Raw genomic sequence first — 57,671 nt, forward strand, 5'->3', positions numbered from 1 at the left:
GAATGAGCAGTTATTTAGTACTATTGGTATAAAACCCTTGAACTGAACCTGATGTGCCCAAATCTAAGATATAGAAACTAGGTTAATTTTTATTATCGATAAAACAATGACCTAACTAGGGAACTTTTTCTCAGATCTTTCATCTATTATTTATCGCTTTGCTCGCAACAAGGAACAATTACATGCCAGCGCAGTCTTTCCAGCAACTACAACGCTACTTAGAAACCCAAGTTATTGGTCAGGACAATCTTGTTAAACAACTGCTTGTCGCACTTCTCGCCGATGGTCACATTTTGGTAGAGGGACCTCCTGGATTGGCAAAAACTCGCGCCGTAAAATCTTTGGCTGACTGTATTGAAGGGAGTTTTCATCGAGTTCAATTTACCCCAGATTTACTACCATCAGATTTAACAGGTACCGATGTTTATCGTCCAGAGACCGGTGAATTTCAGTTCAAGCCCGGCCCTATTTTTCATTCATTAGTTCTAGCGGATGAAGTGAACCGTGCTCCCGCTAAAGTACAAGCAGCCATGCTTGAAGCTATGGCTGAAAAACAAATCAGTGTCGGACAAACTACATATCCACTGCCTGAACTGTTTTTAGTGATGGCAACACAAAACCCCATCGAGCAAGAAGGTACCTACCCGTTACCTGAGGCACAACTAGACCGCTTTTTACTGCACCTAGAAGTGGATTATCCAAATGCACAAAGCGAGTTGGATATTTTGCGCTTAAACCGCGGCGAAGCGTTGGGTGAAGTGAGTACCTTTACCCACAAATTGTCACAGCAAGATATTTTTGAAGCGCGTCGTCAGGTACTGTCTATTCACATGGCAGAAACCATCGAAAAATACATCATACGTTTGATTATGGCGACCCGTGAGCCAAGCGCTTATAGCGAACAACTCAGCAACTGGATAGAAATGGGCGTAAGCCCGCGCGCCACCATTGCACTCGACCGTGCGGCTCGTGCCAATGCATGGCTTTCCGGGCGCGACTTTGTTAGCCCAGAAGACATCCATGCCGTCATCTACCCAGTGCTTCGTCATCGCTTATTGTTGACTTATCAAGCTCAAGCAGAAGGCATCAACGGCAATAAAGTCATCGAAGAGCTTCTGCGCACTGTAGCATCAGCATAAGGCAACAAGCATGTTTGAAGGTTTAAAAGCGCATGCTTTTTGGGGCAGGAGTGCCCATCGTTCGCATAAAACAGAGCAGACGTTATCGTCTGCTCACCTGCCCGACAGCACCAATGGCGTAACTGTCAGTATTGACGAGCTGAGTTTTTATCAACTGCACGGAAAACGCTGGCAACCACCAGCCAAAAGCCTATGGTCACAACTCAATGGGCAACATTCTAGCTCACGCAAAGGGCGCGGAATGACGTTTTCGGAAGTGCGTCAGTACCAAGCAGGCGACGATGTGCGCCAAATAGATTGGCGCGTAACCGCACGCACAGGTAAAGTGCACACCAAACTGTTCACCGAAGAGCGTGAACGCCCCGTGATTTTATTTCTAGATTTAACCCCCAGCATGTTCACTGGCACACAGTTGCTGCTTAAATCAGTACAAATGTGTCACCTTGCCAGCTTATTAGCATGGATAGCCATCGCCAACAAAGATCGCGTCGGCGCTTTCATCCGCTGCGGCAACCACATCACAGAAATAAGGCCATCCACCTCTAAAGTCGCCCTACTGCAACTGCTCAATAAACTGTGTGAAGTGCATAACCAAGGGCTATATGGTCAGCTTGATAACGTCAGTTCTGAACAAAACGATTCTATGCAAGTTATCGCCAATCGCTGCAAAAAAGGCAGTGAATTAATCATTTTAAGCGATTTTTCTGCCTTCTCCGAAGCTGACATTAAACTGGTCACCCAGATATCAGCCCACAACAGAGTAAGAGCAATCCAAATATACGACCCAATAGAAATGGGGGACACCCATGCTAAAGGCGTACAAAAACTGCAAGCAAAAGAGCATATCGTTTCTGTTAACTTATCCAGTCGTAAAGCCAAAAATGCCATTAAAAATGCGTTTGAACAGCAGCAGCAACTATTGACTGAGCAATTAAGTCAGTACGGTATCGCACTTTCTCAGATTTCAAGCGGTACACCGGTTTTACAACAACTTTTACATCATTCACTTAAGTAATTATCCATGACCCAAACCAACCAAGCACACACACTCCCTCTTAAATCACTTCACCTGCCACCCGAGCCAAGCGCTTGGCCTTTGGCTTGGGGATATTGGGGGGGATTGGCGTTAATTGTGATTGTGCTACTGGCCGCTTTTATTACGCATAAGAAGATACGCAACCGTAATCGAGCTAAAAAGGCGGCTTTACACATACTCAATCAACCCGCGCATCAACTCACTATCTCGGAAGCACAAGAGTTATTGCGCCAAGCGGCATTGAGTTACTTTCCACGTGAAGATATCGCTAATTTGACCGGCGATGAATGGCTGTCCTTCTTAGACTCGCAGTTATCAACGCCTCGCTTTATGGCTAAAAACGAACAATGGCAAATAGGGCTTTATTCTTCTGGCGTGAATGAACACCACACTAACCTTGCGCTAATCGAGGACTGTGCTTATTGGCTTGAGCATGCCCTTCCTCCTAAAAGAAAATATCGGAATTGGAATGAATCATGAGCGGTTTTACCTTTGAATGGTGGTGGATGTTCTTTGCATTACCTCTACCTTATCTCGCATTTCGCTTTCTAAAAGAACAACCAGCAAACGCACTCGTTGTCTTACCGCATCTGTCGCAAACCGCGACGGTACAAGACAAAACTACCCGACTGGCAAAAATTCTCGCTATTTTGGCATGGGTTTTATTGGTGACCGCTAGCGCGCGACCTGTTTGGTATGGCGACCCTATCGAAATACACCCTAAACATCGCGATATGATGCTGGTCATTGACCTTTCTTACTCCATGAGTCAAGAGGATATGCAGCAGGGTAATGACTACATTGATCGCTTATCGGCGGTTAAGCATGTAGTTTCAAACTTTATTGATAAGCGCTCAGGGGATCGCTTAGGGCTGGTTTATTTTGCCGATCATGCTTATTTGCAAACACCATTAACCTTCGATAGAGAAACGGTAAAAGAGCAGTTAAACCAAACGGTTCTGAAGCTAATCGGTACTCAAACTGCGATTGGCGACGGGATTGGGCTTGCCACCAAAACCTTTGTCGATAGCGATGCGCCGCAACGTGTCATGATTTTACTCAGCGATGGCAGTAATAATGCCGGGGTATTGGACCCTATTCAAGCGGCTGAAATTGCAAAAAAATATAAAGCGACGATTTACACCATCGGCGTAGGTGCAGGCAAAATGCAAGTGCAAGATTTCTTTATGACTCGCACCGTAAATACCGCTGAAGATCTGGATGAAAAGTCTTTAACCAAAATTGCAGAAATGACCGGCGGGCAATACTTTAGAGCCCGTGACGCAAAAGACTTGGAACACATCTACGACACAATCAACAACTTACAACCTATCCAAAAAGCTACTCAATCTTGGCGCCCAAGAAACGAGTGGTTTATGTGGCCAGCACTCATTGGTTTCTTGCTGGTCATGGTCACTGTTGTGATAAGGAGAAATGATGTCTAATTTTGAATTTCTTTATCCGCAAGCATTTTGGCTTGTGATACCTGTGCTAATCCTACTTACTTGGATGAAAAGTAGCTCGGCAAACTCGCAAATGATCGCTAAACATTTAGCCAAGGCGATGAGAGATAAAGTGCCACAAAAAAAATGGTCGTATGTATGGCCTTCGATATTTTCTGCGCTGTTGATCATCGCATTGGCAGGCCCAAGCTTTGAAAAACAAAACATTCCGGCCTCTCAATCTGCTCATGCACGCGTGCTAGTGCTAGATATGTCTCGTTCGGTATATGCCAACGATATAAAACCAAGCCGTTTAGACCAAATCAGATACAAAGCGCAAGATATTTTGCCTTTGTTTAAGCAAGGGCAAACAGGATTGGTGGCATTTGCAGGTGACGCGTATACCTTAAGCCCTCTCACCACTGATGCCGCAACATTGGCTAATTTGATACACAATCTATCTCCCGACATTATGCCCATTCAGGGAGCAAGAGCCGATCTTGGGGTAAAACAAGCCATCACTATGATGAAGCAAGCGGGTCTTAACAAAGGTGAAATCTTGTTATTTGCCGATGATCTTGATCAAAGTGAATTAGACAACATCAAAGAGTTACTCAACCACGGTCAATGGTCGTTATCTGTATTAGCCTTTGGCTCCAAAGACGGCGCACCAATTCCGCAAGCTGATGGCTCACTATTGACCACTTCAACTGGCGCCACTGTAATCGCGAAAACACAATTCAACCACTTAAAATCCGCCGCCAGGATCGGAAACGGCCACTTCGCCCAATATCGCCACGACAACCAAGACATCGCCAACCTAGTCACAAACTCAACCTTCGACACCTTAATCTCCGCAAAAACGGGAAAAACGGGAGACACCCATAAAAAACAGCAGGTAGAAGCAAAGATTAATAACGGCTTTTGGTTGATGCCTTTCGCTCTATTGTGCTTGTTACCTTTATTTCGTAAAGGCTTAGTGTTTTCCTCCGCGCTACTCTTTATCGGCCTAGGGTTGAACACTAATAATGCTCAAGCATCAACGTTAAATAACGCCTTCTCAAATTCAAACCAACGCGGATATTCTGCCTTTCAGAAAAAAGACTTTTCTGGTGCCACCCATTCATTTAAGGATTTTAAATGGAAAGCAGCTGCTCAGTATAATGCGGGCGATTATGCGGGGGCGATTGATAGCCTACAGGGATTTAAGGATATCGACTCTATTTACAATTTGGGGAATGCGTACGCTCAACATGGTGATTTGGATAAAGCAATTGAAAGCTATGAAGCTGTGCTTAAGCAAAACCCTGATCATGCTGATGCGAAATATAATCTTGAACTTGTCAAAAAACAGCAACAGCAACAGCAACAGCAACAGCAACAGCAACAGCAACAGCAACAGCAACAGCAACAGCAACAGCAACAGCAACAGCAACAGCAACAGCAACAGCAACAGCAACAGCAACAGCAACAGCAACAGCAACAGCAACAGCAACAGCAACAGCAACAGCAACAGCAACAGCAACAGCAACAGCAACAGCAACAGCAACAGCAACAGCAACAGCAACAGCAACAGCAACAGCAACAGCAACAGCAACAGCAACAGCAACAGCAACAAAAGTCTGGCGATAAGTCACAGCAGAGTCAATCTAAAGACCAACAAAATAACGGTCAAACCGATAAAAATAATCGTCAACAAGCTGAACAAAATCAGACATCTAGTACGCCTCAATCTAGGTCTCAAAAGCAGGACTTAGATAAGGGACAAAAAAGTAAAAAACCGGAGTCTGAACAAACACCTAAACAGAAAAGTAAATCGGGAAAAGATCTGCAAAAACAAGCTCATGTGAAGCACAGTCAGCAGACTAAGGAATCCGAAAAGTCGACTCCTGAAGGTAAAAAGACTAAGCCGCTGTCTTCGGCATCCAAAGGAAAAGCTCAGCAACAGAAAGTTGATCCAGATATGAGAAAGTTAGAACAAGTAGAAAGTGTTCGAGACCCGAGTTATTTGCTTAAAGCACAGATGCTACTTCAAGCAAAACATAAAGAAACACCGGCATCAAATGGGAAAAGTTGGTAGCGATAATGATTAAATTTAAATCCGTTATTTCCACGTTCGCACTTACTACAGGCTTACTCTGTAGCTTTTCGTCGTGGGCTCTTAATGTCACCGCAAGTGTCAGCAAAACTACAGTCACCAAAGATGAAATCATTCAACTAAAAGTAGCAGCCGATGAAAAGCTCGATAGTGACAGCATTAATCTAAATGTTTTATCTGATAATTTTTATGTTAGCCGACCAAGCTTTGGCTCATCAGTAAATATCATGAATGGTAAACGTACCGATAGTAGCGTGTGGACAGTATCTATTGCACCACGTAAAACGGGAACACTGACCATTCCTGCTTTTAATATCGAGAACGCAAAAACAGCGCCAATTACTTTAAAAGTTACGGCAAATGCGCAAACGCCTGATACTAAAGATCTTATTGAGGTTCGTACTAAGTTGGATAGAAAAGAACTCTATCCAAATGAAAGCACCACCTTAAATACTCGAATTATTGTTAAGGTTGATCCTCGCCTTTTGCAAAACCCTAATTTAACACCACCAAAGGCATCTGGTTTGCAATTAAAAGCATTAGCAGAACCTAAGCAATATCAAGCGGTTGTTGATGGTGTAGAAGTACTTATCATAGATCAAGCATTTCGTGTGACAGGCACGACAAGTGGTGAGTTTACGATCAATGCACCAACGCTCTCTGGCGCAGTACGTTACGGAAACCGTCAAGGTAGCAGCCACATTATATCTCTAGACGACCAACCTAAACAGATCGCTATTAAGGTACTGCCTATTCCTGATAACTATCATGGACAATGGCTGCCAACATCTAAATTGGATCTGTCTCAAAATTGGCAGTTAGACAATAACAAAACCATCAATAGTCAATCAGTTACGATTGAGGCTGGTGACTCACTAACCCGCACTATTAGCTTGACGGCAGCAGGGCTTACCTCTGCACAATTACCAAATCTAACCATAGAAAATCCAGACGCTTTTCGTGTATATAGTGAAAAACCAAGCTTTGTAGAAAATGATGACGGTAGCGTTACCATGAATACCAAGCAAGTATTAATCGCCAAACAAAGTGGCGAATACACCTTACCAGACGTCACCGTACAATGGTGGAACTCAACAACTAAGCAAGCACAAACAAGTCATGTTGATGGACTAAATATAAAGGTAAACCCTGGCGATAACCCGGAAACTCTGCCTGCGCCCACACCCACAACAAGGCCACCCATGAATTTAGATGCAAACTTAACTGAGCATCCACAAAATATGGACACCCATACTAACGACAATAAATTATGGCAATTATTAACCGCTCTATTTGCTGTGTTATGGCTATTTTCCACCATCATGTGGTTACGAGCTAGACAATACAACTCAACTCCTAAACAGCCATCTTATACAAGCCACATCGAAGGTGATCTGCAACGTCAACTTATAAAGGCGATACAACAAGGCGATTCTATAAAAGCTCAAGATATACTAGAGCGCTGGCTAAAGGCTGAAGATATTAAGCAAAAAGATACAATTGCAATAAAAGCGCAAATAACTCTTATGAATCAATCACTCATAGGAAAAGAATCGAAAGAATGGGACAGCTCTACGCTAATCAAAATGATTAAAAATGCTGAAAGTAACGGGATTAATAAAGAGAATGATCTTGCTCGTCTTTAGTTAATATCTATTAATTACCGCCTTCATTTGAGGGCGGTTTTTATTAGGACACCCAATCAAACCTTTCAAAGCCCGCATATAAATAAGCCCGGTTGCGGAATTAATTGAGCCACCCACTATAAAAACCATACTTAAATCACTCTACAATGGATAACAGGGTTTCCATTATTCACCTAGACTGCAATAAATTATCGATATTGGAGTCATATGATGCCCTGTCCTCGCAGAACCCAAATTAGTATCGAAGACACCCCATATTATCACTGCTGTAGCCGAGTGGTCCGTAGAGCCTATCTTTGTGGCCACGACTCTTATTCAGGAAGAAATTATGACCACAGGCGAGCATGGGTTGAATCGCGGCTAATCAAACTCGCTAGTATATTCGCCATTGATGTCGCGGCATTTGCTGTTATGTCGAATCACCTACACGTTGTATTGCGAATTGATGTCGATATGGTCAACAATTGGAGTGACCAGAAGGTAGTGGAGCAATGGCATAAGCTATTCAAAGGTGATGAATTGACTCATAAATTCACCAAAGGTGCATTGATAGAGGAGTTTGAAATATCCACTCTCAAACATAGGATTGCAACCTATCGTAGCCGACTGTGTGATATTAGTTGGTTTATGCGCTGCCTTAATGAACCAATAGCGAGACGAGCAAATCAAGAAGATCAATGTACTGGCCGATTTTGGGAAGGCCGGTTTAAGTCGCAAGCGTTACTTGATGATGCTGCTCTTCTCGCGTGTATGGCTTATGTGGATTTAAACCCCATCAGAGCTAAATTAGCCAAAACCTTAGAAGACTCAGAGCATACGAGTATTCAGCTTCGTATTCGTTCAGCGCTAAAAGGAGAACAACCCAAACCCCTACTGCCCTTTATAGAAAATGAATTTAATCATCAACCAAAGGGAGTTTCATTTTCACTAAAAGAGTATCTCCGACTCGTTGATACTACAGGTCGTATGCTTCAAGAAGGAAAGCCCGGAGCAATTGATGAAACAAGCGCTAACTTGCTGACAAAATTAAATATATCTCATGATAATTGGCTAAAGCTTACATCAGATTTTGGCAAGATCTTCCATGGTCCAGTAGGTTCGTTAGAAGAACTCACTTGTTATTGTGGGCATCTAGAAAAAAAGAGGCGTCACTTCTTAACCTGCTGCCAATACCTTCACGCTAGTTAACCAATGTCCTAATCTTATATTTCCCCTTTTAGCAGAATGAGGCTATAGGTCAGTTAACTATGCTTCTAAAATAAATTTCTAGCTCAAATCCTGACAATTCTTAGCTGATGACAGAATTTACGCTCACTCCTAATGGCAATTGAACGATTCCAACAACTAAAAGCAAAAATACTATTCATTAACCACATTATTAACAGTGGGTGGCAATATTAATTGATTAAATAATGTAATTTAACAATGGGTGGCATAATTAAATAGATCACTCTGGAAGCAACCATTCAATAAACTCATCAATTTCAGGTGCTTTCGCTTCTGCTGGCCTTAGCAAATAATAGCTCTGTCCCGAAGTAACATGACTAGGGTATGGGCGCATTAGACGGTTTAATTTTAAGTCTTCTTCGGCAAGAGTGATGTCCCCAATAGCGATACCAAAGCCTTGTTGAGCGGCATTCATTGCTTGGTCTAAAGTCGAAAAGATTTGATTTCGCTGACCTTTTTGCGAGGTATTGTTGGATTTTTCCAACCATAGAGCCCAATCGCTATGTGAAGGGTTAGCATGTAGCCATGTAAAGTTAGACAGTTCACTATCATTCCACTGAGACTGATTTCCAACAACTTTATTCCAAAGTTGTGGCGCACAAATGGGAGTCAACTTCTCTTCAAAAAGTATGTGCTCACTTACTGATAATGAATGAAGTGGTCTTCCGTACACTATGACCAAATCAAATGATTCAAAATTCGGGATATGTTGATGCTTAATGCTGGATGTCAACTCAACTTCTATGTCTGGGTGGCCCTGTTGAAATGACATCAGCCTTGGTAATAACCATGAAGTCACACAACTAGGAGCATTGAGCTTTATTCTGTTAGAACGCTCTGCAACCTTTACCACGGCCTTTTTCAGACGATCTACAATGTCTGCAGCCAACGGGACAAACTTACTGCCCTCGACAGTTAGCGCTAATCCCCTAGCCTGACGATAGAACAAAGCAACACCCGTGAACTCCTCTAATGACTGTATCTGACGACTGATAGCGCCCTGAGTCATATTCATCGCTTGAGCAGCATGCGTAAAGTTCAAATACTCCGCAGTGGCAAGGAAAACTTGCAAACTTTTCGTTGAGGGTAGTCTAGTATTCATAATAATTAACCATGAGTTAAATGCATGGCTAGTATGTGTTTATTTCGATACTTACTCAAACAGTTTTTGATTAAATTAGCCACATAAACACTGAAAACTGAATTGTTAGGCAGTTTTATTAATTTAACATTCATTTAGAGTATTTAACTCATGACATCTTTAGCCGCAAGACTCGCTCCTGAAAGCATAAAAAAACTGATACCTTATCAATCTGCTCGTCGCATTGGTGGTGCAGGTAGACTGTGGTTAAATGCCAACGAATTAGAGCATGGTATTCACTATGCTACACACACTGAAGACTACAATCGTTATCCGGATTTTTTGCCTCATGACATTGCTGTCGCGTATCAAAATTATTGCCAAACCAATGTTCCTGCTGTAGCTGTACGTGGCGCTGATGAAGCCATTGATTTACTTGTAAGAACTTTCTGTAAACCTGGCGCAGATAAAATACTTATCAGCTCACCAACCTACGCAATGTATGAGTTCTGTGCAGATGCAATGGCAGTAGAAACCATTGATGTGCCATTAAAAGGTAAAGAATTTCAATTAGATGTCGAAGGTATTATTCAAAATGCACCTCAAGCAAAAATTGTCTTTTTATGCTCTCCAAATAACCCTACTGGAAACCTATTGTCACGTACTGACATAATTTCAGTACTTGAGGGAACACAACACGATGCTTTAGTTGTTATTGATGAAGCTTATATCGAATTTGAATTAGCGGAAACAGTCATTGACCTTATCGCAACATACCCAAATCTAGTTGTAATTCGTACGCTCTCCAAAGCCTTTGGACTTGCTGCGGTTCGTTGCGGTTTCATCCTAGCAAATGAAGACATTATGGAATATGTGCTAAAACTTATTCCTCCTTATCCAATGCCTGATTGTTCAGCAAAAATTGTTCTAGATGCTCTGTCAGCAGAAGGTATTGATATTGCGTTAAAAAGCACCTCAGAGGTTATCAAAATCAAACATACTTTTATTGAAGCAATCAAAAACAATCAATGGATTGAGCATATTTATCCATCTTCAACTAACTTTGTTTTAATTCGTACAAACTCAAAAGCTCAGCTTTTCAACTACTTAAAAGAAAATGGGGTTGTTACTCGTAATCAATCTCATGAACCAGCACTAAACAACTGCGTCAGAATCACGATAGGCTCGCCAGAGTCGATGATGGAAGTCGCTCAACTCATAAACCAATACTCAATTTCATCGCTCTAAAAAGGGAAATAAGAATGAAAAAGCTCCTACTTGCACTTACTTTTGCCGCCTCACTCTGTTCTGCTAATGTTATGGCTAAACAGGTTCGTCTAGCATCAGATTTTACCTATGCGCCTTTTAACTACAAAAATGCAGAGGGCAAACCTGTTGGATTTGATATTGAAATTGCAGACGCGTTATGTGCTGAAGCAAAACTTGATTGTACATGGGTGTCTCAAAGCTGGGATGCACTTATTCCTAGCCTATTAGCTCGTAAATCAGATGTCATTATGGCTTCTATGCGTATTACTGAAGAACGTAAAAAACACGTATTGTTCACTGATAAATACTACCAAACACCAGCACGCTTCGTAGCCAAAGCAGATAGTAATATCAGCATGGATGAGCAAGGTCTAAAAGGTAAAGTGATTGGCGTACAACAAGGTACTATCCACGACCGTTATGTCACTGATAAATTTGGTAAAATCGCAACCATCAAACGTTACAGCGGCCAAGATGAAGTTTACTTAGATATGCAAAATGGTCGTTTGGATGTCACCTTTGGCAATGCTGACCAACTTATGCTGGCTTTCCTAGATAAAGAAGCAGGTAAAGGCTTTGAATTTAAAGGCAAAGCTGTGACAGACAAAGCTTACATCGGTGAAGGCACCGCCCTTGCATTAAGAAAACAAGACAAAGCCTTAGCAGAGAAATTTAACAAAGCTATTGCGACTATTCGTGCCAACGGTACTTACGACAAAATTGCTTCTAAATACTTTAACTTCGATATTTACGGCGCAGACTTAAAATAAAACCCAATATCCCTACACATAAGGTCTGATGCATAGCGTCAGACCTTTCTTTTTTTTAACCATTAAACCAGACACCCATACATATCCCCTATCAATTAATCGTGACACCCATTGTTAAAAGCTTTCATAAAATAACCTAGAACAGTCTCAAAAGAGCATCACCAAAGATCTTGCCGTAATGTGCCACCCATAGAAAAATCCCTTTGAACAACCCAATCCAGCCCTTACCCCACTCTTTCACTAACATGACACCCATTGTTAAAACACATAGTTAAACAAGCTCACACAGCAAAACCAACAGCCCTCACCTCTACTGTGCCACCCACAACAATCAAAACCCCACCACTCTCATAGCCCATTAATAAAACAACACGATACGTCATTTATTTTGATAGGTTTTTCCTATCGTAATGATAGAAACGTTCAAATTTATCTATGCCGTGTCTTGAGGCAATATAACTCCATCGACGCAATACAGCGTTAACCATTAAATCAAGTAAAGAGAGTGACAAAATGATCAACACAGAAATCAAGCCATTCCAAGCTACAGCATTCAAAAACGGTGAGTTCGTAGAAATTTCAGAGCAAGACGTAAAAGGCAAGTGGGCAATCTTCTTCTTCTACCCTGCTGATTTTACTTTTGTTTGTCCAACTGAGCTCGGTGATCTTGCAGACCACTACGAAGAACTACAAAGCCGCGGCGTAGAAGTTTATTCAGTATCAACTGACACTCACTTCACTCACAAAGCATGGCACGCAAGCTCTGACACAATCGGCAAAATCAACTACTTCATGGTTGGTGACCAATCAGGCGCTATCACAAACAACTTCAACGTAATGCGTGAAGGTCAAGGTCTTGCAGACCGCGCTACATTCCTAGTTGACCCGGAAGGCGTTATCCAAGCAATGGAAATCACAGCTGAAGGCATTGGCCGTAACGCTGGTGACCTACTACGTAAAGTTAAAGCAGCACAATACGTAGCAGCTAACCCTGGTGAAGTTTGCCCAGCTAAATGGGAAGAAGGCGAAGAAACACTAGTACCTTCTCTTGACCTAGTAGGCAAAATCTAAAATTCGAACCTAAATATTATTAGAGTTCAACCGGCACGCTTTGGCTTATCTACTAAAGGTTCAAAGCGTGCCACCTTTACCTTATTAACCATCTTGCATCCCATTTTTATATTTCCCTTTTTTAGCAAGAAGGTATGACACCTTAAGCTACCAACTTTAGAGTAGGCACAATTATGTTAGATCAAGCAATGAAGCAACAGCTCAAAGCATACTTAGAAAACCTAAAAACAAACGTTCAGCTTGTACTTAGCCTTGATGGCAGTGACACCGCTAACAAGCTTCAAGCATTAGCAGAAGATATTGTTTCACTGACTAACAAAATTGAAATTGTTCGTGATGATAACGCGAGCACTCGCCAGCCAATCATGCAAGTGGTCAACCCAGAAAAAGGCACAGCCATTGGTTTTGCCGGTCTACCTATGGGGCATGAATTTACCTCTCTCGTACTGGCACTTCTGCACACTGGTAATCATCCAATCAAATTAGATGCAGAAACTATTGAGCAAATAAAAGAGCTTAATCAGCCACTTAACGTTGAAATCTTTATCTCACTATCATGCCAAAACTGCCCTGAAGTTGTGCAAGCATTCAACATGATGTCGGCAATAAACCCATTGGTGAAAACCACCATGATCGATGGCTCTGCCTTCCAAGAGGAAGTGAAGTCTCGCGATATCATGGCAGTGCCAAGCGTATTTGTGAACGGCGAGCTATTTGGTCAAGGCCGTATGTCGCTTGCTGAAATACTAAACAAAGTAGACTCAGGTGCTGCAGAGAAAAAAGCAGCAAGCTTAGATAAACAAGCGCCATTTGATGTATTAGTGGTCGGCGGCGGCCCTGCTGGCTCTTCTGCAGCTATCTATGCTGCGCGTAAAGGCATTCGTACTGGCGTCGTTGCAGAGCGATTTGGCGGTCAGGTCATGGATACCATGGCAATCGAAAACTTTATCTCAGTCAAAGCCACGACCGGCCCTAAACTTGTCGCAAGCCTAGAAGAGCATGTAAAAGAATACGGCGTTGAAGTGATTACCGAGCAACGTGCCGCCAATATTATCGATGCACAAGAAACTGAAGACGGATACATCCATGTTGAGCTAGAAAGCGGCGCAACACTAAAAGCACGTACAGTGATAACTAGCACAGGTGCACGCTGGCGTGAAATGAACGTGCCTGGTGAGCAAGAGTACCGCAACAAAGGCGTCGCGTACTGCCCACACTGTGATGGTCCACTATTTAAAGGTAAGAGCACGGCCGTTATCGGTGGCGGTAACTCAGGCATCGAAGCGGCTATCGACCTGTCAGGTATTGTTAAGCACGTTACGGTTCTGGAATTTGCCGATACATTGCGCGCTGACCAAGTATTGATCGACAAAGCAAACTCGACGCCAAACATTGAAATCATAAAAATGGCACAAACAACTCGTGTACTTGGTGATGGAAACCGCGTAACTGGTCTTGAATACAAAGACCGTAATACTGACGAGCTTAAGCAAATTGAACTTGCAGGCATCTTCGTACAAATTGGTTTAATGCCAAATAGCGAATGGCTAAAAGAGACTAAAGTTGAGCTATCTCCACGCGGCGAAATCGAAATCAATGCACATGGCGCAACCTCAATGAAAGGTGTTTTTGCGGCCGGTGATGTCACTACCGTTCCTTATAAGCAAATTATCATCGCTATGGGAGAAGGTGCAAAAGCTAGCCTAGGTGCATTTGACCACCTGATTCGCAACCCAGCACCGGTAAAAAATACTGAAACTGCATAATAACCGAGAGCAAAAGTAAGTAGTCACCATCAACAAAACCTAGATTTCAAAAGGTCTGACATTACTCAATGCCAGACCTTTTCTATTTTAGACTCATTAATACAACCCAATGTAAACCACTCTTATGCTAGCGTGATCTCAATATCGAAATCATCTTCTTGCTATAAACAGCGCCCACTCAATTAAGCTATGATGATAAAACCTATCTAACCGAGCACAATAGATGACACTAGCCACAGATTTCGAACCCGTCTTTAAAGACTTCCTAATTAATAGTGCCACCCATGATCTTGCCCACGATATGTCGCATATCAAACGGGTAGTCAGCACCGCAAAAATGTTAGCAAAGCAAGAACAAGCCGATCTGTGGGTAATCATACCCGCTGCTTATTTACACGACTGTTTTACTTACCCTAAAAATCACGCTGAGCGTCATCTCAGCTCACAACTTGCCGCAGATAAAGCGCTGCAATTTTTGATCTCTATCGACTATCCCGCTCACACTTATCAAGCTATTTATCATGCTATTGCTGCGCACAGTTTTAGCGCTGATATTGTGCCAACCAGTCTAGAAGCACAGATAATACAAGATGCAGATCGCTTAGATTCACTGGGCGCGATAGGGATTGCGCGCTGTATTCAAGTCAGTAGCAGTTTTGAAGGACAGTTATATTCTGATAACGACCCTTTTGCAGAAAAAAGAGAGTTAGATGATCATCGCTATGCCATCGACCATTTCTTTACAAAGCTGTTTAAATTGCCCAAAACAATGAATACCAAAGCCGGGCAAAAAGAAGCGAATAAGCGGGTGATTTTTATGCGCCAATACTTAAATCAGCTTAGGCAAGAGATCCTCTGATCTTTAACGTCTCTCTGTCAGATACAAAATGACCGCTGACAATAAGCAATATTGAGGCGGTCATTTAAAGCTCTAAATTTAACGTTATTTAAAAATAAACTTACTCAGTCGCAGCTTCCTGCACAGACAATGCCTGCTTAGTTTGCTCTGCTGTTTTCAATATTCCAAGCTCGTGCAGTAGATGTTTAACCAAAATGGCATAAATAAACATCATTGGTAATCCCGCCACCACACACAGTGATTTAATGGTGTTAATGCCGCCGCCCGCTAAGAAAACACTAAAGCTAATTAAAGCAATCGCACCTGCCCACAATAGCTTCACTTTATTATCCGGGTCGCCATTAAGCTCAAGTCTGTTTGTGGTCAGCATTGCCGTTGCCACACTGGCGCTCGACATTGTTGTCAACATCAAGAAGAACTGAATAATGAGGAACAGACCTAAAATAAACGATTTAGCCGGTAAGGTTTTAATCAATGAAACCACCGCAAAGGTCAATCCACCGTCACTCATCCATTGTTGAACAGGTAATCCACCTAACATTTGCGCCCAAACTGCATAGCCACCAAAGATTGAGATAAAGAAAGCACAACCTAGCGACCCCATAGAAATGGTCGACAAAATAACTTGGCGAATAGTACGACCGCGAGATATTCGAGTGATGAATAAACCCATCATGATGAGGTAAGCGTAATACCAGAACCAGTAGTATTGAGTCCAGCTTTGTGGGAAACCACTTTGCTGTACTGGGTCAGTCCACATAGACATTCTGAAATAGCTATCGAACATCACGCCAAGTGAATCGGTAAAGTTGTTCAATATAAACTGCGGATTAGTTGAAAACAGCACAAACAACGCAAAACCAATCGCCATCAATACCGTATAGTCTGAAACTTTACTGATACCTTTGTTGAAGCCCACCAACATTACGCACAGTAGCACCACCACAAACAGTAAGATGATGCCGCCTTGCAACAACAAGCCATTTTCGATACCGAAAAGATCCGCTGCACCAGTACTTAACAACGTAACCGTTAAAGATAAAGAGCTAGCAAACGCGGCCAAAGTGCCAAAAATTGCCAGTAAATCAATCGCTTTTGCCACTACAGGGTTAGTACCTACAACCGATTCACACAAGGTAGATAACTTAAGAGTACGCTGTTTTTTAACGTAAAATGCATAAGCAAACGGAATCGCAGGGAAACAATAAATTGACCAACCAGTAATACCCCAGTGGAAAATTGAATAAGTCACCGCCCACGCCGCGGCAGAGAAACTATTAGCTTCAGCAAATAAAGGCGGAGCCTGCAAATAATACATCGGCTCGCCGATACCCCAATAAATCAGAGACGCACCAACACCGGCTGTAAAAATCATGCCGCCGTAGGTAAAGTTGCTGTATTCAGGTTTATCGTCACCTAATTTAATATTGCCGTGCTTAGAAAACGCTAACCAAAGTAGAAAGACAACCAGAGCTAAACTGGCAATTTGAACTAACCAGCCAAACCAGTTAGTCACAAAAGTCATCGCCCCACCTGCCATTGCTTGGGATTGTTCAGGAAACAAAGCCGAAACAAACAGCAAAACAATGACGAGAATAATGGCAGGAATCGCTAAACCAAAATTAAGATTCTTCACTGTCATCTCTCCATTTAGCTAGCGCGGCAATATGAGAAGGTTGAATACCGCAGCATCCTCCAATAATAGTGGCGCCTGCTTGATACCAAGATTTAGCAAGCTCTAGATAATCCGCCGGAGAGAGTTCACGCATTGACTGAATGGTATCGTTGGCTTCATGCCCTTCTGTAATGGGAGTAAAGCTATTAGCAAAAACGCCAATCACTGCATCAACGCCAGTTTCTTTAATCACGCTATGAGTTATCGCAATGGCTTTTTCCATCACTTCTGGAACAGAGCAATTAAAGAAAATACCGTCAACGCCGGCATTACATGCGGCTTTGGCTGCATCAACAACTAATTCACCAGAGCGTAATTTTGCTTCTGTTGAGGCGTCATCTTGCAAAGTGAAAGAGTAATAACAAGGCTTGTCCGTTGCTGAAAGCACCTCACTGATCATCTCAAACTCAGCAATACTCGCGACGGTTTCTGCCAGCCATAGATCTACATTTTTGTCTTGCGCATCAAACAGCGTTTGAGAAATAACGCGAGCTTCATTAACTTCAAACAAATCAGGGCGGTAACTACCAAAAGCAGGTGGAATAGAGCCAGCAACTAGCACTTTTGTCGCACTTTTATCAGCAACTTCTCTTGTTATTTCAGACGCTTTTTTTGCCAGTTCAAAACCTTGTGTTGAATAAAGCTCTTCTCCCAGATGAAAAGGGACACACGCATAACTGTTAACTGTGAGAATTTGAGCTCCCGCATCCACAAAACCTTGGTGGGCTTGGGACACATGCTGAGGTGATTCGATAAGTGCTTGAGCACTCCACAATGGTTGTGAAAAAGGTGCGCCAATTCGTTTTAGCTCTCGCCCCATACCACCATCGAGAATAGTTAAATCTTTCATTTTGAAGGTTCCATACAACTTTAACTGGAAACCTTATATTTAATACAAACTTCTCTCTTATAGATAGTGAAATACATTCAGGCGCAACATGAAGAAATTTCAGGTTAAACGCCGTTATTTCAAACAACAGCAATCATCATTCAAATTTTTCAACAAAATAAACGTTAGATAATCACAAATAAAACATAAAAACTCAAACGAGAATCGCTCTAAGTCTCAATTTTAACAAAATCGCTAATTTACTGAAAAAACCCCTTGATCTATTACAAAAATGCAACAAAATACCTTTTGTAATAAACGTATTTTTTGTAGGGCTTTATGCCTGTTAACACTCAGAAACTAGGTGAATAAAAAATAGCATCTACCATAAAAAACTGATATTTCAATGGTTTATATTTATAATCTTTCCATGTTTTTTATGTGGGATTAACGCAAAAAACCGTACAATCACGAACGATAATGATATATTGTATCAATACTTGGTCGGTTATCTATTTGTGTGAATTATGTTTACATTAATGGCTAAAACTGGCTTCGCTTATAACAATAAAGGTAATGATTATGACAAAAAAACTGACAACTGCCGCTGGCTGCCCTGTTGCTCATAACCAAGATGTACTGACTGCAGGTAAACGTGGCCCTCAACTACTACAAGATGTTTGGTTCCTAGAGAAACTGGCACATTTTGATCGTGAAGTGATCCCTGAGCGTCGTATGCACGCAAAAGGCTCTGGTGCATACGGTACTTTCACTGTTACCCACGACATCACAAAATTCACCAAAGCAAATATCTTCTCTGAAATTGGTAAGAAAACAGACTTATTTGCTCGTTTTACAACGGTTGCAGGTGAGCGTGGCGCTGCCGATGCTGAGCGTGATATTCGCGGTTTTGCACTAAAATTCTACACAGAAGAAGGTAACTGGGATCTTGTTGGTAACAACACTCCTGTGTTCTTCTTGCGTGATCCTCTAAAATTCCCAGATCTTAACCATGCGGTTAAACGCGATCCAAGAACTAACATGCGTAGCGCAGAAAACAACTGGGATTTCTGGACTTCTCTTCCTGAAGCACTCCACCAGATCACTATCGTAATGAGTGATCGCGGTATTCCAGCAAGCTACCGCTGCATGCACGGTTACGGAAGCCACACGTTCAGCTTCATCAATGCTGACAACGAAAGATACTGGGTTAAATTCCACTTCAAAACTCAGCAAGGCATCAAAAACCTAACTGACCAAGAAGCACAAGATCTAGTTGGTCAAGATCGCGAAAGCCATCAAAAAGATCTATACGAAAGCATTGAGAACGGTGATTTCCCTAAATGGAATCTACAAGTTCAGATCATGCCAGAAAAAGATGCAGAAACAGTATCTTACAACCCATTTGACCTAACTAAAGTATGGCCACATGACGACTACCCTCTGCATGATGTTGGTGTGTTTGAACTGAACAAAAACCCACAAAACTTCTTTGCTGAAGTTGAGCAGTCTGCATTTAACCCTGCTGCAGTTGTACCAGGTATTGGTTTCTCACCTGACCGCATGTTACAAGGTCGTTTGTTCTCTTACGGTGATGCTCAACGTTATCGTCTAGGTGTAAACCACCATCAAATTCCAGTAAACGCACCTCGTTGCCCTGTACACAGCTACCATAGAGATGGCGCAATGCGTACTGACGGTAACTTTGGTTCAACCATCGGTTATGAGCCAAACCAACACAAAGAGTGGGCAGAACAACCTGAGTTTTCTGAGCCACCTCTTGAGCTACAAGGTGTTGCGACACATTGGGATCACCGTGAAGATGATGATTACTTTACCCAAGCAGGTAACCTGTTCCGCATCATGACCGCTGATGAGCAACAACGTTTGTTTGAAAACACAGCGCGCGCTATGACTGGCGTATCGCTACCAATCAAACACAAGCACATCAACCACGCGCTACAAGCAGACAAAGCTTACGGCGAAGGTCTTGCTAAAGCGATGGAAATCAACATCGAAGATATCAATCTATAAGGAGTCTTATGTTTGAAGAACTCTTTCAGATCTTTAGCCTAGAAGAAAGCTTTTTGCTTCTATGGTGATAGATCTAATCTAAGGTATTTATATCTTTAGAATGAATGATCAAGCCCTGCAGGTTTCTGACTTGTGGGGCTTTTGTGTTTAAGTAGAACTTGATGATTTACGGTTCGATGTTTTGCAAAAATTTAGGGGAATAAATTGTGGGTGTCTTGATTAATTCTCTAAGGGGATAATTTAAAGCGGAATAAATTTGGCTATACCTCAGAGACAGTATCGACTCAAGGACATGATTTATATGGTTTTTTAATGAGGATGATAGTGTAATTGCGGGTATTTAGAAGCTATTAGCTTGGTGACGATACGTAGCTAAAGATTATGGGTGTCTCGATTAATTTACCTATTTGTTTTACCTTTGCTCATAAAGTCTAACCAAAGCCAGATGGCTTTGGTTTATCACTTTAATCTGCCAAACAGCTAGCAATTATGAGCAAGAACCACAACAAACACCTGGTTCACCGTGTTTTTTCTTAGGCGCTTCTTTCTCAGTACTTGCATCTGTTTCTGTATTCTGTTGTGTTTGAAGTGCAGCGTTTGTTGCTTGCTCGTCTTTTTTGGCAAATAATTTTTTCACTGAAAATGTCATAATATAGTTCTCTTCTTTAATTAATTTTCATTCACTACACGTTATGGCAGAAACGAATGATGATTTTTTAATATGCATATAAGTTGCATCTGAAATACATGTTATATCGTATTTGATTCAGATCAAGCTTTATTTTGCCAATATCAAAGAATTCGAACGACTCAGCCATACCTTCGGCAGGGTATCGCACATATAGAAATCACCTCTGTTCCGATTAGTACTCCAGCGACAACGTTGACTTTATTTTCTTTACGATAAGTGTCCAATTCTTACTCATATGCTACTGAAATAATTGATGTCTTGTTGCGCAAAATGTTCATCTCCGACGGGTAAAACAAGAACACTTTTTACTCATAAAGATCGATAACATCATCTAGATTTAGACGCAATTACTGCGAATGTGGTTAGAGTGAATCGTGCTGTATTTAGTGTCTCGGAAAATAAGTTTTAACTATGAGTCCTTAAAATGAGTTATGTGGACACCCATAAACAATCAAAAGTGGATCATAGCGAAAAGGCTTGAAAGGTTGTTCACTACAACTCACTCTTTGGCTAAGAGACTGAGTCAGAAATCATGGGTGTCTCTCTTTTTTCAATCTGAATTTTTCATATCTAACAGACAAAAATGACAATGCCAACCTAGACTTGGTTGGCATTATTTTTTAAATCAGCATTCAGTCAGTTAAATCCCTCGATACCTAAACAACCAATATGAGTAACAAGATGGGATCAATACAAATAGCAGTATTGCGACTAAAGAAATATAGAAGCTAGGATATATGAGGGTAGTTAATAACAGCAAGGTGCCAGTCACAGCTGAAACTTTGGCTATGAGTCTATGCGTTAATCTCCAATTATTGGTACTGGCCAATGTCCACGGTAGTTTGCATCCAAAGAGATAGTTGGGCTCTATCTTTCCCCAGAAATTACTCGATATGATAAAAAATAATGCGATAGAACAGACCTTTGTTTGACAACCTGCCATATTTTCAGCCATCTCATGGTATTGCGTAAGATTTGCGTAGTGATAACCCAGCATTAAGACACCCATCGCAATAATGGCCTCTTTCGTTGCGAACGTACTATTATCTAAATTCAGTTTTGTTGGGCGCAGTTTAACGTACAGCATCGTTAAGAGAATACATGCCAAATAGGTAGTCGGTAAAAATATTGTCGCCACGTTTTTGGTTACATATTGGTATCCCACCCCATCTAAGGTGTATCGCATTGCCAGCATATCTGGCAGTGAGGAGTATGATAAATAGCTGATAAACAACATTAAAAAAAGAATTGCAGCGCATATGATATTTCTAATCATTTGAGGCCCTTAGTATCAATTAATGAATACATGTACGTGAGAACATCCTCCATTAAGGAGGTGTGTACCGTGTAGTAGATATTCCTTCCTTTCCTTGTCTTAATAATCAAATTGGCTGATCTGAGTTTATTTAAATGGTGAGTAACCGATGCTGGCGTGATGTCTAGTTGACTAGCAATGTCAGAAGAGCACAGTTCACCATGCTTTAGCATGTCGAGTATCTTACGGCGATGGGGATCAGATAATGCTTCAAAGATATCTTGCATGATTTTCAGTTTGATAATTAGATGACCATCTAATTATCAAACTGAGCAGGTTCACTGTATATACTTGAATTTTAAATCAAATGTTTCATTTTCGGATGTGTAGGCTGCTTTTTAGCCATCGCAACGTGATGTAGTGTGGAAATAATGTGGACACCCATAATTAAATTCAAAATCAATGCATCTAGTGATCTTCAAAGGTGCTTCACTTCCAGCCCATTCTTTGACAAAACAACGGCACTATAAATCATGGGTGTCTCGATAAAACAGGCAGCATTAAACATGGATGTCCACGATAATTAATCGTAGGGGCTTGGAAAAATAACGTAAATAACGTGGACACCCACCATAAAATCAAGAGTAAATGTACAGAATCAGCTTAAGTGACGGTTACTTCCTTACTCATTCTTTGGCAAAACAACGGCACCATAAATCATGGGTATCTCGATAAAACAAAGGCAGCATTAAACATGGGTGTCCACAATAATTAATCGTAGGGACTTGGAAAAATAACGTGGACACCCACCATAAAACCAAGAGTAAACATACAGAACTAGCTTAAGTGACGGTTGGCCCCTTACTCATTCTTTGGCAAAACAACAGCGCCATAAATCATGGGTGTCTCGATAAAATTCGATAAATTAAGCTAACTAAAAAGGGCCACTTCATAATAAAGTGGCCCTTTGCGGTATTACTCGATGAAAATAAGCGGTTCGCTGATTTCCTTGGTATCAGGATTCAGCAATTCCATGCCGGTGTAGGCTGGTCCTTGGCCTGCTTTTTTGTTCGGGTATTTCTCCATCATCATTTCGTGACGTTCTCTCATCCGTGCAAACGAATTGCCGTGCATGACCATGTTTACCAACAGTGGGGATTGCTCTCTTGGATCGTTGAGCAGGTCATAATAGGTTGAGCCAATACCACTTGCTGCTGTTGGGTCGGTATTTATCCAGTGCATTTTGTAATGCTTCTTGACCGTTGCACCCAATTTGTCTCCAGAATAAATATGAACATAATCTCGACGCCCATGCGTATCACCATTAATCAGCAAAGAGGTTTGGTCGATACCATCAATCACTCTGTCATCTGGGATATTTTCTGTCGCGTTACCTAATCGAGCAAAAGTAGTGTAAAGGTCAGTCACATGAATAATATCACCAACGGTTTGTCCTGGTTCTATCATTCCTGGCCACCATGCTTGAGCGGTTACTCGCACTCCGCCTTCGGTAAAGTCTCCTTTACCACCTCGGAATAAGCCTTCTCCCATACCTAATCCCGCAGGTGGATTGTGCGTCATTGGTCCATTATCCGCCATTGCAATGACTAAGGTGTTCTCTTCAATGCCCGCTTTCTTCAATGTATCCATCAAAGCGCCTGCCGATGGATCAAGGTTATTCTGATACGCATCCCCTACTATGCCTCGCTGGCGAGATGATTTTTGCTGTTCAGGAATAAACGAAACCCACTGTGGCCACCAAGCAACATAAAACGGCTGTTTGGCTGCGGCATTAGTTTCGATAAAATCTAAAGCTCTTCGCTCTGCTTCTTGATCAAATTGGTTATAACAATCTAACGAAACACCACACCACTCTTTCGCTTGTTGCCCCTTATGTCCTTCATAAAAAAGCACAATATCGTCACTCATATAGGTATCATCTAAATGATAAGGATCGGGAGCTAGTACGGAATCTTTAAATCCTATGGTCGCATTAGCGGATTCACCTTGTTCGTTCCAAATACTGGCAACTTGGTTATAAATCGCGGCAAAAGCAACGTCAAAACCTTGGTTATGCATATAAGACTCTTCAATATCACCAAGGTGCGCCTTACCAAAAAAGCCTGTCGCATAGCCCGCATCGGATAAAATATTCGCCGTTGTCACTGACTCTTCTGAAATGCCATGGTACTCAACGGGGAAACCCACTCTATACATGCCATTTCGAATGGGATGCTGCCCTGTTAAGGCTGCCGCTCGCGTTGGCGTGCAAGATGGCTCAGTGTACATGCGGCTAAATAGCATTCCTTCATCAGCCATTTGATTTAGATTTGGCGTATCGTAACCACGCGATTGCTGAATAGCCGGGACACCAATCGCGCCCATAGGTTGGTCATCCCACATAAAGTGAACAATATTGGGCGGTGTTCCATACTCCTCTGCTAACTCCGCAAGTTTGGCGTCTAAGTCTTTATCTTCAACTTCCCAAACCTTTCCATTTTGCGCTTCAAGAATATAATATTCTGCATCATGGACTACGTTTGAATTAGCCGTTGCGGTAAAAGGAAGTATAGATAAGGCTATTGGTAACAGTTTAAAGTTACTCAGCCGCTTATTTGTTGAAATAATCATTTATATACCTATTGCAAGTTGAAATATTAATATTGAAGTGACATATAATATTCCCTGTATATAATCACCACACAAAACACCAATAGAATATTGGCATTTTATGCTTGTTAATTTAAGTGATAGTGGCTATTCCATTTGCGACTAGATTAATTTTTATGTCCCATGATTAATATTATGAGACATAATCGCTAGGCGTGAATATATTTACCGTTTGCTACTGGCTGTTTAAGAGTGCGAAGTATTTGAGATAAGTCTTTATCTGCATGACTAAAAAACTTATGCCAGCCTGCACACAAATAATTTAGACCTGCTTCACCTGTTGCTGTCTTTATAAAGCGGTTTTTCGGACATTCACCAAAGCAGGCAAACTGATAATCACACTGCTGACACTTTTCCGGCAATTGATTAATTTTATCTAAGCCAAACAATGCCTGCTGACTGCCAAACGCCAACGTTGCAAGATCATCTTCTAAAATATTACCGGTTTTGTATTCTGGATATACATAGTGATCGCAAGTGTAAATGTCCCCATTAGGCTCCATCGCCATACCCTTGCCGCAAACGGGCCCTAAGGTACACATTGGGTTCTGACCACCAGACCAGGCTTGAAGAATCGCTTCAAAATATTGCACATGAACACGCCCAATATCTTTTTGGTACCACTCATCAAAAATCGCAATCAAAAAGTTACCCCAAGCAATATCACTAACACACCAAGGCTCTACAATTGAGCGTGAATTCCCCGGAATAAGCGCCTTATCCCCTTGTTTTGGAATGAAAGAATCACTATTAGCTGAATCTGGAGCGCACTCTCGAAAGTCTTTTTTCTCGACGATAGGAATGAACTGCATGATAGGCGAGCGTACCTCATCACGTAAAAAACGATACACCTGCAAAGGATTACGACTGGTTAAATTATTCACACAAGTCAGTGTGGTAAATTGCACCTGATGTTGGTGAAACAGATCAACGGTTTGCATAACTCTATTGAAGGTTCCACGCCCCGATTTATTGGTGCGGTAGCTATCGTGTAGCATTTGCGGGCCGTCAATACTCAGGCCTACCAGAAAGTTATTCGCTTTAAGAAACTGACACCATTTCTCATCAATTAACGTCCCATTCGTTTGCAAATCATTGAGAATTTCAACATTGCTAGGGCGATATTTTGCTTGCAGCGCCACCACTTTTTCAAAAAAACTCACTCCCAACAAAGTAGGCTCACCGCCCTGCCAAGAAAATATAATCTGCGATGCATTCTGAGAAGATATGTAGCTTTTAATATAGTGCTCTAATGTTTCATCATTAATTTCTGGCGAGCAGCCTTTTTTATAATCTAACAAACCTTGCTTGCTTAAGTAGTAACAGTAATTACAATCGATATTGCATACGGCGCCAATTGGCTTCGCCATAATGTGCATTCTTTTTATTTCTTTTCCGTTAAATTCGTTATTTACAAAATTTAAAGTATTACTCATAACTACCTCTTAAATTTTCTAGAAAGACAATAATTTATTATTCTTTTAAATAGTTTGTTTATTGACTAATTGTGTTTCCGGAAACCAGTGACTCCAAACCATCCACGGCATTCCTGAATATAAATTTACGCGCTCAAGTTTCCCTGAAGCATGTGATCCGTAGGGATCGACCTCTGTTACTTCCCAGTCACGGCTGTCATCAACAAAATATGCAGCGACGGTTTGGTATTCTTCATAATTCACAAAAAGAATCTTTTGATTTGATAGTTCAACAACCAACTGATTTTTCTCGGTAAAATCTTCTGTGGTCACCGCTACAGATTCATTGCCTACCTGCACACCCCAAACTTGCTCACCGGTTGCCAATCTATCGTCTTCTAAGCTCAAGGTCGGGAACATTGGCTCGCCTTCATAATGAGGCTCTAACGCGCTATCAAATAACTTTAATGTCACATGGTCGTATAACACTGGCTCATAATTAAATACCTGCCCTTCTGGGTACAAAGCTTTAAACGACTCCCAAGGCATACGCTGCACCGGGTATTGTTCCAGTTCAGTTTGACTGTATTCAGCCGTTGCCGTCACTTGCTGAATCAATTCGCCACTATTGCGATCCGTAAAAATAAGGTTGTTGTGTACCTGCGCAATAATCTTAAAATCTGTTGGTTGACCGTTCATGTTTGGATTAAACGCCATCGGCAGGTTACTTAGTGCGCAGTAGGTCATCACCGTATCTTCGCCACCAACCACATCGCCAGCAATGTGAGGCAATTGCATCCAATCTCTTGGGTACGCACGCGCATCACCGTTAATCTCAAGAACAAAAACATCGTCATTGGATTGCAAGCGCGAATCTGCTTCTTCGACCGACATAAAACTTGCATTATGTTGCTGTGAGCGCAGCCAAAAATCAGGTGCAAACCAGTTAATTAGAAAGGTGCAGCCAAGAATTGAAACCACATAGAGCGACAACACCATCTTGCTAAACACCTTGTTGCGAGTGGACAACCACAGCGCAGCAACAGCTAGCAGTAGCATGGCAACAGTCAGTAATCCCTTATATTGAAACAAGGTAAATACCCAATCACGAGGCATATTGATAAGCTGGCCACCTTCGGTCAAGGCGACTGAACCTAGCCCGCCAATCACTAAACTCAGCGTTATCAAAACCATAATTGCTTTTTTCATGTTGCCACCTCTGCTTTGCTTAATATTTGAGCTAAGTCTAAGGCGAGACTGTGGCATAGCACAGGAATAGCAACTATCACTATTAGTGATTGAGGAGGGTGAGGATTAGTCAAATAAGTCAGAGACCGATCTAGGCTGTTCGATAATGGGGTGCAGTAGTGTTGTCAGCCATTTTATCTTGGCGCTGCGTCTAATCGCCGCTTTGGTCACTAATGCCATATCAAGCTTAATTTTTGGGGTTTTAGTGGGATCGCAAACCCGATAACGCAAGGTCTGATACTCATCCATTAGCTGCGTCAGAAGCACTTGATTATCCACAACAATCGAGGGCTCAAGCCTTGGCGCCAACTGTTGATACAAATTGGTGTAATCATTGAATCCTGGCACAAGATATTTCACAAATTCACCCTGTTCGTGGCCGATGATGCTACCGGTGCCAGAGTGCAAATATTGCTCATGAAAGGCTTGGTTTCTGCCATTCATTGTTGTGATACCAATATCTACCGCTTCATCAAGGATCAACTGCTCACTCTGTTTATTCCATTGCAACAATTCAATATGCGCGTCAGTGTGTTGACGAATCGCGCTGATGACATCCCTACCATAAGCAATGATGTAAGGCTCCATCATATGGATGGTGATGGTATCTATATTCTTTGGCGAAAAAAGCCTTGGTTGGACAGCCTTGTGCAAAGCGGCTAACGCTTCGCTTACCCTTGGCTCTATTTCAATGGCATACGCCGTTGGGCTAAACCCATTCTCATCTCGAATAAACAAAGGATCGTCTAAATCTTCTCTTAACTGACCTAAGATTTTAGATACATAAGACTGTGAAAAACCACTGCGCTTAGCCGCGGCAGAAGTAGAGCGGGTTTCCATTAGTAAAAGAAACATATCTAGCATTTTAATTTCTAGCATCTAATTCCTCGTCCGTGTTCGAATTCGTATGCCAAGCTTTTTGTTAGGCTATCCATCAAATGCAACCGCACGCAGATAACTAGCACCTTGAAAGAGTATACCCATTAGTTGAATCGATACTGATTACGATTTAACTTTAATCGTACACATGTCACATAACACACTGAAAATGTGTTAAAAACTAGTATGAACACCCACTCTGTAGCGATATCCATTGCACATTTAAACGCCCCTTAAATGGCAACAGTTTTCCTCAAACAACACATGCACAAGACAAATAGACAGAACAAAGATCAGAGCAAAATAAATAGAGACACCCATCAATGCTAAAACCAATAACAGGCATAAGTTTCGCACTGACAGGATTTCCTATACTCTTAATTATTCACCCATTTTCAAGAGCAAAACATGTCAAATATCGTCTACATTGCCACTAGCCTAGATGGCTATATCGCTGACAAAAAAAACCAAATTGATTGGCTGCATGATGTTCCGAACCCTGAGCAATCGGACTTCGGCTTTGCCGATTTTATGGATAGAGTGGATGCTTTGGTGATGGGGCGTAATACCTTCGAAATGGTACTGAGCTTTGGTATTGATTGGCCCTATAATAAGCCGGTATTTGTACTCAGCAATACATTAAAAACCATTCCTGAAAACTTGCAACAGAAGGTGTTTTTAGTCAGTGGAGAACTGAACAAAATCATTAGTGATTTAGCACAACAGGGGTACAAAGATCTCTATATTGATGGCGGCAAAACTGTTCAAAGCTTTTTAGACCAAGACCTTATCGACGAATTGATCGTCACTACTATCCCAGTGCTATTAGGCGGCGGAATTTCTTTATTTGGCAATCTTGAAAAGCCATTACAATTTAAGCATATACAGGCACAAAGGTTAGCGGATCATATGGTAAAAAACCGCTACCTTCGCCTTCGATAAGCTCAATATAGACGAGTCATTTGGGGTGTATTTCTCTATAAAAACGTAACTATGAGTTAGGCTTCTTCGGCATCCAATGCCAAATAATACATATGATCGGCATAGCGTTGATTACCTATCGTCGAGGCATCGCCAATGGTTCGAATAAGCGTAAAGCCTGCTTTAGTTAATACTCTTTCAGAGGCGATGTTCCCCTCGGTAACAACAGCGGTAAACATGTCTATATTTTGGGTTTTACTGGCCCAATCAATCACAGCCCGAAGCGATTCCGTAGCATAGCCTAAGCCATAAAATTTTGGCAGGAGCATGTAACCAACTTCGGCAATATCACCTTGCAAACAAAAGCCTGTTACGCCCACTTTTTCATTGCTTTGTTTATCCGTAATAACAAGACACAACCAATGTGTCGATTGCTTAGTCCATGCCTGGGTGCGCAGTTTAAACTTGTCTTGAAGCTCTTCAATGCTTGGCACGTCATAACACAGTGCCATGACTTCTTGATTGGTATGTAAATCATGAAATATCGCCCAATCCTCTACACTTAATAGAGACAAACTGAGGCGAGGGGTTTGAATATTCACTAAAAGCGCCTTGTGATGCTTGCGACTGTCTTAATAAACCATAAGTTTCAATAAACCACAAACAAACGGCGGGCGATTGGAAATAAACACGATAATTCGGTAAATTCTTCTACGCAACCCCATCTCATCACCTATTATTTATTTAACTAATTTCCTAATGGATCAAAGATTTAGATGAAGTTTATCTTGGTATGCTTGTTGTCTGTCGTTTTGACCGCTTGTACCACCCCTAGCAATACATTGCTAGATGGCGCGCAACAGGTACAAGTGAGGACAAACAATGCGCCGTTAATTCAAAACTGCGACTGGGTTGGTGAAGTCACAGGCAATGAGGGGCACTGGTATTCTTACCTGTTTTACGGCAATGATGTGCTGGTTCGCGGAGCCATCAATGACATCAAAAATAACGCCTACAAAATACAAGCCAATACCGTCGTTTTACTAAGCCCGCATTATTTTAAAACATCAGCCACCTTAATTGGTACGGCCTATTACTGCCCGCAGCCTTAATTTTGTAGCGCGAGATTGCCATTAACTCTCCTCTGAGTCTTGCGCTTTGGCTGCGTCTCTTACCGCCCAAACACACAGCGCCATCATGGTGAATGGAATTGCAGCAGCGATATATTCCACCCAACCAAATTTCGCCAATACCGGAGACAATATGATATGACCGAAAATAGATAAAAAAGCGACAATGAGCATCGCAACAATAATTCTGAGCTGACTTTTATACGCTTTAGTTGCCACTTTAGATCCTTCTATGCTCAAGTATGACATCGGGTTTTCTACATTCGAAAAACGATAAATCTTGCCAGTATTCATACTAAATTAATCACACATCCTCTCAATCAAAATAGCACTAAGTTGTTATCTATATTCGATAAATTAACTTTATCCTCTTTGTTATCCCGAGCATCAGTGAAATGGTTTACACTGACTAGACTTAAAAAGAAGGTCAACTCATAAAAGGAACAATAAGCCCATGACAGCGACCAACCGCCAACTTGTATTAGCTTCTCGCCCTGTAGGTGCCCCAACACCTGAAAATTTCCGTTTAGTTACCACCGAATTACCTAAAATCGCTGAGGGCGAAGTGCTACTGCGCAGTGTGTATTTATCTCTCGACCCCTACATGCGCGGAAGAATGAGCGATGCTAAGTCTTACGCTGATCCCGTTGCCATTGATGATGTCATGGTGGGTGGCACTGTTTGTCAGGTTACGCAGTCAAACAATAGCGAATTTGTTGTAGGTGAGTGGGTACTTGCATACACTGGATGGCAGGATTATGGCGTGTCTAACGGTCAAGGGTTAGTAAAACTGGGAGTGAATCCTGAGCACCCATCATTTGCCCTTGGCGTGATGGGAATGCCCGGCTTTACTGCCTATATGGGGCTATTAGATATTGGTCAGCCTAAAGCGGGAGACACCGTCGTGGTAGCTGCAGCAACTGGCGCAGTCGGCTCTATGGTCGGGCAAATTGCTAAAATCAAAGGCTGTCACGTGGTAGGTATTGCTGGCGGTGAAGAGAAGTGCCGTTTTGCGGTTGATAAACTCGGCTTTGATGCTTGTATCGACCACAAATCCAATGATTTTGCCGAGCAACTCACTAACGCCTGCACGCAAGGCATCGACGTGTATTTTGAAAACGTCGGCGGCAAAGTCTTTGATGCCGTTATGCCTTTGCTAAATAGCTGTGCGCGCATTCCTTTATGCGGCTTAATCTCGCAATACAACGCCACCTCTCTGCCGGATGGTCCAGATAGAATGTCAGCGCTGATGGGACAACTATTAGTAAAACGCATTAAGATGCAAGGGTTTATCATTTTTGATGACTACGGCCATCGCTACCCTGAATTTGCACAGCAAATGATGACATGGCTAAGCGAAGGCAAAATCACCTACAAAGAGCATCTAGTCGAAGGATTAGAAAATGCCCCGCAAGCCTTCATCGGACTACTTGAAGGTAAAAACTTTGGTAAGTTAGTGGTGCAAACTAACCAACCTATCTAATTGCTCTATCTCGGCAATGGTATTGCTTAGCTCAAGGTTAATCACTATGGCTACAACTGGCCTTAACCTTGAGCTAAAAATAAGTTAAATCAGCCACTTTCAAACACATTCTCCAACAAACAAGACTTTATCTTATGAGCCGTAGGATCTGTTTTATTGGTACTGTCGTTGGCGTATTCAATTTCACTCTTCAAGCCATCGCCTTTAATGGTGATATTTTTAATCCCCATTCGCTTTAGATCTTCCACAGAGTAATACCAGCCATCAGTTTTTTGCGCCAGTTGGCAGCTGTTTTTTGTGGTTTGTCCATAGGTAGTGATCTTCTGATCAACGCCGACAGCGTTAAAGAATCGCGTTTCTTTTTCTCGCAGTATAGAAATATAATCCATAAATACCGCGCGCGAGCTCTTTGGTATGCTGTTAGCCCAAAATTCATCGGATTGCATTGCGCCGCCATGCCAACCTAGCAGCGAATTCGCATCAATAGTGAGGCTTTTGGCGGCGGGAAGCACATAGTTAGCGCAGGCAGAAAAGCATAACTCACTTCCACATCCCAGTTTTGCTCTTTGATAAAGAAGCCCAATTCTATGCCTGCAGATATGTCACCACCTTGACTGGTGATAGTGAGCTTTTTCACTGGTGTATTGCTTTCTCGGACTGCTCGCAATGCTTCAAGCACTGCCTCTCCTGAAATCATGCCATCATAAACTAGCGTATCACCATCAACGAAAACGGTATGATCAGGGACATAGACAGGAATGCTTTGACAGCCCGCAATAAGAAATATCACACTACAAGTTATTGTTTTTGCGCACTTCATGCCACCTTCCTTTATTTTCGTTCAATCTTTCATCCTAAAGACTAGGAAAATCAGGGGCAAAAATAGTATGAAAAAGTTACGATTTGCTCACAATTAAACCAACAAAAAACACATGCACCATAAGCACATGTGTTTTGAAAATCACATAAAGTGTGTGTTTATCTTAATCGATAAGAGAGCGAACATATTGTTCAATGTCTGCATCTTGACAGTTATTGAAGAAACACTCTTGGAACTGAGTGCTGCCTACGGCTTGTTTTACTAACTCTTGGTCGATTGCACGCAGTGAAGAAACAACGTCCTTACAAACTGCTGATTTTACTTGATTTAAGATAGCTGCATTTGCTTGTTGCGGCGCCGCACGTTCAATTGGGTAGCCTTCGCCACGAGCGCCAGTAAACGCTTTTTCGAAGATATAACGAACATTAAGCTCACCCGCCCAACCAAAGCCTTTAGCAAAAGCTAAAGAAATCGCATTGCCGTTGTTGATTTGGTTAAACAAGAAGGCATCTGACGGTTCTAGACAGTAACCACACACAACGCCTGGGTGTAGGTTACTTGACATCAATGCACCTTGGCCTGTTCCACAACCTGTTACCACAAAGTCTACTGCTTTTGAGTTAAGAAGGATGCTCGCCATAATACCAAGGTGAATGTAAGTGAGGTGATGATCGTTTTCATCAGTCATACCCACATTGAACACATCGTGCCCCAGACCACCAGCAACGTTATTTAGCTCAGAAGCTACCATTGCGTTTTTAGGGGCTTGGCTGTTTTCCATCATTAATGCGATTTTCATTTGTTACTCCTGCAGTCAACTGCGGTAAATTTTAACTTAACGTATTGTATTGAATTAACGAGATAACCAACCGCCATCCACGGCGACGGTATATCCATTAACATAATTTGATGCGGCTGAGGCTAAAAAGACACAAGGGCCGGCAATATCTTCAGGCTTACCCCAACGACCCGCTGGAATTCTGTCTAAAATCTCTTGATTACGTTTTTCATCCGCACGTAGAGCATCAGTATTGTTGGTCTCTATATAACCTGGAGCGATGGCGTTGACATTAATGTTATGACTCGCCCACTCATTTGCCATTGAGCGTGTTAAACCCATAACGGCACTTTTAGATGCGGTATAAGAAGGCACTCGAATGCCACCTTGGAACGAAAGCATAGAAGCAATATTAATAATTTTTCCGCCATCACCTTGAGCAATCATCTGTTTTGCTACTGCTTGAGACAGAAAAAACACCGATTTTAAATTGGTATTCAGCACGTCATCCCAATCTTGTTCTGAAAACTCAATGGCATCATTACGGCGGATAATTCCAGCGTTATTTACCAACACATCAATGCGCCCTAACTCAGTCACAGTGCGTTCAATAATAGTGGGAATATCATCGAGCTTAGAAAGGTCCGCTCGGACTTCAATAAACTTACGACCAAGCAGCTCAATACTTTGCTTGGTCTCTAATGAGCTTGAACGATTAACACCGACCACATCACATCCCGCGCCGGCTAAACCAATCGCAATCGCTTGGCCTAAACCTGTATTGCAGCCTGTCACTATGGCGACTTTGCCTTGCAAACTAAAAGAATCCAGAATCATGTGTTGTCCTCAAGATGGTGGCTTTTTTAATGGGTGTCTCTCGAATAAGGCTACTATATCAGTTTTTGAAACCGCATTTCAACAATAAATGAAACGTTATTTTATTTTTAACAAGCAAAGAGGGGAAGTGGGTAGCCTATACAGGTGTACAAGAAAAAAAGTAGAGTAAAAGCCACAGAATACAAGGGTGTTTTTGTCTAATCAGCTTCTTTTCAACAATGGTTTGATGCACAAAACAGAAACAGATGTTTCTGATAGATTAACCTGTGCTTCACTCATAGGAAGCCAGATCAACAATCACAACAAACTTTGTGACATACCCCAACCTACTGATCATCAAAATAAAAATTTAATACCACAGACATAAATCACACTCTATTATATTCATTGTATGAATATAACTTCTTATTGTGATGCTAAAGGATTTGGTCAAAGTAAACATGTGCTCAATGTTGCGCTCTCTGAGATGTCACATTCGCCTATAGGCCTTTGCGCTACTAACGCTTTCACCGATTACAATGAATCAAAAGGATATCAATGAATGATTAAAAGAAAACGACTGCCCGTACTGTTATTGGCTGCATTAAGTTTAGGTTTGACAAGCACAGTCGCTCAAGCAACGTTTCAGTCTTCATTAGAACATGGATTAACGTTCTTCTCTGATGGCACTCAGATATTGAAAACTGAAAGCAACACTGTGATTAAATTTAATGACGGTAATGTTGCCGATGATGAACAGGTTATTTCTAATTATGTAAACAGCGCCGATAGAGGCATAATTTCTTCCGTCGTACGTGACAACGATAACAGGGCCATTGATTTTAACCGTGTGATTATTACAAGGCCTATGTTGGGCACTGGAGCGTTAGATAGTATTGCAGGGACAGAAGTGACCATCGTTTATAGTAATACTGGCAACGTTCTTGAAACCTACGATAGTACTGGTGAAGTTAGAAAGTACATACACCTAGATGAAAACACTACCCATGTAGACAGCTCTATATATGGCTACTCTAGAAATAACGAAGAATGGTTAGCCAACGTACTTGCTATGGTTAACCCGACAAATTAAGTTGCAAGTTAACGTTATCCCCCCGAATTTAAAGAATAAGTACAACACCTCAATTGACAGAGCTTAAGCAAAGCTCTGTCAATCAAAGATATGGCTAGCCAACAACCTCGTTTAAACATTGTAATCTAAGCCAATTCGTGACCTATAAATACGCTTGTTTCTTTAATTAGTGATATACAAAAAACAACCACCACTAAATCAATGATATGCATGCAGGTTATTATTGGTATTAAAAATAGACATTGGTGCTTACCCTCAGTACGCCATAAACTCATTCGTACTTGCTAAGACAATGATTGCAGTTCATTGATAAGCATAAAATTTGAATCAACTACTATATTGAAAATACCAACAGTGGTTGCATCCTACTTAGAACGAATTGAGGTATTGAATAGATGAAAAAGTTTCTACTAGCACCAATCGCAGTAAGCATCTTAGGCCTGTCAAACATGGCATCTGCTGAAGTAAACATTAGCCGAGACAACTATATTCAAGCAGAAACCTCTAAGTATTTTGCAGTCACTGAAGCTAAAGCAACTGATGGCGTCAACAGCTGGAGACACTTTCGCACTCCGCCGTTAACTGAAGACCAGCCTATCGTACGTATGAACCGCGACACTATTTACTCGACAGCGGTCATTGATACAGAAAAAGGCGCCACACTGACACTACCTGATTTTGGCGACCGCTTTGTAATGGTGCAGTTTACCGATGAAAACCACCAAACTTTTGACATGGTTTACACCAAGGGTAATGAAACCCTAGAAGTGCCAGACTCGACAAAATTCATGTTCGTGGTGGTTCGAGCTTATCTACCAAATATTCATGACAAACAAGAAATAGCCAAACTTAACAAGCTACAAGACCAGCTAGTTATCACCGCAGGCTCAAAAGACGACTACCCAATTTATGGTGGCTACGACTTACCTACTCTCGCCGCAAAGCTTGAGCCAGTGAAGAAAGTGATTTTAACGGAGATCGCCGCTGAAGGTGTGGCTGACTCAGAGAAGATGTTTGGTACTGGTGAATACACAACCGCCGAAAAACGTATCCAAGGCGCAGCGTACGGATGGGGCGGAGCAACATTCAAAGACAATATTTACCAATACTCACCAAACTTTGAATCGACCCAGTGCCACTCAGTGACATTTGAAGACCCAAAAAACAAAGGCTTCTGGTCATTTACCGTATATAACGAAGATGGCTTCATGTTCAACGATGATGCAAGCGCTAACAGCGGTGTAGCCCAACCAAATGCAGACGGCACCTACACTGTGTACTTTGGATGTGACGAAGAAAAATACGGCGCGAACAATATTCCGTTGGATGGCCTAAAAGACGGTCAAAAATGGAACGTGCTAGTGCGTCACTATGCGCCTACTACTGAGTTTTTGTATAAGGGGATTGATCCGAGTAAAGGTATTAAGCCGGTGAAATAGTGACGATTGGTTAAATTTTCTGAATAAAAATGCCTTTACTATTGTTGTCGGCTTCCACTAATAAATCAGCCTATTCTTCAATCAGATATGATTAAAAAATAGGCTGATTTCATATTTTAATTTAATATCCTACGACAATATCGCAGGTAAGCATTATCATAATGAAAAATAAAGATTCACATACGTAAAGTTCTTATTTATGTGATATGTTTACTAAACGACAATTATTTAAATTAAAATAATAATAGCAAAGTCTAAAACTACCTATATGTTAATTATTAAATAATAATGACCTTAAAAATGAGGTATGAACATAAATAGTCGCCATCTGGAAATTCCATTTGTTCGGAAAAACACCATATTACATAAGGGAATAGATGTCTCTAACCCATTCTAAATTAGTTCCTCTATCATAAAACGCAATTTTTTAACTTAGTGCTGAAAATACTCATACTGCACTACTTCAATATTTGATGAGCAAACTGAAATCAAAATATTATCAACTGAGTAAACTATTCCTTAAAAATAACAAGAACTAACATTCAAAAATGATACAAAAGCACTGTTAGCAGAAATTATTTAATTCACATAAAGGTAGCTACCATGAACAAACTTACACTACTATCAGTACTACTAGTTACGCCTATGGCAACTGCAAGTACACCATTCTGGAAGCCAGAAGGTATAAATGTTAAAGCACCAACATGGAAAACAGATTATTACAACGACTTGCTTAATATAGAAAGTATTAGCTTACATGTAGAGCAAATTCCAAAAGAACATTATTATGGAGATACTGTCTTATCTATGGACATATCTTGTAATAACACACATAAATTTAATTTTAATGCCTTGAACCCCTATCCAGTCTATAGTTCTGTGGAAGATACACAATTAATCACTGTGGATGGTCAGGATATTAAATTAGAAAGCGTTAGATTTAGACCAGTATCTAAAGCAGGTCAAAAATTCGTTATAGAACATTTTAAAAAACAAAAAACAGTCAATATTAATGGTTATTCATATCCTGCAACTGGATTTACTAAAGCATATACAGATGCCATTAAAATATGTAATAAGGAACTTCAAGTTAAGAACAAAAATAATCAACGAAGAAGAAATGCATTATAATAAAATTTAATATTAAATGTTACATATGAGGTACTAGCTCAGAAAAACAACCACTAAGATAAAAATATATAGGATAGGTAAAAATTGTAAAAGGTTCTGTGGATTTCCATTCAAACGCATTAGTTATGCAGATAGCTCCACAGATAACTTCTGAAAAGTTGAAGACTGTGTTGAGATTCTACCAATGGATGCACAGGGGAATAGGTACACCTATTAAAAACTAGCAGAGAAGTTCCGTAGGATAATTGCACCCCTTACCTGATTTGGTCAACAACGCTTAGTAAGCCTCACACTATGTATTTTTAGTGTATAGCTCAGGTTTGTGCTTATTATTCAGCTTAGAACTGTAACTTAAGCTGCATAGTTTTCATAGTCTGTCTAATTGTGTAGAAGTGCCCATATAATTCGAGCATTTTTCACTGCGAAAGCCACGATTGCTCGGTTCATTCCTCACCGTTCTAGAACGCCTCTACACCACAGACTTAACCTATCTTGTTTATCGCCAAGGTTGGCAATCGCAATTCTTGTACCGTGGACCAATAACGTTCGCAAGTATTTGTCGCCATGTTTCGTGATCCGGCGTACCCGAGGTTTTCCGCCTTTGGAATATTGCTTAGGAACCAAACCTGACCAAGCGGAGAAATCGTGATTTTTATCAAAATGCGACCCATTGTCTATTAAAGCTAGTACCGCTGTAGCGGTTTAAGAGCCAATAGCTCAAACTTTCATTACTCACTAAACATTGTCACTCACCTTAGCAAATGACTCGAAGACTTGCTCTGTATCGACGATAAGTTAATTCAATTCGCATAGGTGATTATACGCGTCCGCGATCACTGTTCTCGCAAGGTATGACAATTCGTTTTCTGCATTCTCTAGCATTAAGGGAGCATTCTTCATTAATGGAGAGTACCAACGGGTATGACTAACCCGAACTCAGAAAGCAAGGCATGTATACGGTTCATAAGTGCGGTACGCTCACGAACCCAATGCTTTCATTCTATACATTGATAATATCCCTAGATTTAACAGGTACGAAATAAGTTGAGGGCGCTGAACTGCTTCGCATATAGCAACAGCATCATTCTTTCTTCTAGTTTGATGGGAGCACATATTTAACAGCCATAATACGAACATCGTGTCCCAGTCTATTGAGTGTTCTTGCCAATATTGTGCACCATCACACGCTTCAACACCTATACGCATGAGCGGCATATTTGCTATTGTAGTCAATAGTTTAGTTCGGGTTACTGACTTATGAAGAATGACTTTACCATTTTGGTCTACAGCATGAAGACTAAAATGATTTTTAGCTAGCTCGATACCGCAGAAATAAGCATAGTTAGACATGGAACCTCCAGTGCAATTCAGTACCACATAAGTGTGGCATATTCTCGGTAGGGGGAATCTATGTCATTCGTTAGTTGATTATGCGTACAATTAATAAATAAGGTAATATAGATGAGTTCAAAACAAACCACTAATTTGCATTGCTCACAGTGTAATCAGGTAACTGAGCACCGTCGCCTTGTCGAAAATGAAGTAAAGTAGCAATTAGCTAGTCGAGAAACTTGGCACTATAAATTACTTATTTTTGTATAAACAATATTACTTTCTGCCCATCAGGAACGTAATGAAACTGAAGTGAAGTATTTCAAGTGTACAGTTTGTGATTCTACTTACAGTCCAGAAAATAATTAGTGTCTAATTTTCTATATTTTGGCTTAGATTTGACTTATTCATATGCACACTTAAATCAGAGTAAGTATTCTAAAACTCCATACAAGGCGCTTAATCTGATTCGTAAATGCGTGCCGATTTCGCTTCGCTTCATTATGGCACTCGGTTTCTCGTAGCTTAGCTTGGCGTTATGCAATAGCACGAGTTCATCGAACAGGAGTAATTAATGGATCTAACAGAAATGGAAGTTAAATATTGGAATGAATATCTGAATTCATTACCAGAATCTGATGTGTTGACTGATTATTGTGTCGAAGCTAACCCAGCAGGTAATTTGGAAATTACCGATGCCTTAATTAGTCTTTACCTTTCAGGTAAAAAGACAGCAGGTAGTAGTCTTGTTGAAGATTTTGAAATAACAGGTGATCCATTACCAAAAGTTGGTAATTATTGGATTGTGCTAGATGGTAAAAATAAACCTAAGTTAATTTTAAAAACAGTTAATGTCGAGATTCATAAATTCAAAAGCGTACCTGAGTATGTAGCAATTGCAGAGGGTGAGGGTGACTCAAGTCTAGAGTATTGGAGAAAGGTTCATATCGAATTTTTCAGCCCTTATTTAGCATCTTGGAATATTGAAAATATAGATGAATCTCATATTATCACTGAATTTTTTGAAGTTGTTTGGAAATAAACTTTTAGCTCAATGGGTTGAAAAATTGTATAACAAACACTTCAAGACGGATTTGCAACGCATGGCATTTTTGGCTTCGCCAAAGTCTATGCCATGCTACTCACCACTTAAATGAGCGTTATGCCTCTACGGCACATATATCAATATTAGGAGATATTCAGTTGGATAATGGAGAAAAAACACTATCAAACTTGTTTGATGGTAGGACTATTTTTAATATTCCTGAGTACCAAAGGGCTTATGCATGGTCAGGAACTCAACTTAATGAGTTTTTAGATGACTTGCACAATCAAAAATTAGGAAGAAGCTACTTCTTGGGAACGGTATTATTTGAAGAAAAAGGCTTAGAGGGAAACTATAAACTTATTGATATCGTCGATGGACAACAGCGATTAACGACGATAATAATATTTATGAGTTGCCTAATTTCAAAATTACAGTCACTAGCTTCTTCTGACGAAGAAGAGGAAGATTTAGATCTTCTATATGAAACCTATGTTAAACACCGCCGACAATACAAACTAAGAGCTCTCGATGAAGATAACGACTTTTTCCATAGCTACATCCTAGAAAGTAAAGATGGGAAATCATTCATTCGGACACCTGCCCAACGCCGCCTATATGAAGCGAAGCAATTCTTTAAGGAAAAATTAGACTTACTCGAAAAGCCAAAACTTGAAGAGCTTAAATGTAAACTAGACGAATACTCGAGAGTTTTAGTGTATTCAGTGCAAGATACAGCTGAAGCGACACTGATCTTTGAAACAACGAATGATCGTGGCAAAGGGCTTACTAATCTTGAGAAAATCAAGAGTTTTATGATGTATCGTAGTTATGTTGCTTCAGAAGATGTTCCTGAAGAGTTGCTAAATAAAATAAGAACAAGATTTAGCGAAATATACAAAGAATATGAGCAGTTTAGTACTAAAATTGATGAAGATTCAATTTTGCAATATCATTTTATTTGTCATGAGAATTGGGTGGCTAAAGAATATCAAAGCCATGTACAAGGTGTTAAAAATGTCGTAAACCAAATGATTTCATCAGAGAGTAATGTTGGCGCACTATCCTATATAAACACTTACACTCAGAAATTAAAAGAGACGTTTTATACGGTGCATGAGATTCTAAAATCTGAAAATCTATCAATCCGAGAGTTGATGATTTTGAATCGAGTTGGTAATTTTTGGCCATTATTAATTAAAGCATACAAGCTTGATGAAACAGAAAATAAAATTCAGTTTTTCAAGTTGGTCAGACTTCTCGTTTGTTTTAGTTTTAGGGTGTATGCAATTAATCAAAATCGAGGCAATACGGGTCAAACAAAATTCTTTTCTTTAGCAAGAGATTTTTCAGGAGACTTCAGTAAGCTTTTCATTGAAATTTTGAATTCAACGAAAAGGTATTGTGATGATAAGTCATTTAGGACTAATCTTTCATACCCTGATCTTTATCAATGGATTAATAGTAAAGACTTAAACTATTTCTTCTGGAAATATGAAAATTACTTACGAACTACTATGCAGCCGAAAGCATCTCCAATGTCAGAACATGAGTTAACTAGTAGCAACTCTAAACTTAAGCTGTCGATAGAGCATATTGCCTCACAAAATCCTAGAAAAGGTGTTGTAAATGATGTATCCATCCTTCCAGAAGTTGATGAGGATTTTGAGGAGAGCTTTTTACATAACTTAGGGAATTTGACTATCGACCCATTAAGTGCAAATTCTAGTAAAGGTAATTTAGATTTTGATAGTAAAAATACAGGTTACTTTTTAAGAGCACCTTTCAAGTCTCAGAATGAGCTGGAATCATATTTGAAAGATGGGCTTTGGACTGGAAGTTCTGTATCTAGTCGACAAAAAGTACTCATTGATTTTGCTTTGCAAGAGTGGAGTTTAGAAGTCTAGCGTAACCGAAGCATAACAAAGAATTGAACAAGGACTAAAATGCTCGGCCTTATTGCTTTGAAGCAATTTTTTACGCCAAGCGTTTTAGCCCGTCAATTGAACATTAGGTAAATTGAGAAGTACTCTACTTCAAATTCACCGCATCAGCAATAACGTGGTAGATGTAGTTCTGCTCTACAACGCCTTGGAATAACCATGCTTGTGGGCCGCGGGCGAAGATGGCTACGTCTTCACCTGAGTGCGTTTCTGATTTTAGTTTAATCATGGCTTGCTGGATGTAATCAGGGCTTGCCACTTCTTTTGCGGTTACGTCTGGGCGAGCGCCTTCGATGCCGCCAGGGCCGTTACCGTACATTAATGTGGTGTATGACTTGCCTGTTAGATCTTTGTTTGGCTTGCCGCCAGACATAGATAGACCAAGGATGTCGTTACCACGTTCAGCGTAGCCGTTTGCTACGAAGCTGTGGGCGTGGTCGGCAGTTACAATGATTAGCGTATCTTTAGGATCGGTTTTTTCGATTGCGGCTTGAACAGCTTTATCAAATGCGATGGTATCTTCTAGTGCTCGTGCTGCGTTGCCTGCGTGGTGAGCGTGGTCAATACGTCCGCCTTCAACCATCAACAAGTAGCCGTCTTTGTTTTTTGATAATACATCTAGCGCTTTGCTGGTCATTTCAGCAATGGAAGGTTCGATGTTTTCTTTTACGCGGTCTAATTCCCACTCAAGGTGGCTTGAGTTAAACAACCCCATTACGCGAGATTTGTCGTCTAGCTTTTCAAAGCCTGCGCGGTCATAAACGTAGTTGGCTTCTGGGTAGCGTTTTTGCCACTCTTCGATTAGGTTTTTACCGTCGCTACGCTTACCTGCAAAGCCTTGCTCATCTTTCATGTCTTTATCGATGAACTCTCTGCGTCCACCAGCGAATACGACTTGGATGCCATCGCCGTGGTCAAAATTAACCAGCTGGTGTGCAATGTCTGTACAGCCGTTGTTTTTGTTGTAGCTTGAGATAGAAGAATCACTTTCCCAGTTACGGTCTGGGCTATGAGCGTAAGCGGCCGCTGGCGTTGCGTGCGTAATCCGAGTTGTTGTTACAAAGCCAACTGACAAGCCTTTTTCTGCTGCTGATTGGAAAGCACTTTTTACTTTGTTCTCTTCAACGTTGTTACAGAAGCCTCGTTTAATGGTCTCATTGACACCTAAAACACCAGAGCTTGTTTTTACACCAGCAACCATAGCGGTTGATGTACCTGCTGAATCAGGGGTTTGCATGTTGGTGTTGTAGGTTTTAGACAGAGCCATGTGTGGAAGTGCTTCCATACTTAGCTTATATTCTTCGCCTTTCAAACCTTGTTGCTGTCCCGCGTAAATACGAGCCGCTGTGATTGTTCCGACACTCATACCATCGCCAACAAATAAAATTACGTTCTTTGCAGGACCTACAATTGGTTTAACTTTTTTTGCTTGCTCTAATGCTGATTGGCCTTCTTTAAACCATTGGTCAGCTTGCTGAGGCAATTGAGCATAAGCTGATAAAGAAGCGCAACCAACGATGGTTGCCAAAACTAATCCACTGCGTTTCATTCTTATTTCTCCGTGATATAGGGATATTTTAGGATTGATTTACGAGTTTTTAAGACAGTGAATAATCTATAGATTGCATATGACAGCAAAAGGTTACTGTATGAAATATTTCTTAACTTTTAATGACCAAAAGATGACAAAAGCCCCAGTGGTAGGCTCCACTGGGGCTTGAATTTTTTGGCTAGTTTCTACTCAACTAAGAGATAAGGTGAGTAGTACAGATTTTATTGCCAGACGGGTCTCTTAAATAAGCCATGTACAGTTGACGCTCTGTGTTCCCGCGAATACCCGGAGGATCTTCACACTCTACACCACCATTTTCTAAGCCTACTTGATGCCACTTATCGACCAGCTCAGGGCTGGCTGCTCTAAAGCCGATGGTTGAGCCATTTCCATGTGTCGCTGCTTCACCATTGATAGGCTTGGTTAAGCAAAAAACACCGCTATCTGAGAAATAAAAGCAGCGGCCCTTTTCATCAATAACACCAGCGTCATAGCCTAGCGTTGCCAGAACAGCATCATAAAATGCTTTAGATTCATCCATATTATTGGTGCCGATCATTACATGACTAAACATACAATTTCCTTTTTGGTTTTAGTGTATTCAATGTGCTAGATTCAGCCGTGATTGTCTAGTTATGTTGCCTTAAATCAGCTAATGCGACATTTTTTCTACTAAGTAATCTATCAACACTTTAACTCGCCTGATTTTCTGGCTGTTTTGTACATAGTATAGGTATAGCCCTGGATAACTTGCCCATTGTTCTTGCATAACCGGCACTAATTCACCGCTATCAAAATAACCTTGTACGCAGGGCTCAACAATACTGCCCATTCCGACACCTTTAATGGCTGCATCGATCTCTAGATCAGTATCATTCACAATCATGGTACAGGGCATTTCAACGATGACCCTTTCACCGTCCTGCATCAACTCTAAAGGGGCTAATTGATTGGAGGTAATATAACGATACTGAACGTATTTATGCTGTTTTAAATCATCAATGGTCTTTGGCATGCCATGCTGTTGTAAGTACTCACTTGAGGCAAATAGTGCACCTTTTAGTGGTCCGGTGAGTTTTTTCGCCACCATGTCAGGAGAAACCCTATCGCCAAAGCGGATGCCCAGATCAAAGCCTTCTCTCACAATATCTACCGCAGCATCGGATACGGAGATCTCGAGTTGAATATCTGGATATTCGGCGCAAAAATCTGCGTAGATAGGACACAAATAAACCTGATACACAAAACGAGGCACGGTAATTCTTACTATCCCTGATGGGGTTTCACTCAGGTCGTTGACGCTCTCAAGGGCATTACTTAAAGAAGAAAGTGCCTCTTTGGTTCTTTCATACAACAGTAAACCTGCATCGGTTAAATCCATTCGTCTTGTCGAACGATTAAACAGTGTCAGCCCAACATTAGACTCTAGTAACTTCAAAGACTGGCTGACCGTAGGCGGGCTCATTTCTAGCTTTCGCGCCGCTGAGCGGATGCTCCCTTCTTCAACGATAGTCTGAAAAGCAATTAACTGATTGTATGTTGTTCCTTTCATTAATCACACCATTGTTAGGTTTATACTAATTAAAAAATAGCATAAGTGGCACTACTCACCTAACAATCTGAAGCCTAGAATACTCCTAAATCAAGCGTAACCCATTTACGGAGTAGAGCAATGAGCAAAATTTTAGTTATTTCTGGCCACCCTAATCTAGATGAATCATTCACCAATAAGGTGATTTTAGAGCAGTTGGAAAGTCACATAGATGACGTTCAGGTTCGTCGTCTTGATACGCTATATCCAAACTATCAAATTGATGTTGCTACAGAACAACAAGCATTGTTGGATGCTGACATTATTGTTCTACAGTTCCCATTTTTCTGGTATTCAATCCCAGCGCTATTAAAGAAATGGATTGATGATGTATTTAGCTACAACTTTGCATACGGTTCCAAAGGCGACAAGCTAAAAGGCAAAGACTTTTTATTGTCGTTTACCATTGGTGGGCCAAGTGATTCTTATGATCCTCTAGGCTACAATCACTTTAGTATTGAACAGTTAATCGCACCGCTGCAACAAACTAGTTATCTAACGGGAATGAATTTCCGTAAGCCATTATATTCGCATGGTATGGTCTATATTCCGGGTGTTTACAATACCCAACAAGGCGTTGAGGCAAATGCAATGGAGCATAGCGTTGAGTTAATCTCCCGCATTAACACGCTAGCTCACTCCACCGAAAACCGCGTAAAAAAGCTAGTGAAGGAGTGGTTTGCCGAATTTGATAAGCTGCCTGAAAGTGGTGAGCAATTTTTACAATCACTATCGCATGATATTCAGTGGAGCTCTCCAGAGGGTGACTTCACCGGACATGCAGGCTTCAATAATTGGTATCAAGTGGTGCGTGGCCTCTTTAAAGCAGATTGCCAACACATAGTGGAAAATGTTGAGGTTATAGAAGGCGATGATGATATTAAAGCAAGCCTGCGCATTCGACTGATTGCAGATACGCTAGATGGACAATCGGTCAATATGCTTATTAATGAACAGTGGTCTCTGCTTGAACAAGACGGTCGTCTGCTAATCACACATTACAAGGTGACTCCAGTTCAAGGATAACCGTTCGTAAACAGACCACACCAGCAAGAAGTGGCTTATTACGTCACTTCTTGCTGGCGTGGTTTAAGTTTTTATGGGCTTAAGTTTTTAGGGGCTTAGAACAGCATTAAATTGCATCGCAACTAAACATAGTGATCCACCAACAGAGCCATAAACAGTAGCATCAGATGGTAAATCGAGAACTTAAAGGTTTGCATGGCTTGTTTTGCATCGGTTCTGTATTTGAGCTTCCACGCATGATAAATAAATCCGGCACTCAATATGGTTGAGCTAGCCAAATAAATTTGCCCGCTCATGCCCACTAACACCGGCATAGCGCAGACCAAAGCCAATAAAATGGTATATAACAGAATGCTGGTTTTGGTGTATTCAACGCCATGGGTAACAGGCAACATCGGGATATCGGCTTTGGCATAGTCATCTCTGCGATGAATAGCCAGCGCCCAAAAATGCGGCGGCGTCCAAATAAAGATGATCATCACCAATAGCCAAGCGTTAGCGTGCAACTCTCCTGTTACCGCCACCCAGCCTAGCAGTGGTGGCATTGCTCCGGCGATGCCTGCAATTACAATATTTTGCGGGGTGGCACGCTTTAGATATAGGGTATAGATCAGCGCATAACCTAGCAGACTGGCAAAAGTCAGCACCGCAGTTAGCCCATTTACCCCAACAAACAAAATAGCAAAACCCGCTAAACCAATACTAGTAGCAAACAAAAATACGTTCGCCGAAGAGAGCTCTCCAGAGGGAAGTGGGCGCTTATAAGTACGAGCCATAATCGCATCGATGCGCTGATCAATAAGGTGGTTAAACGCGGCCGCCGAGCCTGCCATCAAGCCAATACCAAGTAGCCCTAGCAAAGATTGTTGCAGTGGCAACGCTCCCGGCATCGCCAGACACATCCCCACCACTGCGGTTAGCAACATCAGTGCTACGACTTTAGGTTTGGTCAGTTGGTAGTAGCTGTGTAATAGCTGCTTACTGCTCACACGTGTTTGCGAACCGATAAGATGACTCATACCGAATACTCCCTTTTCGAATCATGAGCTTGCATGCGACTAGATTGCACTTTGACCCACACAAAATGATTGGTGGCGACTAATATCACCAATAGCAACGCCGCGCCAAGGTTGTGCATGACTGCGTTGAGCAGTGGCAGGTGAAAGACGACATTCGCCACGCCAAGTAATACTTGCACTATTAAGCCTAAAGCAATGACTTTCACGTACGCTTTCGCCGCAGGTAAGGCGCTTTTATAAAGCAGCATCATTAATACAAATAACACTAAGGTAGTGATAAGCGCTCCGATTCTGTGGGTCACATGGATGGTCATTCTTGCGCCGTAATCCAATACGCCAAATTCATAATCATCAAAACCGGATTGGATAAAATTAAACGCATTGGCAAAATCAAGATGGTTTTGCCAATCGCCCTGACAGATGGGTAAAGAAGTACACATTAAGGCGGCGTAGTTTGATGATGTCCAGCCACCAAGCATGATTTGCAGTATAAGTACGGCGGTGGCAAAGACAGTAAAGCCGCGCAATACACTGAGCGATGAGGTCGATAAATAATCGATGTTTGCGGTGCGCTGTTTTTGAATAAAAGAAGCGCTGCGAAGATGGCACATCAGCCATGCCAGTAAGCTAAACAGGGTGAAACCGCCAAGTAAATGCAGCATGACAATCACTGGCATTAGCTTTAAGGTGACAGTCCACATGCCAAGGGCGGCTTGACCAATAATGACAGTGCTAAGCACGACAGCAAATGGGCGATACGTGACCGAGCTGTTCCATATTAAATAGGATAAAGCAAACACCACAAGTCCGAGTGTCCCTGCAAAATAGCGATGTATCATTTCAAGCCACGCTTTACTTGGCTCAACCGCTCTTTGTGGAAACAATTGCTGCGCTTTGGCGATGTCTTCAGCTTGCATTGGCACACCGATTTGTCCATAACATCCGGGCCAGTCGGGACACCCTAAGCCGGCATCGGCCAATCGAGTGTAGGCGCCAAGCGCTATCACCACTAGGGTCATTAACAGCGCGACCCAAGTTAATCGTTGTAATGAGATGCTTCCTTGCATAACAAAATTACCCCACTCTAGATAACTTTAAGATTTTTCGAACATCTGAGATAAGCCCTTTGTTTTGCGACACTTGCTGGTCTGCCCCAATATTGGAATAACGCATCACCCACTGCCCTAAAGGATCGATAAGCACATAATCTTGCGCATGCACCGGAGCGCTTTTCTGGTCGATAAGTAAGCTTGGTCGCCCTTGCCTGTTTTGTGCAAGCCATGCCTGATCTGAGGTCGGCGTAGTATAAAGAGAAACCACCACCCGTTCGCTATAAGCGCCAAGGGCGATGTAACTTTGATTCAGTAGATGCCATCTTTGATTACACGCGTCATCGCATTTATCTGGCACGATAAACACCAACTGCCAACGCTCAGAGACGGGGTTAACTAAATTGGCAGATTCAAAGGTAAACCTTGGCTCTATTAATACACCTTTATTAGTTACGCCGGATTGATACCAGCCTTGATGCAAAATCAAATGCGCGGCAATAACCGGCACGGCAAAAATCAGTATCAAAGCCAGCAGTTTTACGCGACCTTGTTTTTGCTGAGTCTTATTCTGCTTAGCCTTATTTTGCTTGGCTTTTCCCTTTTCCGAACAAAGTGCTTGGCTTTGCATAGTCATTCCTTAACTTTTCTCTTTCTTAACACAAATAAAATCACCAGTAACGCGTACACTCCAGCCATGCCAAACCACTGAAATGCGTAACCAAAGTGTTTCTGAGAGGTCATTGGATACGGCGACCACAGCATAGGTAAATCACTATTGGCAATAACCTCTGGCTGAAACACAAACGGTAACAGTGACGCATCGAGCGCTATCGCAAGCTGGCTTAAATTTAAGTTTTGAATGCGCACTCCTTCTGGCATATTTTCGAGCATGACATCGGAGCTTAAAGGGTTAATACTTTTTTGATACACCTTGCCCGTAAAACGTTGCGCCTGCCCAATGGGCACCACTTTAGGGAGCTCATCTCGGGTCATGGATGCCACCACAAAACCGAGTTCCACCAACACTAGTTCAGAAGACAATAGGGATTTTTCTCGCTTCACAACCACCGCCATAGGTTGCAACACTCGATAGCCAACCTTGGAGTCATGGGTCACATTATCTAAATACACCAAAGGTAGCGATTGCGGCTCTACGTCTATTTGTAATGGAAAACCGGTGACATTGAGTTCGGCGTCCATAGCCGATAACTGCTCTACGCTAAGGGGCGACATTTGCTGCCTGTCCAACAACTGCTGTTCTAGCTGTTGCTTTTCTTCGCCTCTGGATAATTGCCAAAAACCCAATTTGACCAATACCACAAACACAACCACAGTTAATACTGACGCCGTTAACCAAAACACTTTGCACGCTATCTTGTTAGAGACTGCGCTTTTAAGACTCAAAGACGAAGACTTAGGAGATTGAATGTCACCACTGCTTTTCAAATCCATCATCATCCTGTTGTTGCTGTTTATTATCTTCAACTTGGTTCTCGCAATGGTGCGTATGGTGCGAGAAAACGCTGATTCAAAAGTGCCAATGAGCCGCTATTTAGGGCGTCGCGTGGCGTTATCTGCGGTAGTGATCATCTTTCTCATCCTTGCCTTAAAAATGGGCTGGGTTATGCCCAATCCAAGGCCGTATTAGTGCATGGCTAAAGCACGTATACAAAGACAAATAAACACAGCCACACCACATCCACAAAGTGCCAATACCAACTGCCTGCTTGAAACCCAAAATGATCTTTAGCGGTAAAATGGTCTTTGCTGATCCTAAATAAAAGCACAATCAGAAAAATCGTACCGATAAACACATGCATGCCGTGAAAGCCGGTCAGCAAGAAGAAGGTGTTGCCGTAAATCCCAGATTGCAGGGTCAGCCCCATATCTTGATAGGCATGAATGTACTCTTCTGCTTGGAAGAACAAAAAGAACCCTGCCAACACTATGGTGAGCTCTAGCCATACCACCAGCGCCATGCGTTTATTTTGTTCAAGGCTGACATGCGCCATGTGCAAAGTGACCGAAGAGAGTAATAAGATGATGGTGTTTTTTAATGGCAACCCTTGCCAGCCCATCGCTTGAGTGGTGTCTCCAGCAGGTGTTGTGGTTAAGGGCCAAATCGCCTCAAAGGTGGGCCACAAGACTTCGTGAGTCATCGCGTTATTATCGGCGCCGCCAAGCCAAGGCACGGATAACATTCGAGCGTAAAATAGCGCGCCAAAGAAAGCGCCAAAGAACATCACTTCCGAGAAGATAAACCAGCTCATGCCTTGGCGAAAAGAGCGAGTAATTTGCGCGCTGTAATAGCCAGATAATGACTCTTGCACTACATTGGTAAACCACCCTGCCAATACCACCAAAAGAGCAATAGAACCTAAAGCCAACAGCCAAGGCCCTAACAAGCCTCCATCGTGCATGCTCTGTACGGTTAACCCCGCTCCCACGGCAATAAAAAACAGAGCAAATGCTGCCACAAGTGGCCATTGGCTTTGTGCTGGAACGTAATAAGCTTGGTGCTTGTCACTCATAACGCATCTCCTTGCGTGTCATATGACGACGTCAGTTGCCCCGATACAGCAGAGGACGCGAGTTTAGGATCATCAACGCTGTCACTGATGTCGTATAAGGTATAAGACAGAGTCAGCGTATGGATTGAATTAGGCAGTTCATGTTCTACATAAAAAATTAAAGGCAGCTCCGCTTGTTGCTGAGCATTGAGTGGTTGCTGATTAAAACAAAAACACTCAATTTTATTAAAATGGGTCGCCCCTAAACCAGGGCTGACTGACGGCACAGCTTGCGCCACTAGCGCCAGTTGCGATTGATTCGTCGCAATGTAGGCGGTGCGGATAATTTCACCCGGATGCACGTGCATGACTTTTTTCTGCGGCTCAAACGCAATGGGCAATCCCGGAGGAATATGCGATACAAACTCCACCTTGATCGTGCGCGACTCATCTACTTGCATCGCGGTCGGTTGTTCGGCAGCCACAGTTGAAGTCTTACCGTTGATACCCAGTTGTTCACACAAAATGTCGTACAGCGGCACTAACGCAAAGCCAAAACCAAACATACCGAGCGTTGCTGCGCACAGTATTAATGTGAGCTTTTTATTCGACATGCGTTGCTTGGTAGAGGCTCCCTTAGACATAAGCGCATCAATCCACTTTCGGCGGCGTAGAAAAGGTGTGGTGAGGCGCTGGGCTTGGCACTGTCCACTCCAAACCTTCGGCTCGCTCCCAAGGTTTGGCCGGCGCTTTTTCGCCGCCTCGTACACATTTGATCACTACCCATAAGAAAAGCAGTTGTGATAAACCAAAGGCAAATCCGCCAATTGATACTATCTGATTCACATCGGCAAATTGAATCGCATAATCAGGAATACGCCTTGGCATTCCCGCCAGTCCCAAGAAATGCATCGGGAAGAACAAGATATTGACCGACACCACTGATGTCCAAAAATGCCATAAGCTAAGGCGCTGGTTGTACATATTGCCGGTCCATTTTGGCAGCCAATAATATGCCGCCGCCATAATGGAGAATACCGCTCCTGAAACCAATACATAATGGAAATGCGCCACTACAAAGTAGGTGTCATGGTACTGAAAATCCGCAGGCACAATCGCCAACATCAACCCAGAAAAACCGCCGATGGTAAACAGCACAATAAAGGCTATCGAAAATAGCATTGGGGTTTCAAAAGTGAGTGCACCGCGCCACATAGTTGCTACCCAGTTAAACACTTTTACCCCTGTCGGCACCGCAATCAGCATGGTGCAGTACATAAAGAACAGCTCGGCAAACACCGGCATACCTGTGGTAAACATATGGTGCGCCCATACCAAAAATGACAGCAAAGCGATGGAACAAGTGGCGTACACCATAGAGTGATAACCAAACAACTTTTTACCGCTAAACGCCGGCACAATTGCCGAGATAATGCCAAACGAAGGCAAAATCATGATGTACACCTCTGGGTGACCGAAGAACCAGAAAATATGTTGGAACATCACCGGATCGCCGCCACCTGCGGCATCAAAAAAGCTCGTGCCAAAGTATTTATCGGTCAGCACCATAGTCACTGCGCCCGCTAACACAGGCATCACCGCAATGAGCAAAAAAGCCGTAATTAACCAAGTCCATACAAACAGCGGCATTTTCATCAATTTCATGCCCGGAGCACGCATATTGAAAATGGTCACGATCACGTTGATCGCCCCCATAATTGAGCTGATCCCCATGATATGCACCGAAAATACAAATAGTGCAGTACTGTCAGGGCCATAAGTGGTGGAAAGCGGCGCGTAAAAAGTCCAACCAAAATCGGGACCGCCGCCGGGCATAAACAATGAGCTTAATAAAATTAAAAACGCAAAAGGCAAAATCCAAAAGCTGAGGTTATTCATGCGTGGCAGCGCCATGTCTGGCGCACCGATCATCATCGGGATCATCCAGTTCGCAAGCCCAGTAAAGGCTGGCATAACCGCGCCAAAAACCATTATTAGCCCATGCACTGTGGTCATCTGATTAAAAAACTGTGGATCAACCAGTTGTAAGCCCGGCTGAAATAGCTCGGCGCGAATGATCATTGCCATTGCGCCGCCAGTAAAGAACATGATCAAGCTAAACCACAAATAAAGCGTACCGATATCTTTATGGTTAGTAGAATAGATCCAACGAGCTAACCCTTTGGCTGGGCCGTGATGATCATGATCTGCGGTATCGGCCGTTGTGCCTGCGCTAACGCTTTGCAGTTCATCACTAGCTGTGCTCTTGTATGTAGAGGCTTTGTCGTACTCTTTCATCACTCACCCTCCACATTAGTTTGTGCATTTATTTGCGTTGCCACATCAGACGCTTGTACAAGATCGCCGGTGTTGTTGTCCCACGCATTGCGCTCATAAGTCACCACAGCGGCAATTTCTTCAGCGGTGAGTTGAGTACCAAAGGCTTGCATAGCCGTGCCACTCACCCCATTGACGATAATGTCGATATGTCCGTTTACGTCACCCAGCACCACAGTGCTACCTTTCATAGCTGGGAACACATTGGCTACACCTAAACCATTGCTTTGATGACATACCGCGCAGCGCCCTTCGTATACCTCTTTTCCCAGTGTCATGAGCTCATCCATACTCAAGGTTTTTTGTAATGCTTGTTGCTGCTGACGTTTTTGCTCTGCTAACTGCTGCTCTTTATCGGCAATCCAAGCGTCAAATTCATCGGCCTGCACCGCCTTCACCACAATCGGCATAAAGCCATGGTTACGTCCGCATAACTCGGCGCATTGCCCACGATAAATGCCCGGTTTATCAATTTTGGTCCACGCTTCGTTTATAAACCCGGGAATCGTGTCTTTCTTAACTGCAAAATCGGGCACCCACCATGAATGAATCACATCATCAGAAGTCATTAAGAAACGGATTTTTTTACCTATTGGCAGCACCAGAGCGTTATCCACTTCCAGTAGGTAGTGCTCGCCTTTTTTATCAGTACCTTCGATTTGTTCATTGCTGGTAGAAAGGTAACTAAAGAACTCCACATCATGCTCAAAGTAGCTGTAATGCCATTTCCATTGCGAACCGGTAATTTTAACGGTCAGCTCTGATTCACTGGTGTCTTCCATTTCAATCAAAGTTTTGGTGGCAGGAATTGCCATACCGATGAGGATTAAGATGGGTATCACGGTCCAAATAATTTCCACTTTCGTGCTTTCGTGAAAATTGGCCGCGACTGCGCCTTTTGATTTTCGATGCTTAATGATGGAGTAAAACATCACCCCAAATACCACCACCGCAATCGCGACGCAGATATAGAAAATAAGCATGTGTAAGTGGAACACTTTACCGCTTATTTCCGTGACCCCTTGGGTCATATTGAAGGATGAAGAGGAACTTAGAGAAGGCTCTGATAGTGGTGCAGTTTCAGCAAAAGCGGATGACGATAACATCAATTGCACACCCACAACAACGCTACAAGAGCGCAGTTTTAGATTAGTGATGATTTGCTTAAATGATCGCATTACTGTGTGGTCATGCATTAGCGTATCACCCTCCTGGTGAACTAATTCATTTGCCTCAATGCATATCTGAACGGCCATAATCAGGTATGCGCACCCTAAAAAACCCCACATGCTCTATAGATTATCTAAGTAATCCTTCGAGACCACCATGTTACATTTGTGTTAATAAATGCTAGTTTAGATTAAATAACAATCAAGCAATCTGTGAAATTACATTTCAACATCAGCAAAATACACCTTTGTTAACTATACTGATTTAGATATTGATAAATCTGTAACCCTATATTTTTAAACCACTTTTAAGAGACCTCCACATGAGTAAAGGATTACTGCTACTGGTACTGTTGTGTAACGTCTTTGCCGGTGTCGCCACCGCTGCTGAGACTAACCAACTATTGAAACAACAAGATAAATTTTCACAACAAATAGATAAAATTGAAAACTCAACTGGCGAACAAGCCCTATTTCTAGAAGATGTATTGCGTCGAAAAAATGGGGTTTTGCGAGATGAAATCGCCAATCTAGTGGTTCAATCTCCAGACTCAGAAATATTAAAAACTCTGATCCCAGCACAAGCCACCATGCTACAAGCGTTAATTGTTCATGCCGATGGACAAGCACAAGAATTGTTTAAACAAGCAAGGGATGCGAATGAAGCTGACAAAGCCGAATATCAGTTTTTAGCTCAGCAACGAGTGGGCAGTGTTGATATCTATTACACCGAACTTGCCACCACCTTCAACTGGGCAGAAAAACTCAATATCAAACTCGACCCAACCAGTTTTAAAGAAGACTTACAAAAGCGCAGTGAAGTTTTATATGACATTGTTATTTATCTAGATAGCCGCAAAAAAGCGTTAGATCAACGAAAGTTGTATACCACCGAAGAAGATAAACCGGCACTGGAAAAGCAAATCGTTGCCCTAGCACAACTGCAACGCTACCTACTTGCTAGCATGAACAACACCGTAACTCTTATGTCTGATTTTGGGCTAGATGTGACGGAATATAAGCAAACCCTATTTGCCATGACCGGAGATATCAATGCTGATATTTTGGATGTGAATGTGGCTCTAGGTCTATTCCAAGAATGGCTAGACTCTTTTAAAGACTGGGCATTTGATAACTCACCGTCCATATTGGTGAAGCTACTGGTGTTCTTGGGCATACTTTGGGCTACGCATATTCTGTCTAAACTGGTCGCTAAACTGGTGAAAAAGAGCGTTTCGCACTCGAAAATGGATTTCAGTGTGTTAATGCAAGATTTCTTTATTTCCATTGTCTCCAAGGCTGTGACCTTTATTGGTCTGCTTATCGCCCTATCGCAAATCGGCATTAACTTAGGCCCACTACTAACAGGCTTTGGTGTAGCGGGTGTCATTATCGGTTTTGCCTTGCAAGATACGCTGTCTAATTTTGCTTCTGGTTTGATGATTCTGATCTATCGTCCTTTTGATGTAAAAGACTTAGTACAGGTGGCAGGGATACAGGGTACGGTCAGCCACATGAGCTTAGTTTCGACCACCATACGAACGTTGGACAACCAAACATTAGTCATTCCCAATAATAAAATCTGGGGTGACGTTATTAACAACATGACTTCAGAACGTGTGCGCCGCGTGGATATGGTGTTTGGTATTGGTTACGCTGACGACTTTGATTTTGCTATCGAAATTTCGAAAAAGGTACTGCAAAACCACGACAAAGTGCTTAAACATCCAGAACTGAATGTACGTGTGCATACATTAAATGAATCGTCGGTTGATCTGATTGTACGCCCTTGGGTAAGAACCGATGATTACTGGGACGTGTATTGGGATGTCACCGAAGAGATAAAACGTCAATTTGATGCAAATGGCATTACCATTCCTTTCCCACAACGAGATGTACATATCTATAAAACGGATCAAGCGTAACTAGAAATACAATGATGTGAAAAAGCAAAATGGTGAGGATTTATTCTCACCATTTTTATTTTCTAAAGTATTTAAACTAATCGTACTAAATAACGGATCATTCTAGCTTGTTAAAATGCTCGGTAACTGCGTTAGTTCTGATCACTTACTTAGTGAGATTGGTATTATTTGAGTGTTCAAAAACAGCAAAAATACAAAAGAAAAACCCCGAGAGCTTTCGCTCTTCGGGGTTATGACCTTACTTGCAGCAATCCGGCTACTAAAAGTGCTCCATGCATCTATTCCATGATAAGTATGCTTATCCTAAGCTTAATCCTTTCACGCCTTCCTAGCGGTGTCCAAAGCCCTATCCTGGCAGACCAATATCCTTACTGGTATTACTCACTTGTTCCTTGAGCGGTGTCCCTTACATCATCCTGATGTTAATCCTTCCTCTATCCTAGAGGTGTCCATTGCTGTCCTTTGCAAGTTACCATCCTAGTAACTTCTGTGTCCGTACAATGTCCTAAATCCTTTTCAACAACCTTCCTAGCTGTTGCTCTTCATCCTGAAGATTCCTTAATGTCTGCTCCTTGCCGACAACTAAAGTTTCGCTCTTTTTCGCCTTGCCCACAATAGACATAGGACTTTGTTAACCTGCTTATTTTATCGACATTATAATTAAAGTGTTATTTTTCAATTATTTAAGTAATTTCAACGGCTTTTTCTGGTTAATATAGTCTCATTGTCTCACGCATTTGTGAGAGATCTCTTACAAACAACGTAGTCATTTGAGCGATAAATGCCTAAACATCCATTTCCAAAAACGCATTTTAATGCTCTTTATTAGATGATTTACTCTTATATCAATACATTTTACGTCGCAATATGGTGGCTAAATAACCTAAAACTCGCTCTTCTTCGTTAAAGTTGCATCTTATTTGCATCAATACAAAATCTCGCATATGTCGCAAAAACTAGAAACTTCATCATGAATAAATACATATTACTACTGAATAGTATTGCTATTTGCCTAGCTAATACCGTATTCTTCCACCGCTAAATATGCAAAAAGTAAAACTAAGATTTCACATCAACAACAGTAGCAAGCGTGAGCCTAATAATGCAGCAAAATAACCATACTCAATCGATACATAACAGCGACAACCCGCCGAAAAAAGGCAACTTTTGGATGTTCTTTATTCCCTCTATTATAGGGTTATTCTTATTTATGGCTCCCATCAGCTTCGATGGGAATTTAACCATACCTGTTGCTGTACTCGCTAAAACTCTGCAATCTGTATTAGAAAGCCAGTTAATTGCAATTATCACACTTATCATCGCTAGCATGGCCATCGCCTCACTACTGTGCGCCATAAAAACACCACGTTTTATTGCGGAAAATAGCTTTCTCAACGGCTTATTTAAACCTTCTCCTTTATGGCTAACCGTCAGAGTGATTGGTGGACTAGCCGTTAGC

Annotated in this window: 52 protein-coding genes and 1 pseudogene (1 of these 53 running past the window's edge); 25 read left to right on the forward strand and 28 right to left on the reverse strand. The window is 41.8% G+C overall.

What is annotated here, in order from left to right; translation table 11 throughout:
• Nucleotides 1-182: 182 nt before the first annotated feature.
• From VHA01S_RS09920 to VHA01S_RS09950, 7 genes are all read left to right on the forward strand, one after another.
• Complete coding sequence (locus VHA01S_RS09920) at nucleotides 183-1,139, forward strand: AAA family ATPase (RefSeq protein WP_023404222.1); 957 nt, start codon at nucleotides 183-185, stop codon at nucleotides 1,137-1,139.
• Between the two features lie 10 nt (nucleotides 1,140-1,149).
• Entirely contained in the window at nucleotides 1,150-2,154 is a 1,005-nt protein-coding gene (locus VHA01S_RS09925) for a DUF58 domain-containing protein (RefSeq protein WP_023404223.1), read from the forward strand.
• A 6-nt stretch (nucleotides 2,155-2,160) separates the two neighbouring features.
• On the forward strand, nucleotides 2,161-2,655 hold the full coding sequence (locus VHA01S_RS09930; RefSeq protein ID WP_023404224.1) for a DUF4381 domain-containing protein: 495 nt from the start codon (nucleotides 2,161-2,163) through the stop codon (nucleotides 2,653-2,655).
• Nucleotides 2,652-3,620: a vWA domain-containing protein gene (locus VHA01S_RS09935; protein ID WP_023404225.1), complete on the forward strand. Its 969-nt coding sequence runs from the start codon at nucleotides 2,652-2,654 to the stop codon at nucleotides 3,618-3,620. Before VHA01S_RS09930 ends, VHA01S_RS09935 begins: the two co-directional genes overlap by 4 nt.
• Nucleotides 3,613-5,697, forward strand: coding sequence for a vWA domain-containing protein (locus tag VHA01S_RS09940; protein ID WP_023404226.1), 2,085 nt, complete (start codon nucleotides 3,613-3,615; stop codon nucleotides 5,695-5,697). The genes VHA01S_RS09935 and VHA01S_RS09940 overlap by 8 nt, the downstream gene beginning before the upstream one ends.
• Nucleotides 5,698-5,702: 5 nt before the next feature.
• Nucleotides 5,703-7,361 (forward strand): BatD family protein, encoded by a 1,659-nt coding sequence (locus VHA01S_RS09945; RefSeq protein ID WP_023404227.1) that lies wholly within the window; start codon nucleotides 5,703-5,705, stop codon nucleotides 7,359-7,361.
• A 207-nt stretch (nucleotides 7,362-7,568) separates the two neighbouring features.
• On the forward strand, nucleotides 7,569-8,549 hold the full coding sequence (locus VHA01S_RS09950; protein WP_217995351.1) for a transposase: 981 nt from the start codon (nucleotides 7,569-7,571) through the stop codon (nucleotides 8,547-8,549).
• Nucleotides 8,550-8,808: 259 nt separating this feature from the next.
• Here VHA01S_RS09950 and VHA01S_RS09955 read toward each other — a convergent pair whose 3' ends face one another.
• Nucleotides 8,809-9,690 (reverse strand): LysR substrate-binding domain-containing protein, encoded by an 882-nt coding sequence (locus VHA01S_RS09955; protein ID WP_023404229.1) that lies wholly within the window; start codon nucleotides 9,688-9,690, stop codon nucleotides 8,809-8,811.
• Between the two features lie 150 nt (nucleotides 9,691-9,840).
• Between VHA01S_RS09955 and hisC the strand changes: the two genes are divergently transcribed.
• The 5 genes from hisC to VHA01S_RS09980 all read left to right on the forward strand — a co-directional run bounded on the left by hisC (nucleotide 9,841) and on the right by VHA01S_RS09980 (nucleotide 15,404).
• Nucleotides 9,841-10,917, forward strand: coding sequence for a histidinol-phosphate transaminase (hisC, locus tag VHA01S_RS09960; protein WP_023404230.1), 1,077 nt, complete (start codon nucleotides 9,841-9,843; stop codon nucleotides 10,915-10,917).
• 14 nt (nucleotides 10,918-10,931) lie between these two features.
• Nucleotides 10,932-11,708, forward strand: coding sequence for an ABC transporter substrate-binding protein (locus VHA01S_RS09965; protein WP_023404231.1), 777 nt, complete (start codon nucleotides 10,932-10,934; stop codon nucleotides 11,706-11,708).
• Nucleotides 11,709-12,221: 513 nt separating this feature from the next.
• On the forward strand, nucleotides 12,222-12,779 hold the full coding sequence (ahpC, locus tag VHA01S_RS09970) for an alkyl hydroperoxide reductase subunit C (protein ID WP_023404232.1): 558 nt from the start codon (nucleotides 12,222-12,224) through the stop codon (nucleotides 12,777-12,779).
• A gap of 173 nt (nucleotides 12,780-12,952) precedes the next feature.
• A complete protein-coding gene (ahpF, locus tag VHA01S_RS09975) occupies nucleotides 12,953-14,545 on the forward strand; it encodes an alkyl hydroperoxide reductase subunit F (RefSeq protein WP_023404233.1) in 1,593 nt (530 codons plus the stop codon).
• Nucleotides 14,546-14,768: 223 nt separating this feature from the next.
• The gene (locus VHA01S_RS09980; RefSeq protein ID WP_023404234.1) at nucleotides 14,769-15,404 is read left to right on the forward strand and encodes an HD domain-containing protein; all 636 of its coding nucleotides are present in this window, start codon (nucleotides 14,769-14,771) and stop codon (nucleotides 15,402-15,404) included.
• Between the two features lie 100 nt (nucleotides 15,405-15,504).
• Here VHA01S_RS09980 and VHA01S_RS09985 read toward each other — a convergent pair whose 3' ends face one another.
• A complete protein-coding gene (locus VHA01S_RS09985; RefSeq protein ID WP_052029609.1) occupies nucleotides 15,505-17,040 on the reverse strand; it encodes a BCCT family transporter in 1,536 nt (511 codons plus the stop codon).
• Nucleotides 17,027-17,929, reverse strand: a complete 903-nt coding sequence (locus tag VHA01S_RS09990) for a homocysteine S-methyltransferase family protein (protein WP_023404236.1) — start codon at nucleotides 17,927-17,929, stop codon at nucleotides 17,027-17,029. Before VHA01S_RS09990 ends, VHA01S_RS09985 begins: the two co-directional genes overlap by 14 nt.
• A gap of 561 nt (nucleotides 17,930-18,490) precedes the next feature.
• Between VHA01S_RS09990 and katE2 the strand changes: the two genes are divergently transcribed.
• On the forward strand, nucleotides 18,491-19,942 hold the full coding sequence (katE2, locus tag VHA01S_RS09995) for a catalase KatE2 (protein WP_023404237.1): 1,452 nt from the start codon (nucleotides 18,491-18,493) through the stop codon (nucleotides 19,940-19,942).
• Between the two features lie 487 nt (nucleotides 19,943-20,429).
• Here katE2 and VHA01S_RS18105 read toward each other — a convergent pair whose 3' ends face one another.
• From VHA01S_RS18105 to VHA01S_RS10025, 7 genes are all read right to left on the reverse strand, one after another.
• Complete coding sequence (locus VHA01S_RS18105) at nucleotides 20,430-20,591, reverse strand: CCGSCS motif protein (RefSeq protein ID WP_023404238.1); 162 nt, start codon at nucleotides 20,589-20,591, stop codon at nucleotides 20,430-20,432.
• Nucleotides 20,592-21,273: 682 nt separating this feature from the next.
• The gene (locus VHA01S_RS17825) at nucleotides 21,274-21,909 is read right to left on the reverse strand and encodes an SdpI family protein (protein ID WP_052029610.1); all 636 of its coding nucleotides are present in this window, start codon (nucleotides 21,907-21,909) and stop codon (nucleotides 21,274-21,276) included.
• Entirely contained in the window at nucleotides 21,906-22,175 is a 270-nt protein-coding gene (locus VHA01S_RS18795) for a metalloregulator ArsR/SmtB family transcription factor (protein WP_023404239.1), read from the reverse strand. Before VHA01S_RS18795 ends, VHA01S_RS17825 begins: the two co-directional genes overlap by 4 nt.
• A gap of 688 nt (nucleotides 22,176-22,863) precedes the next feature.
• On the reverse strand, nucleotides 22,864-24,519 hold the full coding sequence (locus tag VHA01S_RS10010; protein WP_023404240.1) for a sulfatase-like hydrolase/transferase: 1,656 nt from the start codon (nucleotides 24,517-24,519) through the stop codon (nucleotides 22,864-22,866).
• A 188-nt stretch (nucleotides 24,520-24,707) separates the two neighbouring features.
• Nucleotides 24,708-25,994, reverse strand: a complete 1,287-nt coding sequence (locus VHA01S_RS10015; protein ID WP_023404241.1) for an anaerobic sulfatase maturase — start codon at nucleotides 25,992-25,994, stop codon at nucleotides 24,708-24,710.
• 45 nt (nucleotides 25,995-26,039) lie between these two features.
• On the reverse strand, nucleotides 26,040-27,182 hold the full coding sequence (locus VHA01S_RS10020; protein WP_023404242.1) for a DUF3179 domain-containing (seleno)protein: 1,143 nt from the start codon (nucleotides 27,180-27,182) through the stop codon (nucleotides 26,040-26,042).
• Nucleotides 27,183-27,287: 105 nt separating this feature from the next.
• Nucleotides 27,288-28,100, reverse strand: coding sequence for a LysR family transcriptional regulator (locus VHA01S_RS10025; protein WP_023404243.1), 813 nt, complete (start codon nucleotides 28,098-28,100; stop codon nucleotides 27,288-27,290).
• 408 nt (nucleotides 28,101-28,508) lie between these two features.
• Between VHA01S_RS10025 and VHA01S_RS10030 the strand changes: the two genes are divergently transcribed.
• Complete coding sequence (locus tag VHA01S_RS10030; protein ID WP_023404244.1) at nucleotides 28,509-29,042, forward strand: dihydrofolate reductase family protein; 534 nt, start codon at nucleotides 28,509-28,511, stop codon at nucleotides 29,040-29,042.
• A gap of 56 nt (nucleotides 29,043-29,098) precedes the next feature.
• Here VHA01S_RS10030 and VHA01S_RS10035 read toward each other — a convergent pair whose 3' ends face one another.
• Entirely contained in the window at nucleotides 29,099-29,623 is a 525-nt protein-coding gene (locus VHA01S_RS10035) for a GNAT family N-acetyltransferase (RefSeq protein ID WP_023404245.1), read from the reverse strand.
• Nucleotides 29,624-29,797: 174 nt separating this feature from the next.
• Here VHA01S_RS10035 and VHA01S_RS10040 point away from each other — a divergent pair, with 174 nt between their 5' ends.
• Nucleotides 29,798-30,133 carry a DUF4156 domain-containing protein gene (locus VHA01S_RS10040; protein WP_039970622.1) on the forward strand — a complete coding sequence of 112 codons (336 nt, stop codon included), beginning with the start codon at nucleotides 29,798-29,800 and terminating at the stop codon, nucleotides 30,131-30,133.
• Between the two features lie 21 nt (nucleotides 30,134-30,154).
• Here VHA01S_RS10040 and VHA01S_RS10045 read toward each other — a convergent pair whose 3' ends face one another.
• Nucleotides 30,155-30,370 (reverse strand): hypothetical protein, encoded by a 216-nt coding sequence (locus VHA01S_RS10045; RefSeq protein WP_039970632.1) that lies wholly within the window; start codon nucleotides 30,368-30,370, stop codon nucleotides 30,155-30,157.
• Between the two features lie 235 nt (nucleotides 30,371-30,605).
• Here VHA01S_RS10045 and curA point away from each other — a divergent pair, with 235 nt between their 5' ends.
• Nucleotides 30,606-31,634: an NADPH-dependent curcumin/dihydrocurcumin reductase gene (gene curA, locus VHA01S_RS10050; protein ID WP_023404249.1), complete on the forward strand. Its 1,029-nt coding sequence runs from the start codon at nucleotides 30,606-30,608 to the stop codon at nucleotides 31,632-31,634.
• Between the two features lie 89 nt (nucleotides 31,635-31,723).
• On the opposite strand, the gene VHA01S_RS18660 is transcribed toward curA, so the two are convergent.
• From VHA01S_RS18660 to kduD, 4 genes are all read right to left on the reverse strand, one after another.
• Complete coding sequence (locus VHA01S_RS18660) at nucleotides 31,724-32,080, reverse strand: hypothetical protein (RefSeq protein ID WP_240432766.1); 357 nt, start codon at nucleotides 32,078-32,080, stop codon at nucleotides 31,724-31,726.
• A 17-nt stretch (nucleotides 32,081-32,097) separates the two neighbouring features.
• Nucleotides 32,098-32,454, reverse strand: a complete 357-nt coding sequence (locus tag VHA01S_RS18665; protein ID WP_023404251.1) for a response regulator — start codon at nucleotides 32,452-32,454, stop codon at nucleotides 32,098-32,100.
• Nucleotides 32,455-32,617: 163 nt separating this feature from the next.
• Nucleotides 32,618-33,253, reverse strand: coding sequence for an RpiB/LacA/LacB family sugar-phosphate isomerase (locus VHA01S_RS10060; protein WP_023404252.1), 636 nt, complete (start codon nucleotides 33,251-33,253; stop codon nucleotides 32,618-32,620).
• Between the two features lie 54 nt (nucleotides 33,254-33,307).
• Nucleotides 33,308-34,069 carry a 2-dehydro-3-deoxy-D-gluconate 5-dehydrogenase KduD gene (gene kduD, locus VHA01S_RS10065; RefSeq protein ID WP_023404253.1) on the reverse strand — a complete coding sequence of 254 codons (762 nt, stop codon included), beginning with the start codon at nucleotides 34,067-34,069 and terminating at the stop codon, nucleotides 33,308-33,310.
• 595 nt (nucleotides 34,070-34,664) lie between these two features.
• Between kduD and VHA01S_RS10070 the strand changes: the two genes are divergently transcribed.
• The 3 genes from VHA01S_RS10070 (at nucleotide 34,665) to VHA01S_RS10080 (ending at nucleotide 37,711) form a co-directional block, all read left to right on the forward strand.
• On the forward strand, nucleotides 34,665-35,141 hold the full coding sequence (locus tag VHA01S_RS10070; protein WP_156916967.1) for a hypothetical protein: 477 nt from the start codon (nucleotides 34,665-34,667) through the stop codon (nucleotides 35,139-35,141).
• Nucleotides 35,142-35,536: 395 nt separating this feature from the next.
• The gene (locus tag VHA01S_RS10075; RefSeq protein WP_023404255.1) at nucleotides 35,537-36,580 is read left to right on the forward strand and encodes a DUF1254 domain-containing protein; all 1,044 of its coding nucleotides are present in this window, start codon (nucleotides 35,537-35,539) and stop codon (nucleotides 36,578-36,580) included.
• 603 nt (nucleotides 36,581-37,183) lie between these two features.
• A complete protein-coding gene (locus VHA01S_RS10080; protein ID WP_023404256.1) occupies nucleotides 37,184-37,711 on the forward strand; it encodes a hypothetical protein in 528 nt (175 codons plus the stop codon).
• A 378-nt stretch (nucleotides 37,712-38,089) separates the two neighbouring features.
• Here the strand turns inward: VHA01S_RS10080 and VHA01S_RS18110 are convergent.
• Nucleotides 38,090-39,061, reverse strand: a pseudogene (locus tag VHA01S_RS18110) (IS110 family RNA-guided transposase).
• Nucleotides 39,062-39,617: 556 nt separating this feature from the next.
• On the opposite strand from VHA01S_RS18110, the gene VHA01S_RS10090 reads away from it, so the two are divergent.
• Nucleotides 39,618-40,085 carry an ASCH domain-containing protein gene (locus VHA01S_RS10090; RefSeq protein ID WP_023404258.1) on the forward strand — a complete coding sequence of 156 codons (468 nt, stop codon included), beginning with the start codon at nucleotides 39,618-39,620 and terminating at the stop codon, nucleotides 40,083-40,085.
• A gap of 161 nt (nucleotides 40,086-40,246) precedes the next feature.
• Nucleotides 40,247-41,995, forward strand: a complete 1,749-nt coding sequence (locus tag VHA01S_RS10095) for a DUF262 domain-containing protein (protein ID WP_023404259.1) — start codon at nucleotides 40,247-40,249, stop codon at nucleotides 41,993-41,995.
• 124 nt (nucleotides 41,996-42,119) lie between these two features.
• Here VHA01S_RS10095 and VHA01S_RS10100 read toward each other — a convergent pair whose 3' ends face one another.
• From VHA01S_RS10100 to VHA01S_RS10110, 3 genes are all read right to left on the reverse strand, one after another.
• A complete protein-coding gene (locus VHA01S_RS10100) occupies nucleotides 42,120-43,580 on the reverse strand; it encodes an alkaline phosphatase family protein (protein WP_023404260.1) in 1,461 nt (486 codons plus the stop codon).
• A gap of 196 nt (nucleotides 43,581-43,776) precedes the next feature.
• A complete protein-coding gene (locus VHA01S_RS10105; RefSeq protein WP_023404261.1) occupies nucleotides 43,777-44,157 on the reverse strand; it encodes a VOC family protein in 381 nt (126 codons plus the stop codon).
• 78 nt (nucleotides 44,158-44,235) lie between these two features.
• Nucleotides 44,236-45,135, reverse strand: a complete 900-nt coding sequence (locus VHA01S_RS10110; protein WP_023404262.1) for a LysR family transcriptional regulator — start codon at nucleotides 45,133-45,135, stop codon at nucleotides 44,236-44,238.
• Between the two features lie 120 nt (nucleotides 45,136-45,255).
• On the opposite strand from VHA01S_RS10110, the gene VHA01S_RS10115 reads away from it, so the two are divergent.
• Nucleotides 45,256-46,200, forward strand: a complete 945-nt coding sequence (locus tag VHA01S_RS10115; protein WP_023404263.1) for an NAD(P)H-dependent oxidoreductase — start codon at nucleotides 45,256-45,258, stop codon at nucleotides 46,198-46,200.
• Between the two features lie 122 nt (nucleotides 46,201-46,322).
• Here VHA01S_RS10115 and cyoE read toward each other — a convergent pair whose 3' ends face one another.
• Genes cyoE through VHA01S_RS10135 form a run of 4 tightly spaced genes read right to left on the reverse strand, consistent with a single transcriptional unit; the run spans nucleotide 46,323 to nucleotide 49,723 of the window.
• Nucleotides 46,323-47,219, reverse strand: a complete 897-nt coding sequence (cyoE, locus tag VHA01S_RS10120) for a heme o synthase (RefSeq protein ID WP_023404264.1) — start codon at nucleotides 47,217-47,219, stop codon at nucleotides 46,323-46,325.
• Entirely contained in the window at nucleotides 47,216-48,286 is a 1,071-nt protein-coding gene (locus VHA01S_RS10125) for a COX15/CtaA family protein (protein WP_023404265.1), read from the reverse strand. The genes cyoE and VHA01S_RS10125 overlap by 4 nt, the downstream gene beginning before the upstream one ends.
• Nucleotides 48,287-48,293: 7 nt before the next feature.
• Nucleotides 48,294-48,899: a redox-active disulfide-containing membrane protein gene (locus tag VHA01S_RS10130; RefSeq protein ID WP_023404266.1), complete on the reverse strand. Its 606-nt coding sequence runs from the start codon at nucleotides 48,897-48,899 to the stop codon at nucleotides 48,294-48,296.
• 2 nt (nucleotides 48,900-48,901) lie between these two features.
• On the reverse strand, nucleotides 48,902-49,723 hold the full coding sequence (locus tag VHA01S_RS10135; protein ID WP_023404267.1) for an SURF1 family protein: 822 nt from the start codon (nucleotides 49,721-49,723) through the stop codon (nucleotides 48,902-48,904).
• Here VHA01S_RS10135 and VHA01S_RS10140 point away from each other — a divergent pair.
• Complete coding sequence (locus VHA01S_RS10140) at nucleotides 49,698-49,919, forward strand: DUF2909 domain-containing protein (RefSeq protein WP_023404268.1); 222 nt, start codon at nucleotides 49,698-49,700, stop codon at nucleotides 49,917-49,919. The genes VHA01S_RS10135 and VHA01S_RS10140 overlap by 26 nt on opposite strands.
• 7 nt (nucleotides 49,920-49,926) lie before the next feature.
• Here the strand turns inward: VHA01S_RS10140 and VHA01S_RS10145 are convergent, their stop codons facing one another.
• Genes VHA01S_RS10145 through coxB form a run of 4 tightly spaced genes read right to left on the reverse strand, consistent with a single transcriptional unit; the run spans nucleotide 49,927 to nucleotide 54,224 of the window.
• On the reverse strand, nucleotides 49,927-50,802 hold the full coding sequence (locus tag VHA01S_RS10145; protein WP_023404269.1) for a cytochrome c oxidase subunit 3: 876 nt from the start codon (nucleotides 50,800-50,802) through the stop codon (nucleotides 49,927-49,929).
• The gene (locus tag VHA01S_RS10150; RefSeq protein ID WP_023404270.1) at nucleotides 50,799-51,425 is read right to left on the reverse strand and encodes a cytochrome c oxidase assembly protein; all 627 of its coding nucleotides are present in this window, start codon (nucleotides 51,423-51,425) and stop codon (nucleotides 50,799-50,801) included. Before VHA01S_RS10150 ends, VHA01S_RS10145 begins: the two co-directional genes overlap by 4 nt.
• Nucleotides 51,426-51,432: 7 nt before the next feature.
• The gene (gene ctaD / locus VHA01S_RS10155) at nucleotides 51,433-53,079 is read right to left on the reverse strand and encodes a cytochrome c oxidase subunit I (RefSeq protein WP_023404271.1); all 1,647 of its coding nucleotides are present in this window, start codon (nucleotides 53,077-53,079) and stop codon (nucleotides 51,433-51,435) included.
• A complete protein-coding gene (coxB, locus tag VHA01S_RS10160) occupies nucleotides 53,079-54,224 on the reverse strand; it encodes a cytochrome c oxidase subunit II (RefSeq protein ID WP_205530092.1) in 1,146 nt (381 codons plus the stop codon). The genes ctaD and coxB overlap by 1 nt, the downstream gene beginning before the upstream one ends.
• Nucleotides 54,225-54,610: 386 nt before the next feature.
• On the opposite strand from coxB, the gene VHA01S_RS10165 reads away from it, so the two are divergent.
• Nucleotides 54,611-56,212 carry a mechanosensitive ion channel family protein gene (locus VHA01S_RS10165; RefSeq protein ID WP_023404273.1) on the forward strand — a complete coding sequence of 534 codons (1,602 nt, stop codon included), beginning with the start codon at nucleotides 54,611-54,613 and terminating at the stop codon, nucleotides 56,210-56,212.
• A 1,102-nt stretch (nucleotides 56,213-57,314) separates the two neighbouring features.
• Nucleotides 57,315-57,671 carry the beginning of a YjiH family protein gene (locus VHA01S_RS10170; protein WP_039970627.1) on the forward strand. The gene runs 1,029 nt beyond the window's last position, so only the first 357 of its 1,386 coding nucleotides appear in the window; the start codon lies at nucleotides 57,315-57,317; the stop codon falls past the right edge of the window.

The organism is Vibrio halioticoli NBRC 102217 (assembly GCF_000496695.1).
Lineage (GTDB): Bacteria > Pseudomonadota > Gammaproteobacteria > Enterobacterales > Vibrionaceae > Vibrio > Vibrio halioticoli.

Coding starts and splice junctions, on each gene's coding strand:
- VHA01S_RS09930 (WP_023404224.1), top strand. CDS start 2,161: ATGACCCAAACCAACCAAGCACACACACTCCCTCTTAAATCACTTCAC.
- VHA01S_RS10060 (WP_023404252.1), bottom strand. CDS start 33,253: ATGAAAATCGCATTAATGATGGAAAACAGCCAAGCCCCTAAAAACGCA.
- VHA01S_RS10105 (WP_023404261.1), bottom strand. CDS start 44,157: ATGTTTAGTCATGTAATGATCGGCACCAATAATATGGATGAATCTAAA.
- VHA01S_RS10020 (WP_023404242.1), bottom strand. CDS start 27,182: ATGAAAAAAGCAATTATGGTTTTGATAACGCTGAGTTTAGTGATTGGC.
- VHA01S_RS10030 (WP_023404244.1), top strand. CDS start 28,509: ATGTCAAATATCGTCTACATTGCCACTAGCCTAGATGGCTATATCGCT.
- ahpF (WP_023404233.1), top strand. CDS start 12,953: ATGTTAGATCAAGCAATGAAGCAACAGCTCAAAGCATACTTAGAAAAC.
- VHA01S_RS18665 (WP_023404251.1), bottom strand. CDS start 32,454: ATGAAGTGCGCAAAAACAATAACTTGTAGTGTGATATTTCTTATTGCG.
- VHA01S_RS09935 (WP_023404225.1), top strand. CDS start 2,652: ATGAGCGGTTTTACCTTTGAATGGTGGTGGATGTTCTTTGCATTACCT.
- VHA01S_RS10025 (WP_023404243.1), bottom strand. CDS start 28,100: ATGCTAGAAATTAAAATGCTAGATATGTTTCTTTTACTAATGGAAACC.
- VHA01S_RS09940 (WP_023404226.1), top strand. CDS start 3,613: ATGTCTAATTTTGAATTTCTTTATCCGCAAGCATTTTGGCTTGTGATA.
- kduD (WP_023404253.1), bottom strand. CDS start 34,069: ATGATTCTGGATTCTTTTAGTTTGCAAGGCAAAGTCGCCATAGTGACA.
- ctaD (WP_023404271.1), bottom strand. CDS start 53,079: ATGAAAGAGTACGACAAAGCCTCTACATACAAGAGCACAGCTAGTGAT.
- katE2 (WP_023404237.1), top strand. CDS start 18,491: ATGACAAAAAAACTGACAACTGCCGCTGGCTGCCCTGTTGCTCATAAC.
- VHA01S_RS10115 (WP_023404263.1), top strand. CDS start 45,256: ATGAGCAAAATTTTAGTTATTTCTGGCCACCCTAATCTAGATGAATCA.
- VHA01S_RS17825 (WP_052029610.1), bottom strand. CDS start 21,909: ATGATTAGAAATATCATATGCGCTGCAATTCTTTTTTTAATGTTGTTT.
- VHA01S_RS10015 (WP_023404241.1), bottom strand. CDS start 25,994: ATGAGTAATACTTTAAATTTTGTAAATAACGAATTTAACGGAAAAGAA.
- VHA01S_RS10075 (WP_023404255.1), top strand. CDS start 35,537: ATGAAAAAGTTTCTACTAGCACCAATCGCAGTAAGCATCTTAGGCCTG.
- cyoE (WP_023404264.1), bottom strand. CDS start 47,219: ATGAGTCATCTTATCGGTTCGCAAACACGTGTGAGCAGTAAGCAGCTA.
- VHA01S_RS09925 (WP_023404223.1), top strand. CDS start 1,150: ATGTTTGAAGGTTTAAAAGCGCATGCTTTTTGGGGCAGGAGTGCCCAT.
- VHA01S_RS10010 (WP_023404240.1), bottom strand. CDS start 24,519: ATGATTATTTCAACAAATAAGCGGCTGAGTAACTTTAAACTGTTACCA.
- VHA01S_RS18795 (WP_023404239.1), bottom strand. CDS start 22,175: ATGCAAGATATCTTTGAAGCATTATCTGATCCCCATCGCCGTAAGATA.
- VHA01S_RS09955 (WP_023404229.1), bottom strand. CDS start 9,690: ATGAATACTAGACTACCCTCAACGAAAAGTTTGCAAGTTTTCCTTGCC.
- VHA01S_RS10090 (WP_023404258.1), top strand. CDS start 39,618: ATGGATCTAACAGAAATGGAAGTTAAATATTGGAATGAATATCTGAAT.
- VHA01S_RS10165 (WP_023404273.1), top strand. CDS start 54,611: ATGAGTAAAGGATTACTGCTACTGGTACTGTTGTGTAACGTCTTTGCC.
- ahpC (WP_023404232.1), top strand. CDS start 12,222: ATGATCAACACAGAAATCAAGCCATTCCAAGCTACAGCATTCAAAAAC.
- VHA01S_RS09965 (WP_023404231.1), top strand. CDS start 10,932: ATGAAAAAGCTCCTACTTGCACTTACTTTTGCCGCCTCACTCTGTTCT.
- coxB (WP_205530092.1), bottom strand. CDS start 54,224: ATGTTATCGTCATCCGCTTTTGCTGAAACTGCACCACTATCAGAGCCT.
- VHA01S_RS10110 (WP_023404262.1), bottom strand. CDS start 45,135: ATGAAAGGAACAACATACAATCAGTTAATTGCTTTTCAGACTATCGTT.
- VHA01S_RS10125 (WP_023404265.1), bottom strand. CDS start 48,286: ATGCAAGGAAGCATCTCATTACAACGATTAACTTGGGTCGCGCTGTTA.
- VHA01S_RS10130 (WP_023404266.1), bottom strand. CDS start 48,899: ATGCAAAGCCAAGCACTTTGTTCGGAAAAGGGAAAAGCCAAGCAAAAT.
- VHA01S_RS18660 (WP_240432766.1), bottom strand. CDS start 32,080: ATGCAATCCGATGAATTTTGGGCTAACAGCATACCAAAGAGCTCGCGC.
- VHA01S_RS09950 (WP_217995351.1), top strand. CDS start 7,569: ATGATGCCCTGTCCTCGCAGAACCCAAATTAGTATCGAAGACACCCCA.
- VHA01S_RS09920 (WP_023404222.1), top strand. CDS start 183: ATGCCAGCGCAGTCTTTCCAGCAACTACAACGCTACTTAGAAACCCAA.
- VHA01S_RS10100 (WP_023404260.1), bottom strand. CDS start 43,580: ATGAAACGCAGTGGATTAGTTTTGGCAACCATCGTTGGTTGCGCTTCT.
- curA (WP_023404249.1), top strand. CDS start 30,606: ATGACAGCGACCAACCGCCAACTTGTATTAGCTTCTCGCCCTGTAGGT.
- VHA01S_RS09990 (WP_023404236.1), bottom strand. CDS start 17,929: ATGAAAGATTTAACTATTCTCGATGGTGGTATGGGGCGAGAGCTAAAA.
- VHA01S_RS10080 (WP_023404256.1), top strand. CDS start 37,184: ATGAACAAACTTACACTACTATCAGTACTACTAGTTACGCCTATGGCA.
- VHA01S_RS10135 (WP_023404267.1), bottom strand. CDS start 49,723: ATGGATTTGAAAAGCAGTGGTGACATTCAATCTCCTAAGTCTTCGTCT.
- VHA01S_RS10140 (WP_023404268.1), top strand. CDS start 49,698: ATGTCACCACTGCTTTTCAAATCCATCATCATCCTGTTGTTGCTGTTT.
- VHA01S_RS10150 (WP_023404270.1), bottom strand. CDS start 51,425: ATGTCTAAGGGAGCCTCTACCAAGCAACGCATGTCGAATAAAAAGCTC.
- VHA01S_RS10040 (WP_039970622.1), top strand. CDS start 29,798: ATGAAGTTTATCTTGGTATGCTTGTTGTCTGTCGTTTTGACCGCTTGT.
- VHA01S_RS10145 (WP_023404269.1), bottom strand. CDS start 50,802: ATGAGTGACAAGCACCAAGCTTATTACGTTCCAGCACAAAGCCAATGG.
- hisC (WP_023404230.1), top strand. CDS start 9,841: ATGACATCTTTAGCCGCAAGACTCGCTCCTGAAAGCATAAAAAAACTG.
- VHA01S_RS09945 (WP_023404227.1), top strand. CDS start 5,703: ATGATTAAATTTAAATCCGTTATTTCCACGTTCGCACTTACTACAGGC.
- VHA01S_RS09980 (WP_023404234.1), top strand. CDS start 14,769: ATGACACTAGCCACAGATTTCGAACCCGTCTTTAAAGACTTCCTAATT.
- VHA01S_RS18105 (WP_023404238.1), bottom strand. CDS start 20,591: ATGACATTTTCAGTGAAAAAATTATTTGCCAAAAAAGACGAGCAAGCA.